A 57671-nucleotide genomic window follows, 5' to 3' on the forward strand; every position below is an offset into this window, starting at 1 on the left:
TCGGGTTTCTTGTAATCAGCCAGTAGGCTGTCCAGCAGTTCGTTGCTTACGGTCATTACAGCTCCTTTCTCCAGGACGGCAGTTTCCTGCCAAATGACCGTTTACACAAAAATTCTTACACCCCTTCAAGTGAGATTTTAAATTTCGCAAATGCAAGACTTCTTGCCATGATTGCCGCCTAACGTTGGACATAACCGGCTGGCTGGAGGCGGGTGAAGCCCGCTGTAAGCCAGTCCGTATTGATGGATGAGTTAGGCGAATAGCGCATACGCACCAGCACCACTACCCATAATGAAACAGAAAAAAGATAGGTACGGAATCATGTAATCTAACCAGCCCGCAACTGCACGCTCTTTGTCTGCATCAGATAAGGCTACCCACGTGATTTTGTCAGCGTAAAAATCTTCAGCGCCTTGTTTGTATTTCTTGAGCAGACCAGACATGTGATGAAAGGTCTTGGCGGTTGATATTCCGGCGAACACAATGCCCAGAACAAACAAGAAGAGAGCAATCTTTGTCCCAACGCCGGTGAGTTCCTTTGCTGCTCCCAGAAAACTCAATGTCGCAATAGCACCGCCAGAGTTTGTAAGAAAAAGGTATTTGAGCGCTCTTTCCCCCCACTCTTTTTCCAACTCATATAGCTGACCCCAACGCCGATTGATATGCGCGTTCAGTACTTCCTTCGTAGGCTGGTCTAGTTGTGAGTAGAGGGGCATGGTTGTATTCGCCTAACGTGAAAGTGAGGGGCTGCGCGCTTTTGCGCAGTCCCTCTCGACTGCCGGGTTGGGCTATTTTTTCTTTAGGGCAAGTCTGGCAGCCAACCCCAATTTAGGCGCGAATAAATGAAATGCCAAAGGAACCAATTTCCCTGTAACGAACTCACTCACTTCTTTATCAGATAGCAGCTCTTTCTGCACCTCAAGAACAGTTCCGCTTCCAAGCGGAATGCCAAGAATATGGCTCTGCTCGATTAACTCGAATTTGCTATAAATATCCCACTTTAGAAGTTTAAATTTAGATGTTTTGACATAGGTTTTCTTCTGCACCCCGAATAAAACAATAAACACAAGGTATATGGCGATTGTGTATATCACTTGCGACGGAGACATAAATTTGTCTACCAATACCGCAGCGGCAATGCTGACAATGAGCCAAAACAAGTAAATTAGAAAGTTCATATTTCCTCCTCAAAAAATTGACTGATGACGCCCAACGTGAAATAGCCATCCTATTTGATGCAACAAATAGGATGGCTAAAATATTTGTTTTCGTGAATATTTCATTTATATCAACGTGATATTTATTTCCAGTGCATCCCTCGAATTTTCTTGAGGGCAGGCTTATGCTGATTGGATTAAGCGCTTCTTCCTGCATTTTGACAAGCGCATGCCGGAAAGTAAAATCCGGGCGCGGCTGCATGCCGTGATAGCGCCCGATCTGCTATAGTTCCGGCACCCATTCTGGATTGAAATAGATTAATTCGTGTCCCCTTTCGAACTCTTTATCGGATTGCGCTATACGCGTGCCAAGCGGCGCAATCACTTCATCTCCTTCATTTCCCTGATTTCCATGGCTGGCATCGCGCTGGGCGTGGCGGCGCTGATTGTCGTGCTTTCGGTCATGAACGGTTTCCAGCAGGAGTTGCGCGCCCGCATCCTGGGCGTGGCCTCGCATATCCAGATTACCGGCGGCGACAATAGCCTGGGCGACTGGCGCAAGGTTGCGGAGGAAGCTGCGCGTCACCCCGAAGTCGCGGCCGCAGCGCCCTACATCATGGCGCAGAACATGCTGACTTTTGATCAAGCGGTGCAGGGCGCGATCGTACGCGGAGTCCTGCCTGATCTCGAAAGCGGGGTGGCGCAGTTTTCCAGCCACATGAAGCAGGGGCGGCTGGAAGATTTGCGTTCCGGCGAATTCGGCATCGTGCTTGGCTCCGAACTGGCGCGTGCGCTCGGCGCGCGGCTGGGAGACAAGGTGGTGGTGATGGCGCCGCAGGGACAGGTGACGCCGGCAGGCGTGGTGCCGCGCCTGAAGCAGTTCACCGTCAGGGGCGTCTTTGAAGTTGGCATGTATGAATACGACTACGGGCTGGCGCTGATCCATCTCGATGATGCGGCCCGCCTGTATCGCATGGGAGAACGGGTTTCGGGCGTGCGGCTGGCGCTGAAAGACCTTTACAGCGCGCCCCAGGTGTCGCGCGAGTTGATGGACCTGATGCGGGGCGATTTTTACATCAGCGACTGGACGCGCCAGCATGCCAATTTTTTCCGCGCCATCCAGATCGAGAAGAACGTGATGTTCATCATTCTGCTGCTGATCGTCGCCGTGGCGGCATTCAACATCGTCTCCACCCTGGTGATGGCCGTGACCGACAAGCAGGCGGACATCGCCATCCTGCGCACGCTGGGCGCATCGCCCGGCAGCATCATGAAAATATTCATCGTGCAGGGGGCGCTGATCGGCGTGATCGGCATGCTCATCGGGGTAGGCGGCGGCGTGCTGCTTGCGCTCAACATCGATGTGATTGTGCCCGCGATCGAGCGCCTTTTTGGCGTCGCCTTTCTTGCAAAGGATGTTTACTATATCAGCGAGTTACCGTCCTCACTTGATGTTAAGGATGTAATGTATGTGGCTTCGGTTTCATTTGTCCTGACCTTGATTGCGACGCTTTACCCCAGCTACCGCGCGTCAAAAACCAACCCGGCGGAGGCGCTGAGGTATGAATAATGAGCCGGGAATGAAAGAGCTTCGCCAAACGGGGGTGAACGGGGGTTTTACCCCTCACTCCTCACCCCTCACTCCTCACCCCTTTGTCCTGTCCTGCCGCGGCCTGAGCAAGGTTTTCCATCAGGGAAAAGTCGAGGTGCCGGTCCTGCTTGGGATTGATCTCGATATTGCAGAGGGCGAAAGAGTGGCGATTGTCGGCGCATCCGGATCCGGCAAAAGTACATTGCTGCATCTGCTGGGCGGCCTCGATGATGCCAGCGCAGGCGAATTGGCAATTCTCGGCCACGATGTTCAGCGCTTGAATGAAGCCGAACGCGGGCATTTACGCAACCAGTCGCTCGGCTTCATCTATCAGTTCCATCACCTGCTGCCCGAATTCTCTGCCCTTGAAAATGTGGCCATGCCGCTGCTGATCCGGCGTATTCCCAGGCAGCAGGCTTATGCTCGCGCCACTTCGATGCTGCAGAAGGTTGGGCTGGGGCACCGCCTTGAACACACGCCTGGCGAGCTTTCCGGTGGCGAGCGCCAACGGGCCGCGGTGGCTCGTGCGCTGGTAACCCACCCAGCTTGCGTGCTGGCGGATGAGCCCACCGGGAATCTGGACCGCAATACCGCTCAGGGGGTGTTCGATCTGATGCTGGAATTGAACAAGGAACTCAGCACCAGTTTCGTGATCGTGACGCACGACATGGAATTGGCGGCACGAATGGATCGCACCTTGAGGCTGGTCGATGGAAAATTGCTTGAGCAGTAATTTTCAGTCCGCCGGCAATGCTGTGCCCAGAGGCTGACAAGGTTCCATAAGCAGCCATGCGGCTTAACATTCTGGCTATTGCTGCCGGTGTCTGGCTGCTGCAACAGCAATCCTCCCTGCCGCCCCTGTTCTGGGCCTGGCTGCTGCTTCCCTTGCCCCTGCTGGTATACGGTTTGCGCCGCGCTTCATCCTGGCAGCGCAGAGGGCTGAGGCAACTCTTCATCAAGACATCGTGGCTGGCTGCCGGGTTTTTCTGGGCCGCCTTTTTCGCCCAGATGCGCCTGGCGGATACCTTGCCGGAGCACTGGGAAGGTCAGGATATCCGGCTCAGCGGGGTGATTGCCAGCTTGCCTGTCAGCAATGAGCGCGGCCTGCGCTTCGAGTTCGAGGTGGAGAAGGTGATCACGCCCGGCGCCCGGGTTCCCGCTCATATCCAGTTGAGCTGGTTCGACGGGGGCTTCGGCAGGCCAGCTGCTCATCCCGTTCCAGTCATTCATCCCGGCGAACGCTGGGAGATGACCGTGCGCCTGAAACGCCCGCGCGGCAACGCCAACCCCTACGGGTTCGATTATGAAGCCTGGCTGCTGGAGCGCAATATCCGCGCTACCGGCTACGTGCGTGCGGGGCCGGAGAACCGGCGCCTGGCCGGGTTGGTTTATCGCCCCGGCTATCTGGTCGAAGCAGCGCGTGAGGCCGCCTTGAAGCGCCTGTCGCTGGTGCTGGAAACCCGGCCGTACGCTGGCGTGCTGAAGGCGCTGGCCATCGGTGAGCAGAATGCGATTCCGCCGGCGCAGTGGCAGATTTTCCAGCGTACCGGCGTCAATCACCTGATGTCCATTTCCGGGCTGCATGTGACCATGATTTCGGGCTTCTTTTTCACGCTGGCGTATTGGCTGTGGCGGCTCAGCGCCCCCCTGACCCTCCGGCTTCCCGCGCGCAAGGCCGCCGTGGTGGCTGGCGTGATGGCGGCTCTGGCTTATGCCCTGCTATCTGGTTTCAGCGTGCCTACCCAGCGCACGCTTTACATGCTCTCCGTGGTTGCCGTGGCGCTGTGGCTGGGGCGCATCGGCAATGCCTTCGGCGTCATTGCGCTCGCGCTGCTGGTGGTTCTGCTGCTCGACCCCTGGGCCGTGCTGTCGCCCGGATTCTGGCTATCCTTTGGTGCCGTAGCCGCCATAATGGGAGTGAGCGCGGGGCGCATTGGCCGCCTGCACTGGCTGGCGGAATGGGGCAGGGTGCAATGGGCCGTTACGCTGGCTCTGGTGCCCGCGCTGCTGGCCATGTTCCAGCAGATTTCCATTGTTTCTCCTCTCGCCAATGCGGTGGCGATTCCGCTCATCAGTCTGGTGGTGACGCCGCTGACCCTGCTCGGTACCCTTTTGCCGCTGGATTTTCTATTGTTCGCGGCACATCTTGCCATGGAAGCCTGCATGATCTTCCTGACCTGGCTGAGCGCCTTGCCGGTGGCAGTCTGGCAGCAGCATGGCCCGCCGGCCTGGACAGTGGTGGTGGCCTTGCTGGGGGTGTTGTGGCTGCTGTTGCCGCGTGGCTTTCCAGCGCGCTGGCTGGGCGTGGCCTGGTTCCTGCCGATGTTCATGGTGCTGCCGCCCAGGCCTGCTCCGGGCGAGCTATGGCTGACGGTGCTGGATGCCGGACAGGGGCTGGCCGTGGTGGCTCGCACCCGGAATCATGCGCTGCTCTATGATGCCGGGCCGCGATTTGGCGCCGAATCGGATGCAGGCTCGCGCATTGTCGTGCCTTTCCTGCGCGGCAGCGGGGTGCGCCGCCTCGACGGCATGGTGATTTCGCATGATGATATTGACCACTCAGGCGGCGTTGCATCGGTGCTGCAGGCTGAGCCGGTATCCTGGCTGATTTCTTCCTTGCCGCCGGATAGCCCGGTGTTGGCCGGTACGCTGAATAGTTCACGCTGTTTTACCGGACAATCCTGGGAATGGGATGGGGTAGAATTTGCCCTGCTCCATCCGCCCCTGGAGGACTACCAATATGATGGATTCAAGGACAACGATCGCGGCTGCGTGCTGAAAATCACTTCTCCCTACGGCAGCGCCCTGTTGCCCGCCGACATCGAGCGCGTATCCGAGCAGGATTTGCTGGCAAGAATGCCGGACAGGTTGAAGGCAGACGTGCTGGTCGTCCCGCACCACGGTAGCATGACCTCTTCCACGGAGGCATTCATCGACGCGGTGGAACCAGCAACAGCCATTTTTACAGTGGGGTATCGCAATCGTTTCGGCCATCCCAAGGATGAGATATTGGAACGTTATCAGGCAAGGGGTATCAAAATTTGGCGTACCGACGAGAGCGGTGCGCTGGATTTGCGTTTCGGGGCAGAGGGCATGTCGTTGCAGAGCCAGAGGCAGCTTCGGCAGCGTTATTGGCAGTTAAAAGATTAGGTGATGAAACAATGGTAACACTGGCAAATAAACATCTTTCCGGGCCTGACGGCGATATCCTCCAGCACTGGCTACAGGCCATGGAGGCGCGTTTTTCCGGGGCGGATATCGAATTGGTCCGGCAGGCCGCGGATCTGGCCGCCACCCTGTATGCTGAAAGAACGATGTTGACCGGCACGTCCCTGCTGGATCATGCCCTGGGAACGGCATCCATCCTGGCGACCCAGAACATGGATGTGGAGAGCATTGTCGCGGCCGTGTTGCAGGCCGCCACGGAAGAACCTGAGCGTGCAGAGCAGATTGAAGCGGATTTTGGCCCGGGCGTTGCCGCGCTGGTTGACGGCGTGGTGCGCATGGGCCAGATCGGCGAACTGGGCGCCACGGCAGGTCATGGCAAAGCATCCAAGGATGACAAGAAGGACCAGCAGGCGCAGATCGAATCCTTGCGCAAGATGCTGCTGGCGATGGTGGAAGATATTCGGGTCGTGCTGATCAAGCTGGCGGAACGCACCCAGGCCATGCGCGAACTGCCCGGCGCCGATGAGGAAATCCGGCGCACGATCGCGCGGGAAATCCAGGATATCTATGCGCCGCTGGCAAACCGGCTCGGGGTGTGGCAGGTGAAGTGGGAGCTGGAGGACCTCTCATTCCGCTTCCTCGAACCTGAGCTTTACAAGAAAATTGCCAAGCTGCTGGATGAGCGCCGCCTCGACCGCGAACAATACATCAACACCATCATGGCCGCCTTGCGGGCAGAGCTGAAAAGAAACGGGGTGGAGGCCGAAGTGACCGGGCGGCCCAAGCATATCTACAGCATCTACAAGAAAATGAAGCGCAAGAAAGTGGATTTTTCCGAAGTGTACGACGTGCGCGCGGTGCGGGTGCTGGTGAACGATCTCAAGGACTGCTATACCTCGCTTGGCGTCGTGCACGGCCTGTGGCAACCCATTCCCAGCGAATTCGACGACTACATTTCCCACCCCAAGGGTAATAACTACCGCTCCCTGCACACCGCCGTGATCGGCCCGGAAGATAAGGCGCTCGAGGTGCAGATTCGCACCCATGACATGCACAACCATGCCGAGCTGGGTGTTGCCGCGCACTGGCGCTACAAGGAGGGCGGCAAGGGGGATGCCCGTTTCGAGGAAAAAATCGCCTGGCTGCGGCAGATCATGGAATGGAAGGAGGACGTTCAGAACGTCGATGAGCTGGTCGAGCAATTCAAGACCGGCCTGTTCCAGGACACCGTTTACGTACTGACGCCGCAAGGGCGCGTCATCGCGCTGGGGCAAGGCGCAACGCCGGTCGATTTTGCCTACCATGTGCATACCGATGTCGGCCATCGCTGCCGTGGAGCGAAAGTTGACGGCAGCATCGTGCCGCTTACCTACACGCTGCAGAACGGTCAGCGCGTTGAAATTCTGACCGCCAAGGAAGGCGGCCCCAGCCGGGACTGGTTGAGTCCCACCCAGGGGTACACGCAGAGCAGCCGCTCGCGGGCAAAAATACGTCAATGGTTCAATAGCCTGCACCATGAAGTTAATGTTCAGGAAGGGCGCGCCGCACTGGAAAAAGAGGTTCACCGGCTCGGCACGGCCTTCCCCAATCTCGAAAAACTGGCGCAGAAAGCGCAGTTTGCCAAGGCGGAAGAACTCTTCGCCGCGATTGGACGGGGCGATGTGACGGCACGGGAAATTATGGCGCTGGCTCTGGACGAGGGTAAACCCAGGGTCGAGGAAGACGAGTGGCAGGTCAGTGTACGTAGTCTTGCCCCGACGACATCCGGTGTGCTGGTTGTCGGGGTGGGGGACTTGATGACCTCCATGGCCAAATGTTGCAAGCCGGTGCCGCCTGATCCGATTATTGGCTTTGTCACCAGAGGCAGGGGAGTTGCAATTCACCGCCAGGATTGCAGCAACATCGTGCATTTGCCGGAATCCAGACGCGAACGCCTGCTGCCCACCAGTTGGGGCACCCGCAGAGGCAACGGCTATGAAGTCGACATGGAAGTGGAAGCCAATGACCGCCAGGGTTTGCTGCGGGATATTTCAGACCTGCTGATGCGTGAAAAAATCAATGTCACCGCCGTGAATACCCAGAGCCGTGGCGATAAGGCGCGCATGAGCTTTTCCGCCCAGGTTGTGGATCATGAACAGATGGACAGAGTCCTGATGCAGATTCGCGATGTGGCGGGCGTGATCGAGGCGCGGCGGAAATAGAAAAATCCCGGCCAAGGCCAGCATTATCAGATTTTTTGGGGTTTTTGCGCGATCTGCTATATCTGTTGTCACATAAATATTGTCGATATTTTTTACAGACCCTGCCTGATATCGAGATCAAGGTATCCGGTTTAATTGGCAAGCAACTGATTTAAAAAAGATTAGTTATTTTTGGCACGCAATGTGCTTTTGTTTCACCATCCAAAACAACATTTAACAAAAATTGGAGGGCATCATGAAACGCAATAACTTTTCCAGGATGGCTCTAAGCCTTTTTGCAGTGCTTGCCATTACTGCCACGCCTGTTCAGGCGGCGGTGACTTACGCTACGGATACCGCCACGACCAGCGCCATTCCCGGGCTTACCGGGTATTCCACCTCCGGTGCCAAGATGAGCGGCATGTCGGTTACCGCAAGTTTCTCGAGCGGGGTCACTCAAACTCTATCATGGGCAACAACAGGCGCCTTGTCAGGAGGTGTGAGTGGAACGGGATGGGGGCTTTCACTGGACGGCGACACCTATTCTGCACCTTGGAATTTCACCATGAGTGCGGCGGCCGGAAATCTGGGCTCGATCACCCAGTTGATTCTGAACGGTAATTCTGGCTATACCGTATTTGACCGCACCAACCCCAGTTGGGGTACGGATGGTTCAGCGCAAGGTGTGGATTTATGGTTTTCCGATTCATCGATTGATGCGCTGGTAACCTATTCGGATCAGGTATCCATCTCTCCCAATGCGGCTGTCGGTGATTTGTGGCATATGATTACAGTTGATTTCACCAATGGGCCAGCCTCCAGCTTTATTTTCTATCAGGATACGGATAATGATAGCCGGTATGGTCAGGTGCCTGAACCTGCAATGCTCGGCTTGCTCGGTATTGGTTTGTTGGCTGCGGGCTTGGCGCGCAGGAATCGCAAGGTTTGATTTTCTCTTAACAGGGAAAAGCCCCGGCATCCGGGGCTTTTTTTAGCCTGGGCTTATTCATAATGACTCCCACCTCTATTTGAACGGCACAACATTAAGGTGTGAATCGCCCCGGAATTTGCCGGAGAGCGTCATTCCGGGCATAAAAAAGGCCGGAAACCTGTTTTCTGATTCAGGTTTCCGGCCTTTTTTGGACTGCGGTGGAACTATGTTTGGTGGAGGTAAGCGGGATCGAACCGCTGACCTCTTGCATGCCATGCAAGCGCTCTCCCAGCTGAGCTATACCCCCAAAGCGTTGCGCATTCTAATCAGGATCATTACTGAAGTCAAGGCGCGGTCTCTTCCCGGGCTTTCCCCATCCGGGCTATCAAGCTCCGGATCAGGCTGATGGTCGATCTCTTGGGAATTTATGGGGCGATTTATGTTGTAATGCTTGTTTTTATTCAGGGCGAAGAGCTAAAGGTGATGCCTGCGTGAGTGATTATCCTGTTATTTGCTGGTCAGAGGCAGACGAAAGCTGCTCGGCACGGTGGCGTTCGGAGAGCGGGGCGCCTCCGCCCAAGCGGGTAATGGCCGCGGATGACCGAATGACGGCGGATGCCGCATATCGTTTTGCCTGCGAGGGTACCGCGCTGCTATGGCGGGGGGATTTCCAGAATGCGCGGCAGTTGCTTCAGGCGCTGGCCCGCCGTGTCGATCGCAAACCGCGCAAGCCGGCCGTTTCGCCATCCGAGGCATTCCATTTTCATCGCCAGTTCCAGTCCCTGCGTGCACGGGTCCTGGGGCAACTATTGCTGCCGCTGGAGAGCAATTACAGCATTCCCTTGCGGCGCGCGCCTGATGTTCGGGAGGCCTGCATGGAGGCATATGGTCCGGGTGAGGTTCCCTCGCTGGTCTCGCTGCGGGAGCTGCTCGGTTTGATTGGGGCCCACGAGTGGCGCAAGAAGGGGGTTGAAATTCCGGCGCTCGGTGAGCGTATCCACCCGCACTACGGAGTTTTTTCGCCAGTGCGGGGCGAGTACGTGGGGCTGGTGGCCGAGGCGCCGCTGCCTTCCCTGGAGCTGGCCTTCGATATTGGTACTGGAACGGGGGTGCTGGCGGCAGTGCTGGCCAAGAGAGGGGTAAAGCACGTTGTAGCGACTGACCAGGATCCTCGCGCATTGGCCTGCGCGCGCGCGAACCTCAAACGGCTCGGGCTGATTGGCCGGGTGGATGTTATCCAGGCCGATCTTTTTCCGGTAGGGCGTGCGCCACTCATCATCTGTAATCCGCCGTGGCTGCCGGCACGGGCCAATTCGCCCATCGAACATGCAATTTACGACCCGGAGAGCCGCATGCTGCGAGGTTTCCTGACTGGTCTCGCCGCGCATCTGGAGCCGGGCGGCGAGGGCTGGCTGATACTTTCTGATCTGGCCGAGCATCTGGGGCTGCGTTCGAGAGAGGAGTTGCTTGCCGCTTTTGAGCAAGCAGGGCTGAAAGTCGCGGGGCGGATGGATGTCAAGCCGGTTCATCCCCGCGCCTCGGACAAGACCGACCCGCTTCACGCTGCACGCGCAGCCGAGGTGACATCGCTGTGGCGTCTTGCGCTGCCCTAACCGAATAATCCATTAGGCGTAGGTCGGACTTCAGTCCGATTTGTCGGGCTAAAGCCCGACCTACAATTGAAATAAATGCTGGCCGGATCAATAACAATCCGGGTTAAGCCGACCAAAATTATTGAATCACTCAAAGGAAATGAAGCATGAATACCAGACGTCACCTGTTTACTTCTGAATCTGTCGCAGAAGGGCATCCGGACAAGATCGCCGACCAGATTTCGGACGCCATTCTGGATGCCTTCCTTGCCGAGGAGCCAGAAGCCAAGGTGGCCTGCGAAACTTTTGTTGCCGATAACCTGGTAGTGATTGCCGGCGAGTTCAAAACTGCCCGCAAGGCGCTGTTTGACGAGATTCGGAACCGGGCCGAAGAAATTTCCCGTCAGGTATTACGTGACATTGGTTACCGGGATGCCGAAACCGGGATTGATCCGAACACTTGCGAAGTACAGGTACGTTTCAATCACCAGTCCATCCAGATTCATAAAGGCATCACGCTCGCAGGGGGCGATATTGGCGCTGGCGACCAGGGGCTGATGTTCGGTTATGCCTGTGATGAAACGCCGGATCTGATGCCTTACCCGGTCTGGCTGGCGCATCGCCTGGTGCAGCGCCAGGCCGAACTGCGTAAATCCGGTGCTTTGCCCTGGCTGCGGCCCGATGCAAAAAGCCAGGTCACCGTTGCATACGAAGGGCATCGTGTGGCCGGCATCGAAAACGTGATTATTTCCACGCAGATCGAACGCGGCCTGGACCCTGCCTGGGTCACGCAGGAAATTACACGCGAAATCATTGATCCATTGGTGCCGATGGCGCTGCGCACGCCAGGTTTCAGGTTGTGGGTCAATCCTGCCGGGCCATTCGAAATAGGCGGCCCCAATGGCGATACGGGCCTCACTGGCCGCAAGATCATCGTCGATACCTATGGCGGCTCCTGCCCGCATGGCGGTGGCGCATTTTCAGGAAAGGATCCGACCAAGGTGGATCGTTCGGCAGCTTATATGGCCAGGTATATTGCCAAAAACCTCGTTGCGGCTGGCTATGCAAAACGCTGCCTGGTTCAGCTGGCGTACGCCATCGGGGTGGCCGAGCCGGTCTCCCTGCTGATAGAAACCCATGGCACCGGAACTGTGCCGGACAGCAAGCTGGAAGCGATGGTGCGCAGCACCTTTGATCTGACGCCTCGCGGTATCATCGACAGCCTCGACCTGCGGCGGCCCATCTATCGCAAGACCGCGGCCTATGGGCATTTTGGCCGGGCCGAGCCGGACTTTACCTGGGAGCGTGTTGATCAGGCTCATGAATTGGCCAGGTTTGAGGGATAAACCTAGAAAAAGCTTTATTGGCCACGGAGTGCACAGAGAACACGGAGTAAAAACAAGGTGTTGCGGAATGTTTTGCATTCACCCATTGGGTGAGTGTATGAAAGACCGAAAATTGTCTTTCTCCGTGTTCTCCGTGGTGATCGAACTGAGGTTTTTAGGATAAAGCGGGGAGCAAACGGGATCAGGCTTTCAGGTCGGGCATCTTCTCCAGATAGCGGGCTACCTGATCGAAGCCACTTTCCAGCTGCCGCAGATGCTGCATTGCGCGCACCCAGTCCAGCTCCTGCACGGCATGCTCCAGTTGCCGTGCGCACTCTGCCATGCTCGTGGCCCCAATATAGGTGGAAGCACCCTTGATCTCGTGCGCGCTATTTTTGCACCCAATAGCGTCCTGCGCAGCCAGCGCCCGTGAAATTTCATGCAGCAGGGGTCGCGTGCTGTCGACGTACAGCGAGATCATTTCACGATGAAATTCCTGATCGTTGCCCAGGGTGGCCTTCAGGCGAGCTTCGTCAATTGCGGCATGAGAATTGGACGGTAATGGTTTGATTTCACGCAGTAACCTTGCCAGATTTTCACGGTTAACCGGTTTGACCAGGTAATCGTCCATACCCGCATTCAGGCAGCGGTCGCGGTCGCCGGGCATGGCGTTGGCCGTCATGGCCACAATGATCCGGTGAACGCCATTCGCCTGTTCCATGCGGCGAATCTCGGCAGTGGCTTCAAACCCGTCCATTTCCGGCATCTGGCAATCCATCAGAATCAGGTCGTGGCTGGAGCGGCTCATTGCCTGGAGTGCTTCATTCCCATTTCCGACTATTTCGGGCTCGATTCCCAGCTTTTTCAGCATGTGCTGGATAACCTTCTGATTGACGCCATTGTCTTCGGCCACCAGGACGCGCAATGGCGAGGGCAGGGTGATTTCACTGTTTGTGCCCTGGCCCGCTTCGATCCCTCTCTTCGCAATTTCTCCGCTGGCTTCGAGGATGGCATCGAGCATGCGCTGCTGGAGCACTGGCTTGGTAAGGTAGATTGCATCAGGCAGGCCTGGAAGCCGCTGCCGCTGCGTAACAGGCAAGAGCAGAATCCATTTTTCCGGGGTGGGCAGGTTTTTACCCAGCATGCGCAGTTTTGCCACATCTTCGGAGCGGGAAATATCCAGAATGACCAGATCGAAGGAGTCCTGTGCAGCGGAGTCCTGTGGTGGGGCGGGTAAGTCGTGGTGGCAAATAATGCCCCATTGATTGAGCAGGCCGCTCACCATGCGTAAAAGACTGAGGTTCGGAATCAGGACGAGTGCGCGACGGCCGCTGAGGGATACCTTGCCGGGAGGGTGTGCAGCATCACCCTGTTTTTCAAGGCGTGCCGTGAACCAGAACTGGCTACCTTGCTCTTCCTGGCTGCTCATGTCGATCTCCCCCCCCATGAGTTCGATTAATTGCTTTGAAATGGCCAGGCCCAGGCCTGTGCCGCCATATTTTCGGGTTGTCGAGCCATCGGCCTGGGAAAAGGACTGAAAGAGGCGGATTTTGGCCTGGGGCGTGATGCCAATGCCGGTATCACGCACTTCAAAACGCAGCAGAAGTGCGGAGGGTGTTTCTTCCTGCAATGAAACCTTGATGGCCACTTCGCCCTGATCGGTGAACTTGATGGCGTTGTCGGTCAGGTTGGCCAGGATCTGGCGCAACCGCCCAGGGTCTCCGCGCAGCCGGTGCGGCAGGGCGGGATCGATGTCACATATCAGTTCCAGCCCCTTGAACTGGGCGCGCTGGGCAAAAAGTTCGGCCACATTCTCAACCGTTTGCAGCAGGTTGAAATCGATCACTTCAAGTTCGAGCTTGCCCGCCTCGATCTTGGAGAAATCCAGGATGTCATTGATGATGGTGAGCAGGGCGGCGGCGGACTGATTGACTGTTTCGGCATAATCCCTTTGCTCATGGTTCAGAGGCGTATCCAGCAGCAGGCTGACCATGCCGATAATGCCATTCATCGGGGTACGGATTTCATGGCTGACGTTGGCCACGAATTCCGATTTCATCTTCGAGGCTTCAAGCGCTGCATCGTAAGCCTGGCGTAATTCTTCCTCGGCCACTTTTCGCTCGGTGATGTCATGGATGATTGCCTGCGTAATGACCTGATTTTCCAGCGTCATGGAATGCAAGGCGATTTCGGCCGGAAAAATGCTGCCATCAGCTCGTTTCCCGCTCCATTCGAAGTGACAGTGGCCCTCCGCCTCCGCTTGCCTGATATGGGCAATGGCATAATCCAGTGTCGGGGTGCCATTCTTCTGGACTGGGGGGCCAAGATCTGTGGGGCTCAGGCGGGTGAATTGCTGTACGGAATCAAACTGAAACATGCGCAGCGCTGCAGCGTTGCAGTCCATAAAATGACTCTGATCCATCAGCACGATGCCGTCTGAATTGGTTTCGAACAGGGTCTTGAATTTCAGCTGCTGTTTTTCAATTTCCAGAGTTTGCTGGGCTGCGCGGCGGATGACAAAAAAGGCAATAAACACGCCCAGAAATGCAGCGGCGGTGCCCAGCATGAACATCAGCCATTCAGTCTGCCGGAATGACAGAGCGGCTTCCTCAGCCGCTTTGCGGCTGGCGTCTTGCTGCTCCATGAGCAGGGCATCCAGCTCGTTCAGCAATTTCCTCTGGGATGGGATGGCTTCTTTCTGCAGCATCGCCAGCGCCGAGCTTCTGTCGTGATCGAGGGCATATTCTATTGTCCTGATGACGATGGGCTGGGTCACCATGGACAGGGAATTGATTTGCTCCAGCGTGAATTCCTCGACAATATTGAGGTTCATAAGCTGCAATTTTTGCCGTGCCTTGGAGAAACTGGAGCCCAGATCATAAAACCGCTGCAATTCTTCATCCTGGGCAAAGGGATCCTGCAGGACCACGATGGAATGCATGCTGATCGCACGTTCGCGCAGCGCATCCCGCATGGTCGTGGCAAGTTCGATTTTGACGTTGTTCTGATTCACGATCCTTTCCAGACGGCTGTTGATGGCAGCCATCTGATTCAGGCCGAGCACCGTCAGTGCAACCATCAACGCAAGTACCAGCGCAAAACCGGCGCCCACGCTAAATTTCATGTTTCGTGCGAACATTCGTCTTTTGCCCATTGATTTTATGAAGTAATTGGCGCATGGCCTGTCGTTGTCAAATAGCATTGTCGCATTCGGACGTTTATCTGCACAGGATTTGCCAGGGAAGCGCTAAATCAGCGCTTCCCTAAACCTCGATGTTCAAAGTAAGTTGTCAATATTGATTCAGGAAGATACTCTGCGCCGCGCTACATAAATTGGAGAATGTACGTTGAAAATCTTAATGTTTGGGCTGGGTTTCGTGCTTGCCTTGTCAGGCTGCGCGACCATTCAGCCCGAAACCAGGCCAGTTGTGCCGGTCAAGGCACATGCTCCAAAAATCGCCATTGCGCTGGGCGGCGGGGCGGCGCGAGGGTTTGCCCATGTTGGCGTGCTCAAAGCCCTGGAGTCGCATGGAATTTATCCGCAGATCGTGGTTGGAACCAGTGCCGGAAGCATGGTGGGCGCCCTTTACGCGGCGGGCTACAATGGCTTTGAACTACAGAAAATTGCCTTCCAGCTGGACGAGAGCAGCGTCGGCGACTGGACCCTGCCTAACAGGGGGTTCATCAAGGGTGAACTGTTGCAGAACTTTGTCAACCGCGCCTTGCAGAATAAGCCGATCGAGAGCCTGGGAAAAACTTTTGCAGCCGTGGCAACCGATCTTGGCAACGGAGAGACGGCAGTTTTCCGGCGTGGCAATGCAGGCGCGGCGGTGCGGGCTTCCAGTAGTGTGCCCGGCATATTTCAGCCAGTCAGCATCAATGGACGTGAATATGTTGACGGTGGCCTGACCAGCCCGATCCCCGTCAAGGTGGCTCGCAGTCTTGGTGCGGATGTGGTCATTGCGGTCGATATTTCCAGCCGGCCAAAATATGCCAAGGTGAGCGATAGCGTGGATGTAATACTCCAGACCTTCAGCATCATGGGGCAGACCATAGGCCAGTACGAACTGGCTGGAGCGGATGTGGTCATTCGCCCGGATACCGGTACGATAGGGTCAACGGGCTTCGAGCAGAAACATCAGGCCATCATGGAGGGCGAGAGGGCCGCGCTCGCAGCTTTGCCGCTTATTCGTTCAGCAATCCAGCGGGCAACTGCAAAATAAGCAGCCGGCGTGCGCCGTTAAAGCGCTGTACCCAGTATTTGTCCTGCATGCTGACTACTTCAACGCCGCCGCCAGAGCTCGGTGCATGGATAAACCGGTCATTCCCGACGTAAATGCCAACATGGGAAAAGGAGCGTTTCAGGGTATTGAAAAAGACCAGATCGCCTGGCTTCAATTCATCCGGAGAAATTTTCTTGCCAAGCCGGCTCATGGCCAGGGCATTGTGCGGCAGTGAAAAGCCCGCCATCTGGCGGAAGACATGGCTGACATAGCCGCTGCAATCAAAGCCCGTGCTGGGGTTGTTGCCGCCGTATTTGTAATTGATGCCGATCAGATTCCGGGCGTAACCGAGCATGTCTGAAACACCGGAAGAATGGCGGGTCTCAAGGGTGCTGGAGACAGCCTCGGGAGCCGGTGCAATTTGAATCGCCTCCTCGGCCACGGCGGAACCAGCGGACAGCAGAAGAAAGCCGATGATGAGCTTGTTGTTTAATCCCATGGGGGCGTAATTTATCCGGAAAGCATGCTGTTGTAAAGCCTGAAAATGCTTTAACCTAACAGACATAGCATCTTCATTCTAAAGGAGAACCATCATGAGTAAACCGTTGACGTCTCAGGAAATTGTAACGGCTGCCAGTGCATCCATGCAGGATGACGGCGATATTCGGACCCGGGTTCATGACCTGACCTTGCGAGCCCTGCGGGAGCGGCGTCTGGATATTTCCGAAGTGCGCGCTGTGGTGCGCTCCGTGGCAGAGGGTGTAAGCCTGGGGGCGGAACAACGTGGCGGCGAAGTGAAAGAAGCCCTTGCCGCGGCGATTTCCGGCCTTGATGCCGCATTGCTCAAAGCAGCGCAGGCGACGCATCTGGCATTGCAGGAAATGATCTCGCAGGGCAAGGAGTTCTCCGCACAGGACCTTCAGCCCGCGCTGGATGACATGAAAATCACGGAGCAGGCTTTTCTCGATACCCTGGGTCAGGTGGCTGAAACTGCGGGCGGCAAAATCAAACAGGAACTTAAAGCCGCAGTGGACCATGCGCGTCATTCCGGCACCGACACGGGCGCCAGCGTCAAGGCCAGCCTGGGTGATCTGAGTAAGGGCATTTCAGCGACATTGCAGGCCGGAAAGTCAAGTGGTCAGGAGGCCGCCCAGACAGTGGCAAGCCGCCTTGCGGCGCTGGCGAGCGGCATTCTGGCCGGCATGGCTGACGTCTTGCACGAGAAATCGCAGAAAAAATAGGCTCGGTCATGCTGCTGGAAACGTTGAAAGTGATGAGGGATATTTCCCGCCTGCATGAAATTACCACGGTATTCATCCGCTACGGCTGGGGGGATGTGGCGCGCCGCCTCGGCATCATCGGGGCGCTGGAGCGTGCTGGCCGCGTCCTTCACTGGAGCGAGGCCGAAGAGATCATGCATCTCGAACCCGCGGTTCGAGTGCGGCGCGCGCTGGAGGAACTGGGGCCGACATTCGTCAAACTGGGTCAGGTCCTGGCAAGCCGGGTGGACATGTTTCCCTCGAACTGGATCAGTGAATTTGAAAAACTGCAAAGCGAGGTTCCACCCGTTCCATTTGAAACCTTGTTGCCGCAGTTGATCGCCGCTTTAGGCGCATCTCCGCTGGAAATCTTTAACGAGGTGCAAACCACGCCGGTGGCTGCCGCTTCCATCGCCCAGGTGCATCTGGCACAGTTGAAGGACGGCACCGAGGTTGTGCTTAAAATCCGCCGTCCCGATATTGAGCAGAAAATTGAAGCCGATCTGCGAATTCTGGCGCATATCGCGCAACTCCTCGAATCCGAACTGCCTGAGGCACGGCGTTACCAGCCGGTACAAGTCGTCGCCGAATTTTCACGCTCCCTGCGCCGTGAGCTGGACCTGGCACGTGAAGCGCGCAATATGGATCGCTTTGCCCACAATTTTTCCACAGATCAAACTGTCCTGATCCCCAAGGTTTATTGGGAGTGGACCAGCGAAGTCATGAATGTTCAGCAACGGATTGACGGCATCCCCGGCAACAGTCTTGCCGCGGTAGATGCGGCCGGTCTTGACCGCAAGATGCTGGCGGCGTATGGCGCCGACGCCGTACTCAAAATGATTTTGATCGATGGCTATTTTCATGCCGATCCTCATCCCGGCAACGTTTTTTACTTGCCGGGAAACCGCCTGGCCATGCTGGACTTCGGCATGGTGGGGCGCCTGACTCAAGAGCGGCGCAACCAGATCGTGGATCTGCTCGCTTCCCTGGCGCGGCGCAATGAGCAGGGCATGCTGGAAGTCCTGCTGGAGTGGACGGGGGATGCCAGCGTGGATGACAGCAAGCTGGCCGCCGACGTCGGCGATCTGGTGGTGAACTATGAAAACATTCAGCTCAAGGATGTTCGTCTGGGCACCTTGCTGCAGGAAATCACCATGATCATGCGCGAGCATTCGCTGGTGCTGCCATCCGATTTGACCCTGCTGTTCAAGGCATTGATTACCCTGGAAGGACTGGGCCATCAGCTTGATCCCGGATTTCACCTGATCAGCCGTCTCGAGCCATTCGTCGAGCGGGTGATTCGCGAACGTTACACCCCGGGCGCCATATGGCAACGCGGCTGGCAGGATTTCAACCAGGTCTATGGCTTAATGACCGGCTTGCCGCGCGATATCGTTCGCCTGATCCGGGAAGTTCGCCGCGGTAAATTCAGGATCGACCTCGACCTGAAACGCCTGGATCATTTTGGCCAGCAAATCGATCACAGCGCCAACCGCCTGACCATGGCCATCATGACCGCTTCCCTGGTGATCGGCTCCTCCATCGTCATGACGGTCGAAGGCGGACCGACCCTGTTCGGCCTGCCCTTGTTCGGCCTGCTCGGTTTCCTGCTGGCTTTTTTCAACAGCATCTGGATCGTTTTCTCGATCTGGCGCTCCAATCGTCATTAATTCGGCAAATCCGGTAAACTTCACCCTTCCAATTAAATCTTTGCGCACTCACCGCGTGCCATGTTTTTCCCCTGATACCGAATGCCCGATCTGGATCTGATTTTTTCTGATGATGGACCCCTTGCCAAGGCAGCGGAGGGCTACCGCCTGCGTCCGCAGCAGCTGGAAATGGCCCACGCCATTGCCGGGGCGATCGAGAAGCATGAGGTTCTGGTGGCCGAGGCCGGGACGGGGACGGGTAAAACCTTTGCCTACCTGATCCCGGCGCTGCTTTCCGGCGGCAAGGTGATCGTTTCCACCGGCACCAAGACCCTGCAAGACCAGCTTTTCAACCGCGACATTCCGGCCGTGCGCGCCGCGCTTCAGGTGCCGGTCACGGTGGCGATGCTCAAGGGGCGCGCCAATTATGTCTGTCATTACCACCTTGAACGGGCGCGCAATGAGGGGCGCTTTTTCAATCGTGAGGATGTCAAATACCTGCCGCTGATCGAACGTTACGCCAAGATCAGCAGCGACGGCGATAAAAGCGGTTTGGGCGCGGTGCCTGAAGATGCCGGCATCTGGCCTTTCGTCACTTCTTCGCGCGACAACTGCCTGGGGCAGGAATGTGCTTATCACAAGGACTGTTTTGTGCTGGAGGCACGCCGCAGGGCTCAGGCCGCGGACGTGGTGGTGGTCAACCATCACCTGTTTTTTGCCGACGTGATGCTGCGCGACGAGGGGCTGGCGGAGCTGTTGCCGGCCAGCAACACCGTGATTTTTGACGAGGCTCACCAGTTGCCGGAAACAGCCAGCCTGTTTTTCGGCGATAGCTTGAGCACCAGCCAGATACTGGAACTGGCGCGCGATAGCCTGGGCGAGGCGCTGACCTCGGCGAAAGATTTTACCGCTTTGCCTGATGCGACAGCGGCGCTGGAAAAAGCCGCGCGCGACTTGCGCCTGGTGTTTTCACAGGATACCGGCCGCATGCCGATGCAGCGCGCGCAAGCGTTGCCCGCTTTCAACGAAGCCCTGGCCGGGGTGAACAAGCAACTCGCCGAACTGGTCAAATTGCTGGAATCGCAGGCCGAGCGCAGCGAAGGCCTGGGCAATTGCTGGCAAAGAGGGCAGGAACTGGCTGGCAAACTCCGTCACTGGCAGGACGAGTCCGGGCTGGATTTCGTGCGCTGGGTGGAGGTGTTCAGCCATGCGCTGCAACTGAATGCCACGCCACTTTCGATTGCGGAAATTTTCAGCAAACAGCTGGCGGGGCAGGCGCGCGCCTGGATTTTTACTTCCGCCACATTGGCCGTAAAAAGGGATTTCGGCCATTATCAGGGGCAAATGGGGCTGCTGGAAGCGGCCACCGGATACTGGGAAAGTCCGTTCGATTACGAAAAACAGGCCATCCTCTACGCACCACAGGCCATGCCGGACCCCAATAGCGGCGACTATACCGAATCCGTCGTAGAGGCGGCATTGCCGGTGATCCGGGCCAGCGGCGGACGGGCATTTCTGCTCTGCACCAGCTTGCGCGCCATGCGGCTGGCGCATGGCCTGCTCAAGGAGGCGTTTGCCAAGGAAGGGCTGGATTTCCCTCTGCTGCTGCAGGGCGAGGGCTCACGCACCGAATTGCTGGAGCGTTTTCGCAAGCTGGGCAATGCGGTGCTGGTGGCCAGCCAGAGCTTCTGGGAGGGGGTGGATGTGCGCGGCTCGGCGCTGTCGCTGGTGATCATCGACAAGCTGCCATTCTCGCCGCCGGATGATCCGGTTCTGGCGGCACGCATCGAGAAAATCAACCGCGAGGGGCGCAACGCCTTCATGGAATACCAGCTGCCGCATGCGGTCATCACCCTGAAACAGGGGGCAGGGCGCCTGATCCGGGATGAGACCGATCGCGGCGTGCTGATGATCTGCGACCCGCGCATGCTGACCAAGTCCTATGGCAAGCGCATCTGGCAAAGCCTGCCGCCGATGAAGCGTTCGCGGGAACTGAAGGACGTGGAAGCGTTCTTTGCCCAGAAATGAACCTGTAAAAAGCAGATAACCACGGAGAACACGGAGTTATGTCAAAGTGTTAGGTGGGTTTCGTGCATTACCCGCCGGGTGGTGCCAGGATTTCCGTCATAATCTTGTTTTTCTTCGTGCTCTCCGTGTGCTCCGTGGTTCAAGCGAGGTTTCAAGAATGAAGCGGATTTGGGTAAAATGCGGCCTGTTTCTGCTGCTTGCCGGTGCGGGAAATGCCTGGGCACAGCAGCCTGAAGCAGAAGCGAAGGTTTACCTGCAAAGCTCGCGCCTGGCCGGTTTCAAGTACTACGAGGGGCGCAAGTTGTGGCCGCAGCTGAAGACGGGCGATGAGCTGAAGCTGGTGCGCGAGGCCGATAATCCCCATGATGGCAATGCCATCGGCGTGGAGTGGCAGGGCCACAAGCTGGGGCATGTGCCGCGCACGGACAACGCCGCGCTGGCGCGCTTCATGGATCATGGGCAGCATCTGGAAGCGCGTATTACTGCACTGCCGAAAGAGAAGCGGCGCGGACGCTGGATTGAATTCGAAGTTTACATGGCGCATTGATGAAGCTGCTTGCACTCGATACCTCTACCGAAAATTGCTCTGTCGCCCTGTGGCTGGACGGGGAGGTGCTTTCGCGCCAGGAACTGGCCGGTCAGCGCCATTCGGACCTGATTTTGCCGATGCTGGAAGAGGTGCTGGGCGAGGCGGGAGTCACACTCAAATCACTGGATGGCATCGCCTTTGGCGAGGGGCCGGGCTCCTTTACCGGCTTGCGCATTGGTTGCGGCGTGGCGCAGGGGCTGGCTTTGGGGGCAGACCTGCCGGTTCTGGGAATATCCACCCTGCTGGCTCTGGCGGAGGCCGCGCCGGGCGACCGGGTGCTTGCCTGCCTCGATGCCCGGATCGGCGAGATCTATCATGCGGCGTATGAAAAGCGGCATGCTGCATGGCTGACCGTCAGCGAGCCCAGCTTATGCTTTGCCAAGGATGCGCCCGCACTTCCCGGTACAGGATGGATTGGAGCCGGAAGCGGCTTTGCTGCTTATGCGGAGGCGTTGCAGCTACGCTATGCGGGACAAGTGCTTTCCTCGGATGGCAGCGTCTATCCCCAGGCGCGCGAGATGGTGAAGCTGGCCGCGCCCCTGTTCGGACAGGGGCTTGGAAGGGATGCCGCACTGGCGGCACCGCTCTATATTCGCAACAAGGTCGCGCTGAAAACGGCAGAGAGAAAATGAACGCGCAACTCAATAATTACCAAAGACCCGTGCTCAGGCCCATGCAAGCGGGTGATGTGACGGCAGTGCTGTCTGTCGAGCAGAAGATTTACCAATTCCCCTGGACCCTGGGTAATTTCACGGACTCTCTCAGCGCTGGCTACAGTTGCTGGGTCTATGATTTTTGCGACCACCCGATCGGTTACGCCATTCTGATGATTGCCGCGGGCGAGGCGCATTTGCTCAATCTGGGCATTGCTCACGATTGGCAGAGCCAGGGCCTGGGACGCAAATTCCTGCGGCATCTGATTGACATCGCGCGGCAAGACAAGGCGGACATGATGTTTCTTGAAGTGCGCCCTTCCAACCGGAAGGCCATTGAGCTCTATCTCAGCGAGGGTTTCAATGAAATCGGCTTGCGCCGCAACTACTATCCGGCCGCCAATGGCCGCGAGGATGCCATCGTGATGGGGTCTTCCCTGTAATGCCGCGCCAGGATGTGCTCCAGGAGCTGAATCTGTGGCCGGTGTGGCGGTTGCGCGCTAGCGGTACGGCCACGTCCTTGGGGGAAACGCCCGCTCTGGAATGTGCCTTGCCAAACCCGCATGAAGATTGCAGGCCGGGCTTCAGCCCGACGCCTCGGGCTGAAGCCCGACCTACAGGACCGGACGCCACGGGCCGGCGCGAAGCCATCCTGTCCATGGAATGGAACGAACTCAAGCTGGCCGTCTCTGCTTGCACGGCCTGCCGTCTGCATGAATCCCGCACTCAGACGGTTTTCGGCACCGGCGACGAGCAGGCCGGCTGGCTGCTGGTGGGGGAGGGGCCGGGCGCGGAAGAGGACAAGCTGGGTGAGCCCTTTGTCGGGCAGGCCGGCAAGCTGCTCGACAACATGCTGGCGGCCATCAGCCTGAAGCGTGGCCGCAATGTGTATATTGCCAATACCGTCAAATGCCGTCCACCCGAAAATCGCAATCCGCAGCCGGATGAAGTGGCTGCGTGCGAGCCTTACCTGACCCGCCAGATCGCGTTGATCCGCCCCAGGCTGATTGTCGCGCTCGGCAAGGTGGCGGCGCAACGGTTGCTGGAAACGGACCGTACCATCGCCAGCCTGCGCGGAAAACTGCACCAGGCAGAGGGCATTCCGCTGATCGTGACCTATCACCCCGCCTATCTGCTGCGCAGCCTGCAGGACAAGTCAAAAGCCTGGGAGGATTTGTGCTTCGCCGTGCGCACCATGCAGGGCTTGCAAAACACGGCTCAGGATGTTTCCGGCTGATTTTTTCTACGAAGAAGCGATGACGCGCTGGTAGCGGTAATAAATCAGCCACATCGAGAGGCTGACAAAGGCGCCGAAGATGATGGTGATGGTGTTGATGTGCAGGCCCGACTTGATCATCATCGCATAGCCGCCGAGCAGCAGCAGAATGCTGATGTTTTCGTTGAAATTCTGCACTGCAATGGAATGCCCGGCCCCCATCAGCAAATGGCCGCGATGTTGCAGCAGGGCGTTCATCGGTACCACGAAGAACCCGCCCAGCGCGCCGATCACGAACAGCAGCGCGATCGCTATGCGCCAGTCGTCGACCAGAACCATGGACATGACGGTGAAGCCCATCAGTATCCCGGCCGGGAGTATCTTGACGGATTTTTCCAGGGTGACGAATTTTCCTGCCACAACCGCACCCACAGCAATTCCCACTGCCACCACGGCGGTCAGCTGGGTAGCCCTTTCGATGTCGAATTTCAGAATCAGGCCTGCCCAGGTCAGCACCACCAGACGCAGCGTGGCACCGGCGCCCCAGAACAGGGTAGTAACGGCCAGCGAAATCTGGCCCTGCGGGTCGCGCCACAGCAGGACAAAGGAATGCCAGAAATCATGCAGTACGTACAGGGGGTTCTTTTTGGGTAATTTGTGATCAATCGCAACATGCGGAATGAACAGGTTGAATACCGCGGCACTGACATACAGCAGCGTCACGGCGATGACCGCAAATGTGGATACGCTGATGCTGCCTGCCAGTTGCCATTTGGAGAGCAGAGAAGCGGACAGCGAAGGATTCAGGAGAATGCCGCCAATGATGGCGCCCAGCACGATGGCTGCCACCGTGGCACCCTCCATCCAGCTATTCGCGACCACCAGTTTGGACGGCGGCAGATATTCGGTAAGGATGCCGTATTTTGCCGGGGAGTAAGCTGCCGCGCCCAGGCCCACGATGCCGTAGGCGTAGAGCGGGTGCAAGCCGAATAGCATGGCCAGACAGCCGGCAAACTTGATGCTGTTGCTGATGAACATGACCCGGCCCTTGGGGATGGCATCGGCAAAGGCGCCGACAAAGGGGGCAAGCAGGATATAGGATACGACGAAGAATTGCTGCAACACCGGAATATGCCAGTCCGGGGCACTGAGCTCCTTCAGCATCGCAATGGCGGAAAAGAGCAGGGCATTGTCGGCCAGAGCCGACAAGAATTGCGCCGTGAGGATGATGTAGAAGCCGAATTTCATTAGCGCGGCAGGTGAGTGGTTGCGGCTTGATTGATGAGTTTCGCTTTATACCATGAAACCCGAAACCCTGTCTTGGCAGGCGAGTCAGCGAATTTCGCTCAACAGCCGGTCCTGCACATCGCCATGCAATTCAGTTGCGAGATGCGGGTAGCGATGGCGGGCCACAATTCTGTTGTGCTGGCTTGAAATTGCATTGGGAGCATTCTCGATTGAGTGATGGTGTGTTAAGTTTAAGCGCCAGATGAAGCCCGCAAATAGTCTAATGTGATAGATAAGGATTAAACGTGAACAGATTGATTATTATTGTATTTGCAATATTCTTCCATGCTGTGGCCGGGGCGTCGCCCAGCATGCCGCAGCCTAAAGTGGTCAAAATCAACGAGCGCGTTTATGCCTTGCTCGGACCCATGGGCCAGCCGAGTGCCCACAATCAGGGCTACATGGTGAACAGCACGGTGATTATTGGCGATCAGGGCGTGATCCTGATCGACAGTGGCGCCTCGGATGAAGTCGGGAATCATCTCGGCAAGGCGATTGCGAAATTGACCACAAAACCCGTGACCCACGTCATCAACACCCATCACCACGGCGATCATGTGCTTGGCAATATCGTGTTTGGAAAAGCCGAAATCATCAGTTCGGAAATTTGCCGGGAGATGGTGAACAAGACCGGTGATGAGTGGGTTGCCCTGGTGGAGAGCCTGGTCGGCCACAAACTGCCCAATACCCGGCCTGTGCCTGCCAGCGTGACCTACGCGGGGGAAAACACCCGCACCGAACGGACCATTCAGGGCATCAGGCTGGAGTTCTGGGTGCCCACGGGTTCGCATACAGCGGGCGACATGATGGTTTATCTGCCGGAGGACAAGGTTCTGGTGGGAGGCGACATTCTGGTCAACCACACCATTCCGGTGATGCGTGAAGCCCTGGTGAAAAACTGGGTGGGAACACTGGAACAGGTGCGGACGTTTGATGCAAAAACCATCGTTCCCGGTCATGGCCCCCTGATGAAGCAGGAAGATGTGAGCAGGTTACAGCGCCAGATGGCGGCTTTTTACGCAGGTATTGAAGCTGGCTACAAAAAAGGCCTGAGTGACAGCGAGACGCGCAAGAAACTGGATGTGCGGGAATGGAAAAAACTGGAAGGGTTCGATGCCAACATCGGCGGCAACGTAAGCCGCACCTATCTTGAGGTCGAGCAGGCCAGTTTCTGAGGATTTTTTAGTCAATCCGCCTTATCCATAATGCGCTGCTTTGCGCTCGCGCGATCACTGGCCGCCGTTTTGCGAAGAGGGCATTATGATAATATGGCGCTCCTTGCCGGGTGCGGACATCCGCCGGATTGGCTAATGGGTTATCGGGTTCAAAATGAATCGAAAATACTATGAAGCATATTCAATAAATATGCCTGCCTCGGGGTTGAGCATGACGTTTTCGCAATATATTAAAATTCAGTCTTGTGCATAGCCGTCTGACCGGGATGTCCGATTCACGCGCCTATCTGTGGCTGATCCTGCTGATCGGTGTGCTGACTGCCTATCGCGCGCTGGTGCCGGCAACGACCGGCCTGTTGCTGAATGTCGATGAGGCCTATTACTGGGGGTGGGCGCAAAACCTTGACTGGGGCTATTTCTCCAAGCCCCCGATGATCGCCGCGCTGATTTCCCTGACTACCGGGCTGTGCGGTGATGGGGTGTCCTGCGTCAAACTGGGCTCGCTGCTGGTCTATCCCGTTACAACCCTGCTCATCTTCCGCACCGGGCAGGTGCTGTACGATGCGCGCACCGGCTTATGGGCCGCCGCGCTGTTCCTGCTGATGCCAGGCGTGTCCTTGTCCAGTCTGATCATTTCCACCGATGTCCTGTTGTTTTTGTTTTGGTCGCTCGGCCTGCTGGCGCTCGCCCGCGCGCTTGAAACGGATGCCTGGCGGCACTGGTTGCTGCTCGGCCTGGCTTGCGGATTGGGCCTGATGAGCAAGTACACGATGGCGTTGTTTGCCCCGTCCATATTGATTGCTTTCCTGGTGGTGCCGGAGTGGCGCCGCCATTTGCTGAATTCGCGTTTATGGGCGGCCGCCCTGCTGGCGGTGCTGATCTTCCTGCCCAACCTGCTGTGGAATGCCATGCACGGCTGGCCGACACTGCATCATACGGTGTACATCTCCCATCTGGACAAACAGACGCTGCGCTGGGATGAACTTGGCACATTCCTTGGCGGGCAGTTCGTTGTGTTCGGTCCGCTTGCCCTGGTGCTGTGGCTGGCGGCCTTGCGCGGTGCGGTCGGCCAAAGCTCGGCCAGTTTCCGGGCCAATCGTTTGCTGGCGGTATTTTCCCTGACCTTCCTCGCCGTGATCACCATGCAAGCCTTGCTGGGCCGGGCGCATGCCAACTGGGCGGCGCCAAGCTTTGTCGCGGCCAGCATACTGCTTGCGCATTGGTGCGTTTCACGGCCACGCTGGCTGCTGGCTGCATTGATTATCAATGTCATGTTCATGTTCGGTATTTATCATTACGAGCGTGGGGCGCATCTTCTTGGCGTTGAACTGAGCGGCACGACGGACCCGTTCAAACGGGTGCGCGGATGGGACCAGCTAAGCGGGCAGTTTGCCCAGCGCGAGAGTGAGTTTCAAGGGACGCGGCTGATGAGCGAGGACCGCGAGGTACTGGCGCTGCTGGCCTACCATCGCCGCATCCCGGCCGATGGGATGCGGAGCTGGAATCCGGAAGGACAGATTCGCCATCAGTATGATCTTTTCTACAGCCTTTCCGCAAAGGATATCGGCACCGATTTGCTGTATGTGACCGGGAATAATTCAATAGACGAAGTGGCATCGCATTTTGCCGAATCCCGCCGTCTCGCACCGCTCGAATTTGCCGTGCATCCGGACTGGATACGCCATTACGAGGTCTACCTGTTGCGGGGTTTCAAGGGGTGAAGCGGCTTGCGAGGATCTCGCCGTGGTGGTGGGTGTTTATTGTTTCGGCATTCTGTTTTTCAATCTGGCCGGAATGGGATCTGCTTATCAGCGGTATGGCCTACGAAGCCGGCAACGGCTTTATCGGAAACCGTTATCCGTGGGTGCGCCTGATCTATGAATCGGACCGGAGGCTGGCCTCCGCGGCCTTGCTGCTGTGCCTGATCCTGATAGCAGGCAGTTTCGTGCATGCCTGGCGGGGGCGCTGGCCGAGCCGTGGCGCAGGCGTATTCCTGCTGCTGAGCCTGTTGCTCGGACCCGGCCTGATGGTGAACCTGGGACTGAAAGAGCACTGGGGGCGGGCCCGGCCAACACAAACTGCCGACTTTGGCGGCCCAAAGATCTTTACACCAGCCTTGAAGCCGGCTGCAAATTGCCAAAATAACTGCTCTTTTGTCAGCGGTCATGCCTCGGTAGGATTCTGGTGGCTGGCACTCGGCTTGGCCTGGCCCGCCTGGAGAATGCGCGCGATGGCTCTGGGGCTGGGGCTGGGTGGATTGTTTGGGCTGGCTCGTATATTGCAGGGCGGGCATTTTGCCAGCGATGTGATTTTCAGCCTTCTGGTGGTATGGGGTATGGCTGAATTGCTCGCCTGGGTATTTCGCAGCCAGGCCTGGCTGCCACCGCCTCAAGACAAGCAAAGCGCATCCTTTGCATCCTGAATGCAAAATGGCCAAGCGATTCCTGCCCTCCACAAAAAGCCAATAATTCAGCTTAAGCAGCTTATTTAATGCAATATTTCCCTTCCCACCCCTTGGCCGCGCAGCTGGACGCGCTTTCCACCTGGCGCTGGCGCTTGCTTCTTTGCCTGCTTTTTGCCATGGCGGTGGGCGTGCTCTCATGGGGCATCTGGGAGCCTACCGGGCTGACGGGCAAGGACGAATACCTGCTTGGGCTGCGGACCCCGATGGAAATGATGGAAAAGGACGTGTGGCTGGTGCCATTTCTGGATGAGATGCCTCGCGTGCGCAAGCCTCCCTTGCTCTATTGGCTCGGGCGCGCCAGCTTCGAGATGTTTGGTCCTTCACTTTTTTCAGCGCGCATCGTTACCGTATTTTTTGCCGCCTTGCTTGTTCTGACGGCAACCCTGACCGCCGTGGAAATCAGCCGTGACAGGTGGCTTGGGATATTGACAGGGGTGTTGCTGCTCGGGATGTTTGGCCTGGCGACCGAGGCACGCCGTTTCATGCTGGATGTACCTGTCGCCACGGCAAGCGCATTTTCTTTTTTCGCTTTCCTGCGCTGGTGGCGCAGCGCACGCCCGGTTTGGCTTGCTGTTTGCGCTGCGGCCCTGGCTGCCGGTTTTCTGTTCAAGGGCCCAATTGTGGCACTGGTGTGCGGCGGCGGGATACTTGCCCTGTGGGGGTCCGGAAGGCTGTCCCTGGCTGCCCTGGGTAAAAAATGGGGAGGGCTGTTCCTCGCAGCCCTGTTGTTCGCAGCGCTTGCGCTGCCCTGGTTTTATTACGTCCAGAACCTTTATCCGGAAGTGATGGCCGAGGCCTACGAAAAAGAGATGGAGGCGCGGCAGCTCTGGAACCTTTCCCCGAAAGCCCTTTTCAGCCTGCTCCTGCTTGCGCTGCCGTGGTCTTTTGCCGCTCTCGTTTACGGCTGGACCCAACGCCACGATAAGGCAAATATGCGCTTTGCCGTTTTGTGGCTGCTTGCGACGCTGCTACCGTTTTTTTTCATCCTCACCTTCGAACGTTATCTGATCGGTTCCTTGCTGCCGCTTGCCATGATTTGCGCGCTGGGCATGAGGCAGGGCATTCAATTGCCGGGATGGGCGCGGCATCTCGGAGGGGGGCTTTCATTACTGTTTGCCCTTTTGCTGACTGCGTTCGCATTCTGGTTCGAGCGCGGCGGCTGGCCATGGGCGTTGCCCGTGATCGCCTATTTTGTCTGGGCCTGGTGGATGCAGCGCGGAAATGAGCTTCGCATCGCGGGTGCCATGCTACTTTGGCTGGTGATCGTGGGTGTCGTGTTCCCTCGTTTTGGGGTGAATGACCTGCCTCGCGACTTGCCCCTTGCGCTACAGGGCCGTCATGTGATCCTTTTTGACGGGCCCCAGCCAGCCATGCTGCCAATTCTTGCACAACGTGCCTTTTATCAGACCAGCCGCCTCCGGGAGGCGGATCTGGCTTCGCCCGCTGGGCCCGCAAGCGTTGTTCTGGTACGCGCCGAGGATGAGTTGCCACTTCGCCAGCAAGCATCAGCGCTTGGTTTTGCGCTAACGTCTGCAGGAAGCTACAGGACGCTCAGTTCCATGGGTTCCGGCATCCGTTTTGCGCGCCAGGGGGCAGGCAAGGAAGACTGGAAGAGAGCATTGGCAACACGCGACCTGGGACCCTTGCAATCCCGGGTATTGATATTCGAGGCGGTGCGCGGTCAATGAGCGCGATTCGCCTGGTTTCCGCGCTTTTGTTAATGCTCGGCGCTTCAGCCGTCCTGTTTTCTGCCCGCCCGCCGGAGCCTGCCTTTGACGTGCCGGCAAAGCAGCCGGTATCCGTGACCGGCCCCGCTTTTGCTGAACATGTTCTTCCGCAACCGACCCCTTCGGCACATAGCGTGAGCCTGGTCGATCTGGGCAATGGAAAAATCGGCGCGGCGTGGTTTGGCGGGCGGCGCGAGGGCGCGGATGACGTGGGTGTCTGGTTTTCGGTATTTTCAAATAAGCAGTGGGAGCGCGCGCGAGAGATTGTGAACCGCGCCAATACCCAGGCTGAAGTAGCCCGCTTTGTACGCAAGATCGGCAATCCCGTATTGTGGCGCGCTCCCGATGGCCCTCTGCATCTGTTTTTTGTCAGTGTTTCTTACGGCGGATGGGCGGGAAGCTCGATCAATCACAAAATCTCACTCGATGGCGGCATGAACTGGCAAGCGGCCAGGCGCCTGGTGACCAGCCCCTTTCTCAACATCAGCACTCTCGTGAGGGGCGCGCCGCTTACGTTATCGGACGGTTCGGTCGTCTTGCCGGTCTACCACGAATTCATCAGCAAATTCCCGGAATGGCTCCACCTTGCGCCGGATGGGGCTGTGATCACAAAGCGCCGCATGGACCATGGCCGCAATACCTTGCAGCCCAGTGTCGCCGCGCTGGACGAACGTCATGCCCTGGCCGTATTGCGTTATGGCGGCCCGGCACCGGCACGAATCTGGGCGGCTGAAACACGCGACGGCGGCCTTGGCTGGGAGCCCGCCCGCGCCTTGCCGCTGCCGAATCCGAATGCAGGAATTGCCCTGGCACGCCTTTCCGACGGCAGGTTGCTGCTGGCTTACAATCCGGTCGAAGGCAACCGCAATCGCCTGGGGCTGGCCGTGTCCGCGGACGGAGGCGTGACGTGGAAAGCGTCGCGGATGCTCGAGGACAGTACGGATGCGGCAAATGAATATTCCTATCCAAGCGTTCTGCAGTCAGACGATGGTTATATTCACGTTGCCTATACCTACCACCGCAAATCGATCAAGCATGTTGTTTTCACGCCTGCATGGCTGGAGGGGGAGGCAATGTGACTGATATCACCGCTGTATATGCGACCTGCGTTCAGGCGCTACTGCTGGGCGCATTTGCGGTATTGCTGCTCGACCGCCTTGTGCTTGCGCCGGGGCGAAGAATCCTGCTCGCCGCCATGGTGGGCGCTGCCGCCATGGTGCCTTTCGCATCAGGTGCTTCCTTCATGTATTTCAGCCGGGGCTTGCTGGGCGACCCGAGCGTGAGTACGGTCCTTTTGCTGCTTGCCGCGCTTTTCCGCGCCCCGCGCGAATCACGCCCTGTGCCGGCATTCATTCCCTGGTGGGTGATGATTCTCGGCGTGCCTCTCTATTCGACGGCGCTTGGCGCCGGTGGATTTGACCTTTACGAGTGGGGTTATGGCGGCCATAAGCTGCTCCCGCTGCTTTTGCTTGTTGCCGCCATTCACTGGCGGCATTACCCGGCATTGGCGGGCGTTCTTGGCCTGGGTATGCTGGCATGGTATTTTCGCCTGCTCGAGTCCGCCAATCTGTGGGATTATTTGCTCGACCCCATGTTATTTGTCTGGGCTTTATGGCAACTGGTTCTTGCCATGCTCAGGCGATTCAAGCCACACAGGACTTCTGCTTCGTGAAGTGCACGTACCGCGTTTCGTCCCGGGTAATCCACTGGAGCCAAAACATCACTGTGGGAGCGGCGCCCTCGCCGCGATTTGCGATCGCATTCGCGCCGGGGGCGGCGCTCCTACATGCACGAGCATTCCAATGGGCAATCCGGGTTTATGACAGTTTCAGGCTATGACGGGGGGGGTGGGTATGTTAGAATTTTGCGCTTTCGCGCCGCCCGTTCAATTCCGCGAAATCACCTTTTTTCATAACAATCAATCGAGCTCATGCCGATGCAGTCGAACCCGCAACCCATGGACGTTTCCATCGTCATCCCGGTGTACAACGAATCCGAGAACGTAGCCAATCTGGTGCGCCGGGTAGGCGAGGCCATGCTGCCCACCGGCAGGCGCTTCGAGCTAATCTGTATCGACGATGGTTCCGCCGACGATACGGCGCGGCAACTGGAAAATCTTGCCACGATCAATGAATGGCTGAACCCTCTTTACCTGATGCGCAACTACGGCCAGACAGCCGGGTTGCAGGCCGGTTTCGAAGCAGCGCAGGGCAGGCTGATCGTGACCCTCGACGGTGATTTGCAGAACGATCCAGACGATATTCCCGCGCTGCTCGACATGATGGACGAGCGGGCCGATGTGGACATGATTTCCGGCTGGCGCAAGGATCGCAAGGACAAATCCATCTCGCGCAAGCTGCCGTCCAAAATCGCCAATGGGCTGATTTCGTGGGCCACCGGGGTGGAACTGCACGACTACGGCTGCGCGCTCAAGGTCTATCGCCGCGAGATCATCCAGGAGATCAAGCTTTACGGCGAGTTGCACCGCTTCATCCCGGCACTGGCTGCCGAGGCGGGAGCCAAGATCATCGAAGTGCCGGTGCGCCACCATGCGCGCACCATGGGCAGCTCGAAATACGGCATCGATCGCACTTTCCGCGTCATTCTCGACCTGGTGTGGATCAAGTTCATGTTCCGCTTCCTGCATCGTCCACTACATGCTTTTGGCGGAGTGGGGCTGACTTTTTTCACCCCCGGCATGTTCATCATGCTGTGGCTGACGGTGCAGAAATTCATCATGGGTGCCGATATCGGTGGCCGCCCCCTGTTGCTGATCGGGGTAATGCTGATTCTGATCGGTGTCCAGTTTGTAGCCATGGGCGTACTGGGCGAGATTCTGACCCGCATTTACCATGAGCCCGAAGGCCGCGCCCAGTACCGGTTGCGTGCTGGGCCACGTGTGCAGCAAAAGAAATCGCCGGGGGTGCAACAGGAAAAGCATGACGCACCGCCGGAATCTTAAAACGGCGTTGCGCTGGAGCATCGCCGTGATGCTCCTGTCCCTGATTCTCTGGCTGGCCGGACCGCAAAAACTTGTACGAACCCTTGCTGGCGTCGATCCGGTTTATTTTCTCTCGGCCCTGTCCGTCTCCATCGCTTCCAACCTCTTATCCGCCGCACGCTGGGCTCATTTGGCCCGCCTGCTTGGCCTGATCGCGCCCACAGCCCGGCTGGTGGTATTTTACGCCCGTGGCATCACTGCCAATTCGGTCCTGCCCGGGGCGACCCTGAGCGGCGACATGCTGCGCAGCTACCAGCTCCATCGTCTGGGCAATGGCTTGCTCCAGTCCGGCATCAGCGTGCTGTTCGATCGCGTCAGCGGTCTGTGGGTGTTGTGCCTGATGTCGCTGTTTGCCGCCGCGCTGGCCTGGGGTGGAGGGAACGCGCTGAGCGGCGCGGCCTGGGGGCAGTCCGCGGCAGTGGCCGGCGCGCTGGCATTGGCCATCATGCTGCCTTTTTCCCTGGCGCTGGGGCGCTGGTGGGGATGGCTCCCGGTGAAAAAACTGGTTTCCGTCATCGACCAGTGTGTCGAGGCGCTGCGCGCTTTGTTGCACTCGCGCCGGGGACTTTTGCAGCAGATGGGATATTCCCTGGGCGTGCAGCTGCTTTCCATCGCCGCCTTGTGGCTATGCGGCTTTGCCGCCGGATTGAGCGTGCCGTTTCTTACCATGGCGGCGCTGGCCGGGCCGATTTTCATCATGGCCGCGGTGCCTGCCGGGCTGGGCGGGTGGGGCACGCGCGAGCTGGCCGCCATCCTGCTGTTCGGCGCCCTGGGCTATTCCGCCGAGCTGGCGGCTACCACCGGGATTCTGTATGGCTTGTGCGGCCTCGCCCAGGCCATTCTGGCCTTGCCGCTGATGATGAAGCGGTTCAATGCCGGGGTTGATCAATGAGTCTGAAAAAATTCGTTTGCCACAGAGAACACACAGAGAGCCGCTCAAAGGCATGTCACTGGAAATCCACTCCATTCTCTGTGTTCTCTGTGGCTTTGAAGTGAGCATTTCAGGATGAAATTGGCTTTCTTGACGGAATGGCGCTCGGGCCGGATTCCGGACCGGCATCTGCTGATTCTGCTGCTTGTGGCGACGCTTGCCTTTTTTTTCGGGCTGGGTGGGGCGCCGCTGTTCGATCTCGACGAAGGCGCCTTCAGCGAAGCGACGCGGCAGATGTTCGTGCGCGGGGATTTCCTTTCCCCTTATGTCAATAACGAGCCGCGCTTCGACAAACCCATCCTGATTTACTGGCTGCAGGCAGCAAGCGTGTGGCTGTTCGGCGTCAACGAGACCGGTTTCCGTTTCCCCTCCGCCCTCGCCGCCGTGTTGTGGGTGACGCTGGTGTACCGCTTTGTAGCCGGGACAATGGGCCGCACTACCGCTCTGGTGGCCGGCATCATTACCGCTACTTCCCTGGGCGTGCTGGCGATTGGCCGGGCGGCGACCGCCGATGCGCTGCTCAATCTGCTCATTGCTGCCACCATGCTGGATATCTACCGCTATTACCAGCAGCGCAGAAAAGCCATCCTGTATCGCGCTTTCCTGTGGATGGGCCTGGGCATCCTGACCAAGGGGCCGGTGGCGATCCTGATCCCGCTGGCGGTCAGCCTGATGTTTTTCGTCTCGCGGCGCGAGTTTGGCGCCTGGCTCAGGGCGGTGTTCAACCCTGCCGGCATTCTTGTCCTGATTGCCGTGGCGCTGCCCTGGTATGTGATCCAATACGGGCGGGAGGGCGACGCCTTTATCCAGGGGTTTTTCTTCACGCACAATGTGGGGCGCTTCAGCTCGCCCATGGAGAATCATGGCGGCGGGCTGTTTTATTATGCGGTGGTGATTCCACTCCTGCTGCTGCCCTATACGGGGCTGCTGCTGGCCACGCTGGGCCGGGTTCGGGAGGCGCTGCGCGATGATCTCCTGCTTTATCTGTGGCTGTGGTTCCTGTTCGTATTCGTCTTTTTTTCGTTTTCCGGCACCAAGCTGCCCCATTACGCGCTCTACGGCCTGACGCCGCTGTTCATTCTCATGGCGCATTACCGCGAGCGGGCCCGCAACCGCTTTCTGCTGCTGTTGCCTGCGCTGCTGTTCTTTGCGCTGCTGTTTCATGCATCCGATATCATCCTGATGCTCCAGCCGAAAGTGGAGGACAGCTATGTGGCCGCGCTTCTGAGCGCGCCCGGCGAGGCGTTTGGCCTGAGCTACCGGCTGCTGCTGGGTGGCGCCGTGGCCCTGGTGCTGATGCTGCTGGTGGAAAACCGGATTGCACCGTGGTTCAAGCTGCTGCTTGCCGGCCTTGCCAGTATGGTGGTGTTCGTCGCCGCGCTCAGCCCCGCTGCCGGCATCCTGCAACAGCAGCCGATCCGTGAAGCCGCCCTGATTGCCCGGGAGGTGAAGGAGCCGCTCATCATGTGGCGGCTGAACACGCCGAGCTTCAACGTCTATAGCGGCAGAAGCACCGAAAAGCGCGAACCCCGGCCGGGCGAAGTGGTGCTGACCAAAACCCGCTATGTGGCCGGGCTGCCCGCCTATGAGTTGCTCTACGAACGCCGCGGCGTTGCGCTGGTGCGCGTGTTGCCGGCGGGAAGCGGCAAATGAACGGCAAAACCCTGTGGCAGTGGGGGCCGCCCGTACTTGCGCTGTTCCTGCTCGTTGTGGTCCATGTGAGCGGGAGCAATCATGCCCTGTTCCTGTTGCTTAACCATCTTTCCGCCTACAGCGGCGATAGCGTATGGGCGCAACTCACGGTGATGGGCGACACGGCTATCGTGCTGGCCCTGCTCCTGCCCTGGTGGCGCAAGCGCCCCGGCCTGGTGTGGGCCGCGCTGCTGGCCGCGCTGCTGGCAACCGCCTGGACCCATGGCCTGAAGCCCTTTGTCGATGCGCCGCGCCCTCCCGCGGTTCTGGAGGCAGGCAGCTTCCACATCATCGGTCCGGCCTATCGCAACGGTTCGTTTCCCTCCGGGCACAGCACGGCAATTTTCACCCTCATCGGGGTAATGGTGCTGATTTTGGCAAAAGGCTGGCTACGCTGGCCGTTGCTGGCCTTCGCCATCCTGGTGGCGGTATCGCGCAGCGTGGTGGGCGTGCATTGGCCGCTGGACCTCCTCGGCGGCATGCTCGGCGGCTGGCTTTCCGCCCTGGGCGGGGTCTGGCTGGCAGGGCGCTGGCAGTGGGAACAGAAACGGGTAGTGCGCTGGCTTTCGTCGGCGATTCCGGCAATTGCCGCAGGCATGCTGCTGGTTGGGTATAAAACCGGCTATGCGGAAGCGGCATTACTGCAACAAGCAGTGGGAGCGGTTTGCCTCGCTCTTTGGGTGCTGGGCTGGAAGAAAGCCACACAATAATCCATTCAGACCTCTGAATACTTTCGGGTACAATCCCCTGATGCGTCGCCTCATCGCCATCCTTCTCATGCTCATCGTTCCGCTCCAGTTCGCCTGGTCGGCGACGGAGAGCTTGCATGGCCATCTGGACAACGAAGGACCGGTATCGGGATTCCACTCTCACGATGACGACCATCACCATCATGATGACGGGGCAGTCGATCACGACAGCTTTGCCGTGAGCGATACCAATGACGGCCATAACGACGACGGGCACCATGACGGCCATTACCATCCCATCTTCAGCACGCTGCTCATTGAGCCTTATCTGAAACTGAGTGAAGCATCACCCAACGGGCCGCCCATCAGGCCGCCCGCTTCTTTCACGTCCCACATCCCCCCCTTATTCGACTGGCCTCCGTCGGCTCTCCTCTAGAGCCGGCAGGACTGTTTTAGCCGACGCTGCATCGCGCAGCGAATCGGCCTCGTTGCCTGCCGGTGACCTCGACCCTATTTTTTCGTCCCGAGGAATCCGATGCGACACCTATTATCCGTAGTTCTGCTCGCGCTGCCGCTGGCCGCGTGGGCGCAAGCCGATCCAATACATACGCTCACCGAAGCCGAGGCCGTCCGCCTTGGACTGACGCGCACCGAACTGTCCGACCTGGCGCGCGGAAGCGTCGAGGCGGCGGAGGCCGATGCTCTGGCCGCCGGGCTTCTTCCCAATCCCACCCTCGGCTATAGCCGCGACCGCAACCGGGGAACGCCTGGCGCCACCGAAGATACCTGGCAAATCGCCCAGACCTTCGACGTATCCGGTCGTCGTGGACTGCGTCGCGAGGCAGCAGACCGCCGTGTCGACGCCGCGAATGCCGGCAACACCCTGCGACGGAGCGAAATCGCCGCAGAAATCCGCCACCGCTTCCATGAAACGCTGTTCAAGCAGGAAAGCGTCCGGGCGACCCAAATCTGGACCCAGCGCTTCATCCGCGTCGAGCGTCTGGTCGAAAAACTTGCCAAGGCTGGGGAGGCATCCGGCTACGACCGGCGCCGGCTTACCCGGGAGCGACAGACGGCGCAAGCCCGGCTGAGCACCGAACAGGCCGATCTCGATCGTGCTGCAGAACGCCTGGCCGCGCTGATCGGCCTCCCGGGCAAAGCTGCCGCAAGCGTCAGCGGCGTCTTGCCACCCACTGCACCGCTCCCCCTCGATAAGGCACTGTCCCGGCTGGAACAGCGACCGGACCTGCAAGTGCTGTCACGGCGCGCCGAGGCTGCCGGCCTTGAAGGCCGGGCTGCATCGCGCGGATGGGTGCCGGATGTGACGCTGGGTGCCGGTCCGAAGCACACGGACAACGGCATCACGCGTGAGAACGGCATGCTCGTCACGGTTTCGATTCCCTTGCCGGTTTTCGACCGCCAGCAGGCTGGCGAGAAACGCGCGCGGGCCGAGGCGCTCAACGCCCGCGCCGAGTACAGCCTGGCCCGCTCCCGCGCCGAGGGCGACCTGCGCGGCCTGCATCGTCAGGTGGAACGCCTGACCACAGCGGCTAGCGGCTACCGCACCCATGCGGTAGCCGAATCGTCCGAGTTGCTGCGCATCGCCGAAACCGCCTATCAGGGCGGCGAATCCACCCTGCTTGAACTGCTCGATGCCTATCGCGGCGCGTTGGAGGCCGAAATCACGGCCCTCAATCTCGAATGGAAAGCGCGTGAAGCAAGCATCGAATATGACCTGCTGACTGGGAGTGTCACCGAATGAACAAATATCTGATTGCAACGCTTTGTACCGCACTGTTCCTTACCGCTTGCGGCGATGCCGGCAACAAACAGGCCAGGGACGATAGCCACGCGCCCACGGCTGATGGCGGCCATGGCCACGGGGCCGGTGGCGAAAAACTTACCCACTTCACCGACCAGACCGAGCTCTTCGTCGAGTTCCCGCTCCTGGTGGCCGGTGAAAAATCCGCCTTCGCCGCGCACCTCACGCGGCTTGCCGACTTCAGGGCGCTGGCTGCCGGCAAGGTGAGCGTGATCCTGAGCGGCGGCGGCCAGCCGGACGAGGTGTTTGCCACCGAGACACCGGCCCAGCCCGGCATTTTCCGGCCAGAAGCCTTGCCGAAGCAGGCTGGCGAGCGGGAATTGGCAATCGAGGTGGCCACCCCGGAATTCACCGTGCGCCATCTGCTCGGTCCGGTCACAGTCTACGCCGACCGCAAGGCCGCCGACGCGGCGGGCGGCGAACATGACGACGAGGGCATCGGCTTCACCAAGGAGCAACAGTGGAAGGTGGACTTCGCCACCGCCGAGGTTGCCAGGCGGCCTATCCGCGCCGCCATCTCCGCGACCGGCACGCTGCGCGCCCGACCCGACGGCGAGGCATTGCTGACCGCACCGGCGCCGGGACAGGTGCAGACAACCGGCAAGTTCCCCCAACTCGGACAGGCCGTGAAGAAGGGCGACATCCTTGCCTACCTCACGCCGCGTCTCGGTGGCGACACGGATATGGCCTCACTCCAGGCCGGCGCGCGCAAAGCCAGGGTGGCACTGGAACTGGCCGGACGTGAGCGCTCCCGCATGGAAACCCTGTTCAGGGACGAGGCAGTGCCGGAGAAGCGGCTGCTGGCCGCCCGCGCCGCCGAGGAATCGGCCCGCGCCGAGTTAGACGCCGCCCAGGGGCGCCAAGGCCAATATGGCGGCGGCGCCGGTGGCGTGCCGCTGCGCTCACCGGTGTCGGGCACGATTGCCGATGTCCGCGTCTCGCCGGGCGCCTTTGTGCAGGAAGGCGCCTTGCTCTTTCACATCGCCGACCGGCGCGTCATGTGGCTGGAATTGCGCGTGCCCGAGTCGGAGGCGGCGCGTTTGGCTTCGCCCAGCGGCGCGACGTTCCGGGTGGAGGGTGTCGAACAAGGCTTCGAAATCGTACCGGGCAAGAACGGCCGCCTGATTGCCACCGGCGGCACAGTAGATGCGGTGACGCGCACCGTACCGGTGCTCTTCGAGCTCGCTCAGCCGGACGAGCGGCTACGCATCGGCATGGCGGTCAAGGCGCAAGTTTTCGCCGACGCCGCGAGCGAAGTGGTGGCCGTTCCCGCATCCGCCGTGCTCGACGAGAACGGCGTGCCGACAGTGTTTGTGATGGCCGGCGGAGAATCCTTTGAACGGCGACCGGTGCGCATTGGCGCCCGGGATGGCGATTGGCTGGAGGTCGTCGAGGGTCTGGAGCCGGGACAGCGCGTGGTTACGCGCGGCGCCTATCTGGTCAAGCTCGCCGCCACCAAGACCGGCGAAATCGGTCATGGCCACGCACACTAAGGGGAGAATGACATGATCGGACACATCATTGCGTGGTCGCTACGCAACAAACTTTTCATCGTCCTCGCCGGTGTGTTGCTGCTAGCCTGGGGCGGCTGGCAGGCAGCGCGCACGCCGGTGGACGTTTTCCCCGACCTCACGGCGCCTGCGGTAACCGTGGTGACCGAGGCCCATGGCATGGCGCCGACCGATGTCGAAAGCCTAGTCACATTCCCGATTGAAACCGCCCTGAACGGTGCGCCCAACGTGCGACGGGTACGGTCCGCCACCAAGATCGGGCTGTCGGTCGTGACGGTCGAATTCGAATGGGGAACCGACCTCTATCTCGCCCGCCAGGTGGTGGCCGAACGCCTGCAACTGGCGCGCGCAAGTCTACCGCCGGACATTCCCGCGCCGGCGATGACCCCGGCGTCTTCGATCATGGGCGAGATTCTGTTCATCGCGCTGACCTCGGACAAGCATTCCGGCATGGAGATGAAGAACGTCGCCGAACAGGTACTGAGGCGCCGGATTCTTGCCGTCCCCGGCGTGGCCGAAGTACTGCCAATCGGCGGCGATACCCAGCAGTTCCAGGTGACGGTAAAACCCGACCGGCTGGCGGCCTACCAGCTAACCCTGGACGAGGTGACGCAGGCGCTGCGCGAATCGAACCAGAACGCCTCCGCCGGCTTCTACGTCGAATCCGGTCAGGAATACCTGATCCAGGGCCAGGGCCGCATCGCGGTGCTGGACGACATTGCCGACACGGTGATCAAAGTCCGCGAAGGTCAACCCATACTCATCCGCGACGTGGCCGACGTGGCTATCGGCGCGGCGCCCAAGCGCGGCGTCGGTTCCCACAACGGCAAGCCGGCCGTGGTGCTGGGCATCCAGAAACAGCCCGGCGCCAATACCCTGGAACTGACCGACCGGCTCGACCGCACGCTGGCGGAAATCCAGGCCGGCCTGCCGGCGGGGATGAAGGTCGAAAGCCACATCTTTCGCCAGGCGGACTTCATCCGCGTTTCCATCGACAACCTGCTCGCCGCCTTGGGCGAGGGGGCTGTCCTGGTGATTGCTATCGTCTTCGCCTTCCTGCTTTCGGCACGCGCCACGGCGATCACCCTGGTCGCCATTCCGCTGTCTCTGGTGGCGGCCATCCTCTCGATGAAGGCGCTCGGCGCCACCATCAACACCATGACGCTGGGCGGCATGGCTATTGCCCTCGGTGCGCTGGTGGACGACGCGATTATCGTGGTCGAGAACATCGTCCGGCGCCTGCGCGAAAACCTCGCGAAACCGGAAAGCGAGCAACGTGCTGCGGCGCAGGTGGTGTTTGAGGCGACCAAGGAAATCCAGGGCTCCATCGTCTTCGCGACGCTGATCATCATGCTGGTGTTCATACCACTCTTCTTCCTCTCGGGCGTGGAGGGCAGGCTGATGGCGCCGCTCGGTTTCGCCTACGTGGTGTCGCTGGCCGCGTCACTGATGGTGGCGATCACAGTAACGCCGGTGCTGGCGGCGCTGTTCCTGCCGCGCTCTAAGATCGTCCGCGAGAACGTCGAACCGCGCTTCATCCATTTCCTGCATGCGACCTATCGGCGGGTACTGGAAGCCACGGTCACACGCTGGCAGATGGTGACTGCGGTGAGTGTCGTTGCGCTGGCCGTTTCTCTGGTCGCACTCTCCTTCGCCGGCCGTGCCTTCCTGCCAGACTTCAACGAGGGTACGCTGACCATCGGCACCGCCACGCTGCCAGGCACCGCGCTGGAGGAGTCCGACCGCCTGGGTCAAATGGTCGAGCAGATCCTGCTTTCACACCTGGAGGTGGTGGCTACGGCCAGACGCACCGGTCGTGCCGAGGGCGACCCGCATGCCATGGACGTATCGGCGTCCGAAATGGAAGTGACCCTGAAAATGGGCGAGCGCAGCAAGGAGGACTTCCTCGCCGCACTGCGCGACGATCTCTCGACCGTGCCCGGCACCCAGATCGTGGTCGGCCAACCGATTTCACACCGCATCGACCACATGCTCTCGGGCAGCCGCTCCAACATCGCGGTGAAGATTCTAGGCCCCAACCTTGGCGAACTGCGCCGCCTGACCGGGGAAATCAAGGCGCTGGTGCAAACCGTGGCGGGCGCAGTGGACGTTACCGACGAGCAGCAAAGCGACATCCCCTTCCTGACCATCCGCTTCAAGCGCGACGCCCTGGCCCGGCACGGCCTTTCCATCCGGCAGGTGGCGGAAACCATCGAGGTGGCGTTTTCCGGCATGGCGGTGAGCCGCGTCCAGCAGGGCCAGGCGACCTACGATCTGGCGGTGCGCTTCGATCCGGCTGCGAAAGCCAGTCTCGACGCCATCCGCTCCACGCTGGTCACCACAGCCAGCGGCGCGCGCTTGCCGCTCTCCGCGCTGGCCGACATCCGCAACGACCGGGCGCCATACTCCATCTCGCGTGAGAACGTGCAGCGCAAGATGGTGGTAATGGCTAACGTCGCCGGGCGCGATCTGGCGAGCGTGGTGGACGACATACGGCGCAAGGTGGCAGCGGAGGTGAAGATGCCGCCGGGCTATCACGTGGAATATGGTGGCCAGTTCGAGAGTGCCGAAGAGGCCGGCCGCATCCTGCTGTTCCTGGGCATCGCGGTCACCGCCGGCATCTTTCTTTTGCTTTTCGTGGCTTTCCGCACCGCCCGCGACGCGCTGCTGGTCATGCTCAACCTACCACTCGCCATCATCGGCGGGGTGATTGGCGTATTTGTCGCGGGTGGCGTCCTTTCGGTGGCCTCGATCATCGGCTTCATCACGCTGTTCGGTATCGCTACCCGCAACGGCGTGATGATGATCGCCCACATCCATCATCTGGTGGAACACGAGGGCGTGCGCGACGCGGCAGAGGCCGTCAAACGCGGTGCCGAGGAGCGTCTGGTGCCCATTCTGATGACGGCCCTGGCCGCCGGTCTTGCACTGGTCCCGCTGGCGTTCGCCGCCGGACAACCGGGCAGCGAAATCCAGTCGCCGATGGCCATCGTCATTCTGTTCGGGCTAGCCAGTTCCACGCTGCTCAACATGATTGTCGTGCCGGCGCTGTACCTGCGTTTCGGGGCCATCAGCGCAGCCCGCGCGCCGACGGCCAGCGACGACCTTGACGATGCTTGAATCTTTCTTAACCAAAAGGAACAAACATGCAAAATAAACTTGGAAAATGGTTCATACCGGCCATCGCCCTGTCGGTGTCGCTCGCCGTCTCTTTGCCCGTCGCCCTGGCGCAACATATCCATATCTGATGCGCTCAAACTCTGCGCCATTCTTCCAGCAAGTGGTTTTACGCTGCGCGGCTGCAATACTGGCAGTCCATCCTCTCTTTGTCATTGTGAGCTCCCGAAGATTACGATGATTAACTTTCGGCGCAATGCCCTTCGGTTATTGCGCCCTACGTGCTGGGCTGGGTTTTGCAGCGGAAAGGAACTACTCGATCACCCATTGTGTGACAATGACATTTCTGGTCTTGGCTCCATTACCGGCTTGGAGAATATTATGCCTACGCGTTGCAAAGTGTTCATTGGATCATCATCCGAGGGCAGCAAAGTTGCAGATGCAGTTCGGCTACTACTCATTAATGAACTGGGTGAGAGCGCAAAAGTAGAGCTATGGACGCGTAAGTTTGAATTGAGCGCAACCTATATCGAATCTCTCGAGAAAGTACTTGCTGAAGCTGATTTCGCTGTCATGGTACTCACGCCCGACGACGTCACAACCAGCCGAAACAAGGAGAAACTTGCGCCACGAGATAACGTTATATTCGAACTCGGACTATTTATGGGCGGCCTTGGGCGCGAACGTTGCTATCTTGTTCATGAAGACAATCCAGAAGGCAAGGCGAACCTTAAACTGCCCTCAGACCTGCTTGGCGTAAAGGCGGCGACGTTCAAGCGTCAGGACGATGAGGATTTGGAGACGGTCCTTAATGCGAAGTGTGCCTTGATCGCCAGGCAAATGAGCATGCTTCCTCTCAGGCACAAACTAAATCCGGATGAAGCCGCAGCACGAGCATCCACACTCTCATTCTGTGAACGCCTGGAAGGCGCCTGGTGGGAGCATGTGTCGGCGGGAGAAAAATGTTGGCTGAGTTTCTTCAAAATTGAATTGGATAATCTACACAACTCAGTTCAGCTCAACGATGGACGCCACTTCGAGCCGGATGGCTCTCTAACCGCAAGATGGAAAAGTGTTACTACCCGCTTTTTCAGGGAAGAAAACAAAGTCGTGTATTTATGGCAGGGCTGGTATCCATCGAGCACCGATGCAAGTCCCCAGGACAGATTCCATGGCTATGGGGAATTCGAGTTTGAAATACCCGCGAAAGCTAGTGAGCCAATTGCTCGCGGGCAGGGAAAATTCTGGAATGTTGATGAAACCCATCCAGAAAGGACTTTGATAAAGGTTGTACAACTGCGCCGGGTCCCTGACAAGAGTATCTCCACGATGACCAGTGGCAAGCAAAAGGAAATCCGGGATTTGGTCACAAGGACGTTTCGCGACTGGGAGTGATTCAATTTTCCGCCGCATGCCCGCCAGGACTTCTACAAGCTCCTGAGCAGCACCAGCATCGCGCCGCCACCGCCGTCCGCTGCCCTGGCCTGACAGAAGGCCAGGGTTTCTTCGCGTTGCATCAGCCAGTGGGCAACCTTGTTTTTCAGCACCGGCTCGCGATTCTTTGAGCGCAGGCCCTTGCCGTGAATGATGCGGATGCAGCGCAGGCCGTTTTTCTGGCAGTGCTGGAGAAACTGGATCAGTTCCAGCCTGGCTTCGGCCACGGTGAGGCCGTGCAGATCCAGTTCGCCTTGCGTTACCCAGTGACCGCGGCGCAGTTTGCGCAGTACGGTGGTTTGTAGTCCGGGGCGCAGGAAGACCAGTTCTTCGCCGCTTTCCAGGCTATCGGCCCAGTAGACATGATCGCTGAGAGAGTCGAGCAACACATCGCGCTGGTCGCGCTGGCTTTGCAGGGGGATGGGTCTGGGCTTGGGCAGCGGATGAAGGAATCTGTGGCCGTGCCGCAGCGGTCTGGCGTCGCCGACAGCTGTGCGGAACAGGATCAGATCATCTTCATCCACCATCTATTGATCAGGCCAGAATTTATTTTGGCTGTAGGTCAGACTTTCTCGCCGGAACGAGATGCGCAGCATCCTTTCCCGGCGGGGATGCCCTTAACGGGTATAGTCCGATTTGTCGGGCTGAAGCCCGACCTACAAGTTCACGCATTCAGTGGCCGCCTCAATAGCAAGCCGGATTACTTGTGCAGGCTATCGAGATAGCGCTCGGCATCCAGCGCGGCCTGGCAGCCTGTGCCGGCGCTGGTGATGGCCTGGCGGTAAATGTGGTCCTGCACGTCGCCGGCAGCGAAAACGCCGGGGATGCTGGTCTGGGTGGCGAATCCCTTGTTTCCGCCCTGGGTCACGATGTAGCCGCCTTCCAGTGTCAGCTGGCCTTCGAACAGATCGGTGTTGGGCTTGTGGCCGATGGCGATGAAGATACCCTGCAGGGCGATGTCCTTGGTGGAGCCATCCGTGACATTCTTGAGGCGCATGCCGGTGACGCCGGATTTGTCGCCCAGTACTTCATCCAGTTCGCAGAAGGCTTCGAGCGTGATGTTGCCGTTCTGGATGCGGTCCATCAGCTTGTCCACCATGATTTTCTCTGCCTTGAAGGTATCGCGGCGGTGCACCAGGGTGACGTGCTTGGCGATATTGGACAGATACAGGGCTTCTTCCAGCGCGGAGTTGCCGCCGCCGACCACGGCCACGTCCTGATTCTTGTAGAAAAAGCCGTCACAAGTGGCGCAGCCGGAAACGCCGCGGCCCATGAATGCCTCTTCGGAGGGCAGGCCGAGGTATTTGGCAGAGGCGCCAGTCGAAATAATCAGCGCATCGCAGGTATAGGTGCCGGAATCGCCGATCAGGGTGAAGGGTTTTTCGCCCAGCCTGGCGGTGTGAATCTGATCGAAGATGATTTCGGTATCGAAGCGTTCAGCATGTTTCTGGAAGCGCTCCATCAGCGCGGGTCCCATCACGCCATCGACATCGGCGGGCCAGTTGTCGACTTCGGTGGTGGTGGTCAGTTGCCCGCCCTGTTGCATGCCGGTAATCAGAACCGGCTTCAGGTTGGCGCGCGCGGCGTAAATGGCGGCGGTATAGCCGGCGGGGCCGGATCCAAGAATCAGTAATTGGCAATGCTTGACGGACATGATGTACTCCGGTTATTGGGATTATTAAGCTAACATGATTGGGCTGGTTCCGATTTTAACAAGAATGTTGCGCATCCGTAACCTTGTGAATTTTGCCCGAATTGACTTCATGGTCCTTCTGCTATAATCGCCCAACCCGTTATACCCAATTCATATGGCATCAGCAAACCACACTTCCGGCAGCAGACAAACGACAGCGCATCCTTTCCCGCCCAGAATAGCCAGTCTGATGCGTGAATCATGGTGGCTGGTGCTGGTTGTCGCCGCGCTTTATTTCATCATGATCCTGGGTACCTATGATCGTGGCGATCCTGGCTGGTCCCACAGCATTACCGTGAGCAACATACATAACGCGGGCGGCGAGCTGGGCGCCTGGCTGGCGGATCTGTTTCTCTATCTGTTCGGGCTGTCCGCATACTGGTGGGCGGCTTTTTTCCTGTTTGCCATCAGTTGGGGCTATCGCCGCATCGATAGCGTGAACGCGGGCGAGCGCCGTTCACTGTTTGTGGCTTTTATTGGTTTCATCATCCTCCTGGTTGCCAGCAGCGGCGTGGAAGCGCTGCGTCTATACAGTCTTAAAGTGGCCCTGCCTCTGGCGCCGGGCGGAATGCTGGGCGCGCTGGTTAGCGAGTACCTGTGGAAAACCCTGGGCTTTACCGGTGCAACCCTGCTGATGCTGCTCACCATGGCCATTGGCCTGAGTTTTTTTATCGGCCTGTCCTGGCTGGAACTGATCGAGCGCATTGGCGGCTGGGTCGAGGATGGTTACAGGTATGTGATGCATCTCCGCGAGGCAAGACAGGATCGCCTGGCGGGCAAGGAAGCCGAGGCGGAACGTGAACAGGTCGTCACGGTGGAAAAGAAGCGCCAGGAAGAGCAGGAACCCATCCACATCCAGCCGCCAATCTTCGAGATTCCAAAGTCGGAGCGCGGCGAGCGTGAAAAACAGGCGCCGCTGTTCGAAAACATGCCTGATTCACCCTTGCCGCCCCTGCATCTGCTCGATGAGGCCGAGGCCAATGTCGAGTTCATCAGCCCCGAAACCCTGGAATACACTTCGCGCCTGATCGAGCGCAAGCTCGCCGACTTCGGGGTGGAAGTCAAAGTGGTTGCAGCCTATCCCGGACCGGTGATCACGCGCTACGAAATCGAGCCGGCCGTAGGGGTGAAGGGCAGCCAGATCATGAATCTGATCAGAGACCTGGCCCGCGCCCTGTCCGTGGTCAGCATCCGCGTGGTGGAAACCATTCCCGGCAAGCACTACATGGGCCTGGAACTGCCCAATCCGAAGCGTCAGATCGTGCGCCTGTCGGAGATTTTAAGCTCCAAGGCTTATGCCGGGATGAATTCACCCCTCACCATCGCCATGGGCAAGGATATCGGCGGCCAGCCTGTGGTGGCGGATCTGGCCAAAATGCCGCATGCCCTGGTGGCGGGCACCACCGGTTCGGGCAAGTCGGTGGCGGTCAATGCCATGATCCTGTCGCTGCTTTACAAGGCTGATCCGTCCCAGGTGCGCCTCATCATGGTTGATCCCAAGATGCTGGAGCTCTCGATCTACGAGGGCATCCCGCACCTGCTGGCGCCGGTGGTCACGGACATGAAGCATGCCGCCAATGCGCTGAACTGGTGCGTGGCGGAGATGGAGCGGCGCTACAAGCTGATGTCCAGCCTGGGCGTGCGCAACCTGGCTGGCGCCAACCAGAAGATCCGCGATGCCAAGAAGGCCGGGATGCCGCTCACCAACCCCTTCACCCTGACTCCGGACAGCCCGGAACCGATCGAGGAAATGCCGTTCATCGTGGTGTTCATCGACGAACTGGCCGACCTGATGATGGTTGCCGGCAAGAAGGTGGAAGAGCTGATCGCGCGCCTGGCGCAAAAAGCCCGCGCTTCCGGGATCCATCTGGTACTGGCCACCCAGCGCCCCTCGGTGGATGTCATCACCGGCCTGATCAAGGCCAATATCCCGACACGCATCGCTTTCCAGGTTTCCAGCAAGATCGATTCACGCACCATTCTCGACCAGATGGGTGCCGAGGCGCTGCTGGGGCAGGGCGACATGCTTTATTTGCCGCCTGGGACCGGCTACCCGCAGCGGGTGCATGGCGCCTATGTTGCCGACAATGAAGTGCATAAGGTGGTGGATTACCTCAAATCCCTGGGCGAGCCGCAATACGTGGAAGGCATTCTGGAAGGCGGCAGTTCCGATCTTGACGCTGAAGCTGGGGAGGGTGATGGCGACGCAGAGTCCGACCCAATGTACGACGAGGCCGTCGCCATCGTCCTGAAAAGCCGCCGCGCCTCGATATCGTCTGTGCAAAGACAGTTGCGCATCGGCTACAACCGGGCAGCAAGACTGATCGAGCAAATGGAAAAGGCCGGTCTGGTCTCGACCATGCAAAGCAATGGCAACCGGGAAGTGCTGATGCCGGATCGCGAGTAAAACAGAAATTATTGACCTGTCGTGGCGGCAGAAAGCGGCAGGGGCAGCGGCCATGCCGCCCAGTTTTTCGCGGCCGCACGGCCCTCATGAAAAACCTAAAGGATTATCTGTATCCAAATGAAATATCTGGCTTTGTTAATGTTCCTCCCAACACTGGCGTTCGCCTCGGGTGTGGATAGCCTTAAAAATTTCCTGCACAACAGCCACACGGTGAAATCACGCTTCACCCAGACTGTTGTGGACCGTAATGGCAAGACAATTCAGGCTGCGAGTGGCGCAATGCAGTTCTCCCGGCCAGGGAAATTTCGCTGGGAGTATGAAAAACCTTACCCGCAATTAATCGTGGGCGATGGCGCAAAAGTCTGGCTGTATGATGCCGACCTGAATCAGGTCACGGTCAGAAAGCTCGATCAGGCGCTGGGAAACACGCCTGCGGCATTGCTGGCGGGAAACAACGCCATCGAGCAAAATTTCACCCTGACCGATGCGGGGAAAGGCAACGGTCTCGAATGGGTGGAAGCCACGCCCAAGGCCAGGGAAGGCAGTTTTGAGCGTATCCGTCTCGCTTTCAGAGGCCAAACGCTTGAAGTAATGGAGCTGCGCGACCATTTCGGCCAAACCACGCTCATTCGTTTTGCAGGGCTGGAACTCAACCCCAGGCTGGCGCACCAGTTATTCACCTTTACACCTCCACAGGGTACGGATGTAGTCGGTGACTGATCTGTTTGCCAGAACGCCGCAACAGCCTCTTGCGGAGCAATTGCGGCCCCATGCGCTGAATCAGGTTGTCGGACAATCCCACCTCCTCGGGCCGGGCAAACCCTTGCGCCTCGCATTCGAATCCCGGAAGCTGCATTCGATGATCCTGTGGGGGCCGCCAGGCGTCGGAAAAACCACCCTGGCACGGCTCATGGCCGAGGCATTCGATGCTGAATTCATCGCACTCTCCGCTGTTTTTTCCGGCGTAAAGGATATCCGCGAGGCTATCCAGAAAGCCGAGCTGGCGCTGCAACAGCATGGCCGTCATACCATATTGTTCGTTGACGAGGTGCATCGCTTCAACAAGGCTCAACAGGATGCTTTCCTGCCTTTTGTGGAACAGGGGCTGGTGACCTTCATTGGCGCTACCACTGAAAACCCCTCGTTTGAAGTCAACAGCGCTCTGCTGAGCCGTGCCCAGGTGTATGTGCTGGAGTCGCTATCTGAAGATGAGCTGGGCACCCTGTTCGACCGCGCCTGTCAGGAAGGGCAGCATGGAATAGTGTTCAACCCTGGCGCCAGGGCACTGCTGATCGGCTATGCCGATGGCGATGCGCGGCGCCTTCTGAATCTTTTTGAGCAGGTGAGCAATGCTGCAATATCTAAAGATATTCAAAATATTGTAGAAGAATTCATACAGAACACATTAAGTCATAGCGCACGCCGCTTTGATAAGGGCGGCGACCAGTTCTATGACCAGATTTCGGCCCTGCATAAATCCGTGCGCGGCTCCAGCCCGGATGCGGCGCTTTACTGGCTGTGCCGCATGCTGGATGGCGGAGCAGACCCGCTCTATCTGGGTCGGCGCATCGTGCGCATGGCCAGCGAGGATATCGGTCTGGCTGACCCGCGCGCACTGCGCATGGCTCTGGATGCCTGCGAAGTGTATGAACGCCTGGGCAGTCCGGAAGGCGAGCTGGCATTGGCACAAGCTGTTCTGTATCTGGCTGCCGCACCCAAGAGCAACGCGGCCTACGTGGCGTATAATGAAGCCCGCGCTTTCATCCGCAATGACAAATCGCGGACAGTGCCGGAACACTTGCGCAATGCCCCCACCAAGTTGATGAAAGAACTCGGCTTTGGCCGCGAGTACCGCTATGCCCATGACGAGCCGGAAGGCTATGCGGCAGGGGAGAGCTACTTCCCGGACGAGATGAAGCCAGTGAACTTCTACCGCCCCACACCGCGAGGCATGGAGAGCAAGATAGGTGAGAAGTTGGCGTATTTGCGCGAGTTGGACGCAAAGGCGCGCAAAACAAAATGATTATTAAGGGATAAGGATATGCTGGACATTCAATTGCTGCGCACGGACCTGGAAAACGTCGCCAAACGGCTGAGCTCGCGTGGTTTCGAGTTTGATGTGTCTCACTTCCAGGAACTGGAACAGGATCGCAAGCTGACCCAGACCCGCACCCAGGAGCTGCAAGCAAGGCGCAACACCACTTCCAAACAGATCGGCCAGGCCAAGGCCAGGGGCGAGGATGTTTCCGCCATCATGGCTGAAGTGGCAAACCTGGGCGACGAACTGAAAGCGGCAGAGGAAAAGCTGGGATTCATCCAGATCAGGATGCAGGAACTGCTTTCCGGCATCCCCAATCTGCCGCACGAGAACGTGCCGTCAGGCAAGTCCGAGGCCGACAACGTGGAAGTGCGCCGGATCGGCACGCCGCGCATTTTTGACTTTGAAGTTAAAGACCATGTCGATGTGGGCGAGAGGCTGAAACAACTGGACTTTGCCACGGCCGGAAAAATCAGCGGCGCCCGCTTCACCCTGCTCAAGGGCCAGATGGCGCGCATGCATCGCGCGCTGGCGCAGTTCATGTTGGACGTGCATACCCTGGAGCACGGCTATACCGAAGTCTATGTGCCTTACCTGGTCAACGCGGATTCCATGCGCGGCACCGGGCAGTTGCCCAAGTTCGAGGCAGACCTGTTTTCGGTGCAGAAGAACGAAAACGAGAAGCTGTATCTGATCCCCACTGCTGAAGTGCCCGTCACCAATATCGTGCGCGATGAGATCCTGGCCGCCGAAGACCTGCCGCTCAAATTTGTCTCCCATACCCCGTGTTTCCGCTCGGAAGCCGGCTCCTACGGCCGGGATACGCGCGGGATGATTCGTCAGCACCAGTTCGACAAGGTGGAGATGGTGCAGATCGTGCGCCCGGAAGATTCCTATCTGGCACTGGAAGAGTTGACCGGCCATGCCGAGACTATCCTGAAAAAACTCGACCTGCCTTACCGGGTGATGGCGTTGTGCAGTGGCGACATGGGTTTTTCCGCCGCCAAGACCTACGATCTGGAAGTGTGGCTGCCGGCGCAGAATACCTACCGTGAAATCTCTTCCTGCAGCAATTTCGAAGCTTTCCAGGCACGCCGCATGCAGGCGCGCTTCCGCGGTGACAAGGGCAAACCGGAGCTGGTACATACCCTGAATGGCTCAGGGCTGGCGGTTGGCCGTACCCTGGTGGCAATCCTGGAAAACTATCAGAATGCAGATGGCAGCGTCAGTGTGCCTGCTGCCCTGCAGCCTTATCTGGGCGGAGTGCAGAAGCTGGAGCCTTAAGGCCCAGGCTGGATTTTCTGCCTGGCTGGTTGCTGGCGGCGGGCATGGCGGATTCGTCAGAGGTGCTGGAAAACAGGCGCTGGTAGGGCTTCTCGAATCTGGCCAGAATATCGTAGTAGGTGCGCACGTTCTCGACGAAGATCACCGTTTCGCCGCCACGCGCATAGCCGTGCTTGACCTCGCCGATATATTCAGCCTTGGCCAGCAGTGGCAGGGTTGTCTTGAGATCGGTCCAGGAATCCGGATTGAGTTTCTTTTTCTTGGCCAGAATACGTGCGTCTTCGAGATGCCCGTAGCCGATGTTATAGGCCGCCAGCGCGATCCAGGTCCGGTCCGGCTCGGGAATCCGGTCCGGCACGGTATCCTTGAGATAATTCACGTAACGCGCCCCGGCCAGGATGCTCTGCTTGGGATCAAGGCGGTCGGTCACGCCCAGGCGGTCCGCGGTCTCTCCGGTAAGCATCATCAGCCCGCGCACCCCGGTCGGCGAGGTGGCGAGCGGATCCCAGTGTGATTCCTGATAGCCGATGGCAGCGATCAGCCGCCAATCCAGCTCAGTCAGCTCCTGTGCGCGGTGGAAATGGCGGCGGAATTTCGGCAGCACGCCATTGGAGGCGATCATGAAGCCTTCCACGTCAATCCTGCCAAGCCGGGTCACATGACCATAATAGCGGTCGAGAAGGCGCTTCAAGGTGCCATCCTGCTTGATCCGGGCAAAGAAATCATTGGATTTTTCAAGCAGGAAATTATCCACATTCCTGGGAAATGCCCAGGCCAGATGCTGCGTTTCGCTCAGATCAAACGCCGTCCCGAGGGATGGCAGGTAATTCTTGAGCACATCGACGATATTCGAATCCGCAACCACGGCATCCAGCTGACCCATGGCGAGAATCTCAAGCAATTCCTCGCTTTCCATCGAAGCATTCTCCTTCCAGGAGAGCTCCGGATACTTCTTTTTTGCTTCCATGAGCATTTCGGCATAGCTGGACCCCGCCACCACCTCGATGCGCTGCCCGATCAAGGCCTTCAGACCGGAAGGCTTGGGGCTGACCGTGTTGTACACCACTTGCTGCCTGATGTTCTGGTAGGGAATAGAAAACTTGAAATTCTTCTGGCGCTCGGGCGTGATGGTCAGGCCGGCGGCGGCAAGATGGGCCTGCTGGTTTTGCAGCGAGGGAAGGATTTCATTGAACTGATTCGCCACGACAAAACGGACTTTGACGCCCAGCTCCTTGGCAAACAGTTCAACCAGGTCATGTTCTATCCCGGCCAGATGCTCTTCGGCATCTTCATAATAGGTGGTTGGACTGTTGCGTGTAATAACGACCAGTTCACCTGTTTGCTGCACAGGTAACACAGGCTTTGGCGGAGGCGAAAAATTACACCCGCTCAGACCGGCAGCCAGTAAAATCGCCATGATCCATTTTTGCATCGGCAAAAGTGTGGCCGAATTTCCCATATTTGTCCATCAGCCGGCTTTGAGAAGCGCCCTAACCGATGTAGAATGGCGCCCACCGGAGAGGTGGCAGAGTGGTCGAATGTACCTGACTCGAAATCAGGCGTGGGCGCAAGTTCACCGAGGGTTCGAATCCCTCCCTCTCCGCCACTAACACCACGCCTTCCAGGCAGCATCAGGGATTTGGCCGGATTTTTTAACGGTAAAATCGAATGGTGTTACCAGATGGTGTACCACCAGCAGCAATTTCAATTCTTAGGAGTTGCTGCTCATGTCTACCTATCTTCAATTTCATCACGGCTGTTTTTTGTTCCATATCAAGGTTCAAAAATCTCTTATTGCCCGTTACGGCGACGTTGTACGTCAAAATCTGCAAACCAGCGACCGTGCAGTTGCCTCCATTCCAGACCCAATCCCCATCCCTGAATCATCGACTCACGAAGATCCTGCCACGACCAGAATCGTATGCGGATCACCTGTTCAGGCAGCGCCCACCGGTGTGTTGATAAATTGATTGTTAAATGGCTCATTAATAACTTAATGCGATTTAACTAACATCCTGATGACTTGCGCTGGTTTTTTGCTACAATGTTCGTTATATTGTGGAATATGCACATACCGCTCGATTAAACGAACATGAAAATAACTCAGTCCGCGGTCCTTTCCTCTCACCTCCTGACCGAGGCTAAACGCCTTGGCCAGTTATTAGCGCGTTTGCGGCAGGCACGAAAGATCAAGCAGGCCGATGCCGCCCTGCGAGCGGGCCTGTCTCGTAACACCGTTTATCGTCTCGAGCATGGCGACCCTGGGGTGGCCCTCGGCCAAGTGCTGCGCTATCTGGACGCCATTGCTCCGGGAAGTACGCTGGCAGACTTATTGTCGGAATCCGACCCTGCATTGATCTCACTTAAAGTGCGCGAACAGACCAGGCGTGTTCGGGACCTCACATCGGCCGAACGCAGCGAACTCGACTTCTGACGCTGCAAGCTGGGGAGCAGGATGGTTTTTTTCCGAATGAGGCCGCGACCCTGATGACTACAGAACAAAAACTGGTGACATTTGCCTGCCTGGGCGCGACCTGGGCGCCATGCGGACAGCTTATACTCACCGAAGAGGACACGAATATCCTTGCGTCAAACTTCGCCTATGGGCTGAACTATCTTAAGCGCCAAGATGCGATAGAGGTGGATCCAGTCAGCCTGAGCATTGCGGAACGAGACGCCGTTCATGGCAAACGTCTACTGCCTGTCAATAACCTTCCCTTCTTCGGTGGCATCCGTGATGCTGCGCCAGATTCATGGGGCCGTCGCGTCATCGAGGCCAAGCTCAAGGTGCCGGCCAACAGTTTGCCGGAGTCGAATTATCTGTTGCATGCTGGAAGCGAGCGTGTTGGCGCACTGGACGTTCGCAGCAGCATCCAGGACGGCCCTACAGGAGGGGTTAGCGATTGGCACGCCCTGGCCCATCTCATGGAGGCCGCCGACCGTATCGAAGATGGACTGCCCATCCCGGCGCACCTGGACGCCATTTTTATGGATGGGACCGCCCTGGGTGGCGCCCGGCCAAAAGCCTCAGTGCGCGACGAGCAGGGTGTGCTTTGGCTGGCAAAATTCGCCAGCCGACACGACCACTTCGACATCCCGGGCATCGAGTGCGCGGCGCTGCGACTTGCTCAGCAGGCGGGTCTAACTGTACCGCCCGTACACACCCAGATGCTTGGCAACCGCCGCATCATGCTAATTCGCCGCTTCGACCGTTACTGGAGTCAATCAGGCATGCTGCCCGACCGGCACGCTGACCTGTTGGCATTTGGCCCTGGCGATGGCAGAGTTGAACACAGAATAGGCTTTGTCAGTGGGCTGACCCTTGTGGCCTGCGACGAGACAGAATCCCGTACAAAATCCTATGCTGACCTGGCCGACGCCGTGCGCAAGTATTGCCACCCGAGCGTCATTCGCAAAGATAACGAAGAACTCTTCAAGCGTATGGTCTACAACATTTTCGTCAGCAACGACGATGACCATCTGCGCAACCACGGGTTTGTCTGGGACCCGAGATTGGCTGGCTGGCGGCTTAGTCCCCTGTATGACGTGCTGCCGCGTGCCAGTCACGCCACGGAACGGTATCTCCACTTAGGCGTGGGGCCGCAAGGCCGACTGGCCATGCTCGATAACGCCCTCCATTCACATGAAAAGTTTACGCTTTCCCGCCGAGATGCCTGCACACTGATTGCCGAGGTCTGGCGTGAGGTTCGTGAATGGCGCACCTATTTTGAGGACTTCGGCGTTGCGGCCCTGGATATGGACAAAATTGCACCTGCCTTCCGCCATCTTGATGCTGTTTCCACGCCAGCTTTGCGTAAGCTGCTGCCTTGAGCATCAATGCCCCTGCATTGCGGATGGCGGCACATGCTCTCCGCCACTAACACCACGCCTTCCAGGCAGCATCAGGGATTTTGACTGGCGACCGTGCTTTGCGCAGTTTCAGGCAACCTCTCCAGAGGTGATAAGACAGCTTCAAGCATGCTGCGGCTGTTCTCCACCGCACTAAGCCAGTTTGAATGCAAGCTCAATAGTGCCTTACTGTCCTTAAGGCGTAAGCGTCCAAAGCGACAATACACCGCTATTAATGCAGGGTAGTCATCATGCCGTTTCAGGCCGCTGATTTTTTCAGTATGCGCTCTGCTGCCTTGACCCCCCAGTAGTTCGCCTCCTCGAATATCGAAAATCCGCTCAGGTCGGAATGGGCGAAATGGACACGTCCGTGAGGCAGGGCAAGGCGCTCACGCGCGGCGCTCCATATCCATCCCGGCACGGGCATGGACATGGCATGCCCCCAGCGGAAAATATCGAGTTGCTCCACTTTGTTGCGAATATCGGGGTGCGGACGGGACAAGTCTTGCAGAATGCTTTCGGCCCATTGGGGGTGGGGCGTATCGAACAGCCGCTGGCGTGCATTTTTCTCCGGCGCACTGCTCAGCGCCCAATAATAAGTCAGCACGGTTGGCCCTTCATGGCTGCGCAAGCTCTGGTGGCTTGCATTGATATAGCCCAGCGCAGGGCTGTCGTACAGCACATTGTCCCAGGATGGCGGGGCGCCATGGCCGGGGTTCGGCAGGCTGTTCAGGGTCAGGTTGGCGACCAGCCAGGGGGCGTATCGAACCTGCTGGCAGGACTGCTTGAGACTTTCAGCCAGCCCTTCGAATACGTGCGGCAGGACGAACATCGGCGCGGCGAAAATAACGCGATCGGCTTGCCAGCGCACGCTGCGGTTCTCGCTGTGCATGAAAACATCCAGCTCCACATGGCTTTTTGTTTCCTCCATGCGCTGCACCAGCGCGCCGCTCACGATGCGCTCGCTGAAGCCCTTCTGGATCTGCTTCACCAGCCAGCCGTTGCCCTCCGGCCAGGTCAGCACCTGATCGCTATCTGCGTTTGCCGCCCGTCCGTCGCGGCTGGCGAAATAGTGCAGTCCGGCCCAGGCAGATACCATCGCATAATCGCTGCCGTAATCGTCGCGGCAGCCATAGTTCACGTACCAGTGCAGCAGTGGCGAGTCGAGTTTATGCAGAAATAAAAAATGACGCATCGAGATGCCGTCCAGCGCCATCAGGTCTGGGTCACGCGCCGAGCGTGCTGCCGGAATGGCGAATGCGCGGGATCCGGCGGCATCATGGCGTTGGCGAAATTGCTCCAGCAGGGCGAAAAAACGCCGGTACTGTTCCTGATCGATATGCGAAGTGCCGATTTGCGGCAGTATCCCTTCCTGCCACAAGCCGTTCCGGTAAAGCCTTTCCTGCGGGGCAAAGCACAGATAGCGCTCGTCATAGCTGGGGTTTTCAGCGTAGGGGTCGCCTTGCAGGACGCCCAGGTCAGCCAGCAATTCACGCGTTTCGCGTGCTTCCACACCCGGCAGGGGGAGATAGTGCGCCCCCCAGGGATAGGAGGAAACTGCGTTTTTACCGGAGCGTGCATTACCGCCAGCCACATCTTCCAGCTCGAATAGCTGGAAATCGCCAAAGCCGGATTTGTTCAGTTTCCACGCCGCGGAGAGGCCAGCAATGCCGCCTCCGACAATCGCCACGCCCGTTTTACGGGTTTCCGAGGGGGCAGGAAAATCCCGCCCGCGCAGGCGATGGCCGCGCTCCATGGACGGCCCCAGCATTTCACCCGCTGGCAGACGCGGGTTGGCTTGGGGCCGGCAGCCGGAAATGCAGGAGGAAGCGGCGAGAGTGAGCAGGAAGTCGCGGCGGTTCATGAGTTTTTTTACGGCGCCTGATGTTTCCACTCGGACTCGTAGTAGTGCACCAGAACCTGATTGTTGAGCCTGTTGATTTCGGTTTCCACGGGCGCCATGTCAAGGGGAAACTGGAACAGCACCGG

At 58.5% G+C, this 57671-nt stretch carries 47 protein-coding genes and 2 tRNA genes (1 of these 49 running past the window's edge); 38 read left to right on the plus strand and 11 right to left on the minus strand.

Annotated elements, in window-relative coordinates:
- Positions 1-251: 251 nt before the first annotated feature.
- A complete protein-coding gene (locus tag WC392_07540) occupies positions 252-716 on the minus strand; it encodes a hypothetical protein (protein ID MFA5242213.1) in 465 nt (154 codons plus the stop codon).
- A 72-nt stretch (positions 717-788) separates the two neighbouring features.
- Positions 789-1178 (minus strand): hypothetical protein, encoded by a 390-nt coding sequence (locus tag WC392_07545; protein MFA5242214.1) that lies wholly within the window; start codon positions 1176-1178, stop codon positions 789-791.
- 304 nt (positions 1179-1482) lie between these two features.
- Between WC392_07545 and WC392_07550 the strand changes: the two genes are divergently transcribed.
- From WC392_07550 to WC392_07570, 5 genes are all read left to right on the plus strand, one after another.
- A complete protein-coding gene (locus WC392_07550; protein ID MFA5242215.1) occupies positions 1483-2727 on the plus strand; it encodes a lipoprotein-releasing ABC transporter permease subunit in 1245 nt (414 codons plus the stop codon).
- Between the two features lie 10 nt (positions 2728-2737).
- Complete coding sequence (lolD, locus tag WC392_07555) at positions 2738-3481, plus strand: lipoprotein-releasing ABC transporter ATP-binding protein LolD (GenBank protein ID MFA5242216.1); 744 nt, start codon at positions 2738-2740, stop codon at positions 3479-3481.
- Positions 3482-3537: 56 nt separating this feature from the next.
- Entirely contained in the window at positions 3538-5898 is a 2361-nt protein-coding gene (locus WC392_07560; protein MFA5242217.1) for a DNA internalization-related competence protein ComEC/Rec2, read from the plus strand.
- A gap of 11 nt (positions 5899-5909) precedes the next feature.
- Positions 5910-8117 carry a bifunctional (p)ppGpp synthetase/guanosine-3',5'-bis(diphosphate) 3'-pyrophosphohydrolase gene (locus tag WC392_07565; GenBank protein ID MFA5242218.1) on the plus strand — a complete coding sequence of 736 codons (2208 nt, stop codon included), beginning with the start codon at positions 5910-5912 and terminating at the stop codon, positions 8115-8117.
- Positions 8118-8352: 235 nt separating this feature from the next.
- Positions 8353-9045, plus strand: a complete 693-nt coding sequence (locus tag WC392_07570) for a PEP-CTERM sorting domain-containing protein (protein MFA5242219.1) — start codon at positions 8353-8355, stop codon at positions 9043-9045.
- Between the two features lie 213 nt (positions 9046-9258).
- Here WC392_07570 and WC392_07575 read toward each other — a convergent pair.
- Positions 9259-9334 (minus strand) — tRNA-Ala (locus WC392_07575).
- Positions 9335-9518: 184 nt separating this feature from the next.
- On the opposite strand from WC392_07575, the gene WC392_07580 reads away from it, so the two are divergent.
- Positions 9519-10640, plus strand: coding sequence for a class I SAM-dependent methyltransferase (locus WC392_07580; GenBank protein MFA5242220.1), 1122 nt, complete (start codon positions 9519-9521; stop codon positions 10638-10640).
- A gap of 146 nt (positions 10641-10786) precedes the next feature.
- The gene (gene metK / locus WC392_07585; GenBank protein MFA5242221.1) at positions 10787-11965 is read left to right on the plus strand and encodes a methionine adenosyltransferase; all 1179 of its coding nucleotides are present in this window, start codon (positions 10787-10789) and stop codon (positions 11963-11965) included.
- 181 nt (positions 11966-12146) lie between these two features.
- Here metK and WC392_07590 read toward each other — a convergent pair whose 3' ends face one another.
- Positions 12147-15068 carry an ATP-binding protein gene (locus WC392_07590; protein MFA5242222.1) on the minus strand — a complete coding sequence of 974 codons (2922 nt, stop codon included), beginning with the start codon at positions 15066-15068 and terminating at the stop codon, positions 12147-12149.
- 223 nt (positions 15069-15291) lie between these two features.
- On the opposite strand from WC392_07590, the gene WC392_07595 reads away from it, so the two are divergent.
- Positions 15292-16167, plus strand: coding sequence for a patatin-like phospholipase family protein (locus WC392_07595; protein MFA5242223.1), 876 nt, complete (start codon positions 15292-15294; stop codon positions 16165-16167).
- Here WC392_07595 and WC392_07600 read toward each other — a convergent pair.
- A complete protein-coding gene (locus tag WC392_07600; GenBank protein MFA5242224.1) occupies positions 16130-16666 on the minus strand; it encodes a C40 family peptidase in 537 nt (178 codons plus the stop codon). The genes WC392_07595 and WC392_07600 overlap by 38 nt on opposite strands.
- Positions 16667-16760: 94 nt before the next feature.
- On the opposite strand from WC392_07600, the gene WC392_07605 reads away from it, so the two are divergent.
- From WC392_07605 to WC392_07635, 7 genes are all read left to right on the plus strand, one after another.
- On the plus strand, positions 16761-17408 hold the full coding sequence (locus WC392_07605) for a DUF6781 family protein (GenBank protein MFA5242225.1): 648 nt from the start codon (positions 16761-16763) through the stop codon (positions 17406-17408).
- 8 nt (positions 17409-17416) lie between these two features.
- Positions 17417-19096, plus strand: coding sequence for an AarF/UbiB family protein (locus WC392_07610; protein MFA5242226.1), 1680 nt, complete (start codon positions 17417-17419; stop codon positions 19094-19096).
- Positions 19097-19177: 81 nt separating this feature from the next.
- Positions 19178-21103 carry an ATP-dependent DNA helicase gene (locus tag WC392_07615; protein ID MFA5242227.1) on the plus strand — a complete coding sequence of 642 codons (1926 nt, stop codon included), beginning with the start codon at positions 19178-19180 and terminating at the stop codon, positions 21101-21103.
- Between the two features lie 157 nt (positions 21104-21260).
- Positions 21261-21650 (plus strand): HIRAN domain-containing protein, encoded by a 390-nt coding sequence (locus WC392_07620; protein MFA5242228.1) that lies wholly within the window; start codon positions 21261-21263, stop codon positions 21648-21650.
- Entirely contained in the window at positions 21650-22324 is a 675-nt protein-coding gene (gene tsaB, locus WC392_07625; protein MFA5242229.1) for a tRNA (adenosine(37)-N6)-threonylcarbamoyltransferase complex dimerization subunit type 1 TsaB, read from the plus strand. The genes WC392_07620 and tsaB overlap by 1 nt, the downstream gene beginning before the upstream one ends.
- On the plus strand, positions 22321-22788 hold the full coding sequence (rimI, locus tag WC392_07630) for a ribosomal protein S18-alanine N-acetyltransferase (protein ID MFA5242230.1): 468 nt from the start codon (positions 22321-22323) through the stop codon (positions 22786-22788). The genes tsaB and rimI overlap by 4 nt, the downstream gene beginning before the upstream one ends.
- Positions 22788-23582, plus strand: a complete 795-nt coding sequence (locus WC392_07635) for a uracil-DNA glycosylase (protein ID MFA5242231.1) — start codon at positions 22788-22790, stop codon at positions 23580-23582. Before rimI ends, WC392_07635 begins: the two co-directional genes overlap by 1 nt.
- Positions 23583-23588: 6 nt before the next feature.
- Here the strand turns inward: WC392_07635 and lplT are convergent, their stop codons facing one another.
- Entirely contained in the window at positions 23589-24809 is a 1221-nt protein-coding gene (gene lplT, locus WC392_07640; protein ID MFA5242232.1) for a lysophospholipid transporter LplT, read from the minus strand.
- 350 nt (positions 24810-25159) lie between these two features.
- On the opposite strand from lplT, the gene WC392_07645 reads away from it, so the two are divergent.
- The 15 genes from WC392_07645 to WC392_07715 all read left to right on the plus strand — a co-directional run bounded on the left by WC392_07645 (position 25160) and on the right by WC392_07715 (position 44372).
- A complete protein-coding gene (locus WC392_07645) occupies positions 25160-26023 on the plus strand; it encodes an MBL fold metallo-hydrolase (protein MFA5242233.1) in 864 nt (287 codons plus the stop codon).
- Positions 26024-26289: 266 nt separating this feature from the next.
- Positions 26290-27744, plus strand: a complete 1455-nt coding sequence (locus tag WC392_07650; GenBank protein ID MFA5242234.1) for a glycosyltransferase family 39 protein — start codon at positions 26290-26292, stop codon at positions 27742-27744.
- Positions 27745-27839: 95 nt separating this feature from the next.
- Entirely contained in the window at positions 27840-28445 is a 606-nt protein-coding gene (locus WC392_07655; GenBank protein MFA5242235.1) for a phosphatase PAP2 family protein, read from the plus strand.
- Positions 28446-28513: 68 nt separating this feature from the next.
- Complete coding sequence (locus WC392_07660) at positions 28514-30175, plus strand: phospholipid carrier-dependent glycosyltransferase (protein ID MFA5242236.1); 1662 nt, start codon at positions 28514-28516, stop codon at positions 30173-30175.
- Complete coding sequence (locus WC392_07665; protein MFA5242237.1) at positions 30172-31293, plus strand: sialidase family protein; 1122 nt, start codon at positions 30172-30174, stop codon at positions 31291-31293. The genes WC392_07660 and WC392_07665 overlap by 4 nt, the downstream gene beginning before the upstream one ends.
- Complete coding sequence (locus WC392_07670) at positions 31290-31886, plus strand: hypothetical protein (GenBank protein MFA5242238.1); 597 nt, start codon at positions 31290-31292, stop codon at positions 31884-31886. Before WC392_07665 ends, WC392_07670 begins: the two co-directional genes overlap by 4 nt.
- A gap of 258 nt (positions 31887-32144) precedes the next feature.
- Positions 32145-33176: a glycosyltransferase family 2 protein gene (locus WC392_07675; protein MFA5242239.1), complete on the plus strand. Its 1032-nt coding sequence runs from the start codon at positions 32145-32147 to the stop codon at positions 33174-33176.
- On the plus strand, positions 33154-34107 hold the full coding sequence (locus WC392_07680; GenBank protein ID MFA5242240.1) for a lysylphosphatidylglycerol synthase transmembrane domain-containing protein: 954 nt from the start codon (positions 33154-33156) through the stop codon (positions 34105-34107). The genes WC392_07675 and WC392_07680 overlap by 23 nt, the downstream gene beginning before the upstream one ends.
- A gap of 114 nt (positions 34108-34221) precedes the next feature.
- The gene (locus tag WC392_07685) at positions 34222-35799 is read left to right on the plus strand and encodes a glycosyltransferase family 39 protein (protein MFA5242241.1); all 1578 of its coding nucleotides are present in this window, start codon (positions 34222-34224) and stop codon (positions 35797-35799) included.
- Positions 35796-36548: a phosphatase PAP2 family protein gene (locus tag WC392_07690; GenBank protein ID MFA5242242.1), complete on the plus strand. Its 753-nt coding sequence runs from the start codon at positions 35796-35798 to the stop codon at positions 36546-36548. Before WC392_07685 ends, WC392_07690 begins: the two co-directional genes overlap by 4 nt.
- A gap of 40 nt (positions 36549-36588) precedes the next feature.
- Positions 36589-36963 carry a hypothetical protein gene (locus tag WC392_07695; protein MFA5242243.1) on the plus strand — a complete coding sequence of 125 codons (375 nt, stop codon included), beginning with the start codon at positions 36589-36591 and terminating at the stop codon, positions 36961-36963.
- Positions 36964-37062: 99 nt separating this feature from the next.
- A complete protein-coding gene (locus tag WC392_07700; GenBank protein ID MFA5242244.1) occupies positions 37063-38289 on the plus strand; it encodes a TolC family protein in 1227 nt (408 codons plus the stop codon).
- Complete coding sequence (locus tag WC392_07705) at positions 38286-39842, plus strand: efflux RND transporter periplasmic adaptor subunit (GenBank protein MFA5242245.1); 1557 nt, start codon at positions 38286-38288, stop codon at positions 39840-39842. The genes WC392_07700 and WC392_07705 overlap by 4 nt, the downstream gene beginning before the upstream one ends.
- Positions 39843-39854: 12 nt before the next feature.
- On the plus strand, positions 39855-42980 hold the full coding sequence (locus WC392_07710; protein MFA5242246.1) for an efflux RND transporter permease subunit: 3126 nt from the start codon (positions 39855-39857) through the stop codon (positions 42978-42980).
- A 378-nt stretch (positions 42981-43358) separates the two neighbouring features.
- A complete protein-coding gene (locus WC392_07715) occupies positions 43359-44372 on the plus strand; it encodes a nucleotide-binding protein (protein MFA5242247.1) in 1014 nt (337 codons plus the stop codon).
- Between the two features lie 32 nt (positions 44373-44404).
- Here the strand turns inward: WC392_07715 and WC392_07720 are convergent, their stop codons facing one another.
- Complete coding sequence (locus WC392_07720) at positions 44405-44938, minus strand: Smr/MutS family protein (protein MFA5242248.1); 534 nt, start codon at positions 44936-44938, stop codon at positions 44405-44407.
- A 173-nt stretch (positions 44939-45111) separates the two neighbouring features.
- A complete protein-coding gene (trxB, locus tag WC392_07725) occupies positions 45112-46065 on the minus strand; it encodes a thioredoxin-disulfide reductase (GenBank protein ID MFA5242249.1) in 954 nt (317 codons plus the stop codon).
- Positions 46066-46294: 229 nt separating this feature from the next.
- On the opposite strand from trxB, the gene WC392_07730 reads away from it, so the two are divergent.
- The 4 genes from WC392_07730 to serS all read left to right on the plus strand — a co-directional run bounded on the left by WC392_07730 (position 46295) and on the right by serS (position 51833).
- A complete protein-coding gene (locus WC392_07730) occupies positions 46295-48511 on the plus strand; it encodes a DNA translocase FtsK 4TM domain-containing protein (protein ID MFA5242250.1) in 2217 nt (738 codons plus the stop codon).
- A gap of 138 nt (positions 48512-48649) precedes the next feature.
- Entirely contained in the window at positions 48650-49231 is a 582-nt protein-coding gene (gene lolA, locus WC392_07735; GenBank protein MFA5242251.1) for an outer membrane lipoprotein chaperone LolA, read from the plus strand.
- Entirely contained in the window at positions 49224-50534 is a 1311-nt protein-coding gene (locus WC392_07740; GenBank protein ID MFA5242252.1) for a replication-associated recombination protein A, read from the plus strand. The genes lolA and WC392_07740 overlap by 8 nt, the downstream gene beginning before the upstream one ends.
- Positions 50535-50552: 18 nt before the next feature.
- Positions 50553-51833: a serine--tRNA ligase gene (gene serS / locus WC392_07745; GenBank protein ID MFA5242253.1), complete on the plus strand. Its 1281-nt coding sequence runs from the start codon at positions 50553-50555 to the stop codon at positions 51831-51833.
- Here the strand turns inward: serS and mltF are convergent.
- The gene (gene mltF, locus WC392_07750; protein ID MFA5242254.1) at positions 51775-53250 is read right to left on the minus strand and encodes a membrane-bound lytic murein transglycosylase MltF; all 1476 of its coding nucleotides are present in this window, start codon (positions 53248-53250) and stop codon (positions 51775-51777) included. The two genes, serS and mltF, sit on opposite strands and share 59 nt — an antisense overlap.
- Positions 53251-53349: 99 nt before the next feature.
- Between mltF and WC392_07755 the strand changes: the two genes are divergently transcribed.
- From WC392_07755 to WC392_07770, 4 genes are all read left to right on the plus strand, one after another.
- Positions 53350-53439: transfer RNA gene (locus WC392_07755), tRNA-Ser, on the plus strand.
- Positions 53440-53560: 121 nt separating this feature from the next.
- A complete protein-coding gene (locus WC392_07760) occupies positions 53561-53803 on the plus strand; it encodes a hypothetical protein (protein MFA5242255.1) in 243 nt (80 codons plus the stop codon).
- A gap of 122 nt (positions 53804-53925) precedes the next feature.
- Complete coding sequence (locus WC392_07765) at positions 53926-54267, plus strand: helix-turn-helix transcriptional regulator (GenBank protein ID MFA5242256.1); 342 nt, start codon at positions 53926-53928, stop codon at positions 54265-54267.
- Between the two features lie 53 nt (positions 54268-54320).
- Positions 54321-55664: a HipA domain-containing protein gene (locus WC392_07770; protein ID MFA5242257.1), complete on the plus strand. Its 1344-nt coding sequence runs from the start codon at positions 54321-54323 to the stop codon at positions 55662-55664.
- A gap of 277 nt (positions 55665-55941) precedes the next feature.
- On the opposite strand, the gene WC392_07775 is transcribed toward WC392_07770, so the two are convergent.
- Both WC392_07775 and WC392_07780 read right to left on the minus strand, forming a co-directional pair.
- On the minus strand, positions 55942-57546 hold the full coding sequence (locus WC392_07775; protein MFA5242258.1) for an FAD-dependent oxidoreductase: 1605 nt from the start codon (positions 57544-57546) through the stop codon (positions 55942-55944).
- 8 nt (positions 57547-57554) lie between these two features.
- Positions 57555-57671, minus strand: partial view of a polyamine aminopropyltransferase gene (locus WC392_07780; protein MFA5242259.1) — the 3' portion only. 1383 nt of this gene lie beyond the right edge of the window; 117 of the gene's 1500 nt are visible here — the last part of the coding sequence; the start codon falls outside the window, past its right edge; its stop codon occupies positions 57555-57557.

Origin of the sequence: Sulfuricella sp. (genome assembly GCA_041651995.1) — a bacterium.
GTDB lineage: Bacteria > Pseudomonadota > Gammaproteobacteria > Burkholderiales > Sulfuricellaceae > Sulfurimicrobium.

Coding starts and splice junctions, on each gene's coding strand:
- tsaB (MFA5242229.1), top strand. CDS start 21,650: ATGAAGCTGCTTGCACTCGATACCTCTACCGAAAATTGCTCTGTCGCC.
- WC392_07720 (MFA5242248.1), bottom strand. CDS start 44,938: ATGGTGGATGAAGATGATCTGATCCTGTTCCGCACAGCTGTCGGCGAC.
- rimI (MFA5242230.1), top strand. CDS start 22,321: ATGAACGCGCAACTCAATAATTACCAAAGACCCGTGCTCAGGCCCATG.
- WC392_07765 (MFA5242256.1), top strand. CDS start 53,926: ATGAAAATAACTCAGTCCGCGGTCCTTTCCTCTCACCTCCTGACCGAG.
- WC392_07650 (MFA5242234.1), top strand. CDS start 26,290: ATGTCCGATTCACGCGCCTATCTGTGGCTGATCCTGCTGATCGGTGTG.
- WC392_07705 (MFA5242245.1), top strand. CDS start 38,286: ATGAACAAATATCTGATTGCAACGCTTTGTACCGCACTGTTCCTTACC.
- WC392_07660 (MFA5242236.1), top strand. CDS start 28,514: ATGCAATATTTCCCTTCCCACCCCTTGGCCGCGCAGCTGGACGCGCTT.
- WC392_07715 (MFA5242247.1), top strand. CDS start 43,359: ATGCCTACGCGTTGCAAAGTGTTCATTGGATCATCATCCGAGGGCAGC.
- WC392_07600 (MFA5242224.1), bottom strand. CDS start 16,666: ATGGGATTAAACAACAAGCTCATCATCGGCTTTCTTCTGCTGTCCGCT.
- WC392_07680 (MFA5242240.1), top strand. CDS start 33,154: ATGACGCACCGCCGGAATCTTAAAACGGCGTTGCGCTGGAGCATCGCC.
- WC392_07610 (MFA5242226.1), top strand. CDS start 17,417: ATGCTGCTGGAAACGTTGAAAGTGATGAGGGATATTTCCCGCCTGCAT.
- trxB (MFA5242249.1), bottom strand. CDS start 46,065: ATGTCCGTCAAGCATTGCCAATTACTGATTCTTGGATCCGGCCCCGCC.
- lolA (MFA5242251.1), top strand. CDS start 48,650: ATGTTCCTCCCAACACTGGCGTTCGCCTCGGGTGTGGATAGCCTTAAA.
- WC392_07540 (MFA5242213.1), bottom strand. CDS start 716: ATGCCCCTCTACTCACAACTAGACCAGCCTACGAAGGAAGTACTGAAC.
- WC392_07730 (MFA5242250.1), top strand. CDS start 46,295: ATGCGTGAATCATGGTGGCTGGTGCTGGTTGTCGCCGCGCTTTATTTC.
- WC392_07605 (MFA5242225.1), top strand. CDS start 16,761: ATGAGTAAACCGTTGACGTCTCAGGAAATTGTAACGGCTGCCAGTGCA.
- WC392_07570 (MFA5242219.1), top strand. CDS start 8,353: ATGAAACGCAATAACTTTTCCAGGATGGCTCTAAGCCTTTTTGCAGTG.
- WC392_07690 (MFA5242242.1), top strand. CDS start 35,796: ATGAACGGCAAAACCCTGTGGCAGTGGGGGCCGCCCGTACTTGCGCTG.
- WC392_07695 (MFA5242243.1), top strand. CDS start 36,589: ATGCGTCGCCTCATCGCCATCCTTCTCATGCTCATCGTTCCGCTCCAG.
- WC392_07775 (MFA5242258.1), bottom strand. CDS start 57,546: ATGAACCGCCGCGACTTCCTGCTCACTCTCGCCGCTTCCTCCTGCATT.
- WC392_07615 (MFA5242227.1), top strand. CDS start 19,178: ATGCCCGATCTGGATCTGATTTTTTCTGATGATGGACCCCTTGCCAAG.
- WC392_07770 (MFA5242257.1), top strand. CDS start 54,321: ATGACTACAGAACAAAAACTGGTGACATTTGCCTGCCTGGGCGCGACC.
- WC392_07655 (MFA5242235.1), top strand. CDS start 27,840: ATGGCCTACGAAGCCGGCAACGGCTTTATCGGAAACCGTTATCCGTGG.
- mltF (MFA5242254.1), bottom strand. CDS start 53,250: ATGGCGATTTTACTGGCTGCCGGTCTGAGCGGGTGTAATTTTTCGCCT.
- WC392_07545 (MFA5242214.1), bottom strand. CDS start 1,178: ATGAACTTTCTAATTTACTTGTTTTGGCTCATTGTCAGCATTGCCGCT.
- WC392_07590 (MFA5242222.1), bottom strand. CDS start 15,068: ATGAAATTTAGCGTGGGCGCCGGTTTTGCGCTGGTACTTGCGTTGATG.
- WC392_07760 (MFA5242255.1), top strand. CDS start 53,561: ATGTCTACCTATCTTCAATTTCATCACGGCTGTTTTTTGTTCCATATC.
- WC392_07665 (MFA5242237.1), top strand. CDS start 30,172: ATGAGCGCGATTCGCCTGGTTTCCGCGCTTTTGTTAATGCTCGGCGCT.
- WC392_07560 (MFA5242217.1), top strand. CDS start 3,538: ATGCGGCTTAACATTCTGGCTATTGCTGCCGGTGTCTGGCTGCTGCAA.
- WC392_07710 (MFA5242246.1), top strand. CDS start 39,855: ATGATCGGACACATCATTGCGTGGTCGCTACGCAACAAACTTTTCATC.
- WC392_07645 (MFA5242233.1), top strand. CDS start 25,160: ATGCCGCAGCCTAAAGTGGTCAAAATCAACGAGCGCGTTTATGCCTTG.
- WC392_07675 (MFA5242239.1), top strand. CDS start 32,145: ATGCCGATGCAGTCGAACCCGCAACCCATGGACGTTTCCATCGTCATC.
- lplT (MFA5242232.1), bottom strand. CDS start 24,809: ATGAAATTCGGCTTCTACATCATCCTCACGGCGCAATTCTTGTCGGCT.
- WC392_07635 (MFA5242231.1), top strand. CDS start 22,788: ATGCCGCGCCAGGATGTGCTCCAGGAGCTGAATCTGTGGCCGGTGTGG.
- WC392_07565 (MFA5242218.1), top strand. CDS start 5,910: ATGGTAACACTGGCAAATAAACATCTTTCCGGGCCTGACGGCGATATC.
- WC392_07700 (MFA5242244.1), top strand. CDS start 37,063: ATGCGACACCTATTATCCGTAGTTCTGCTCGCGCTGCCGCTGGCCGCG.
- WC392_07685 (MFA5242241.1), top strand. CDS start 34,222: ATGAAATTGGCTTTCTTGACGGAATGGCGCTCGGGCCGGATTCCGGAC.
- metK (MFA5242221.1), top strand. CDS start 10,787: ATGAATACCAGACGTCACCTGTTTACTTCTGAATCTGTCGCAGAAGGG.
- lolD (MFA5242216.1), top strand. CDS start 2,738: ATGAAAGAGCTTCGCCAAACGGGGGTGAACGGGGGTTTTACCCCTCAC.
- WC392_07620 (MFA5242228.1), top strand. CDS start 21,261: ATGAAGCGGATTTGGGTAAAATGCGGCCTGTTTCTGCTGCTTGCCGGT.
- serS (MFA5242253.1), top strand. CDS start 50,553: ATGCTGGACATTCAATTGCTGCGCACGGACCTGGAAAACGTCGCCAAA.